Origin of the sequence: Anabaena sp. WFMT (genome assembly GCF_051781005.1) — a bacterium.
Classification (GTDB): Bacteria; Cyanobacteriota; Cyanobacteriia; order Cyanobacteriales; family Nostocaceae; genus Anabaena.
In genome coordinates, this window is the sequence record NZ_JBPWOA010000004.1 from 1 (window position 1) to 46924 (window position 46924).

35 protein-coding genes and 1 pseudogene are annotated in these 46924 nt (G+C 40.2%); 17 read left to right on the forward strand and 19 right to left on the reverse strand.

The annotated features are described in order from the left end of the window. From ACSQ6I_RS03855 to ACSQ6I_RS03870, 4 genes and pseudogenes are all read left to right on the forward strand, one after another. Positions 1–332 (forward strand): annotated as a pseudogene (locus ACSQ6I_RS03855) (Zn peptidase); the annotation flags it as partial. Further along, positions 319–831, forward strand: coding sequence for a hypothetical protein (locus ACSQ6I_RS03860; RefSeq protein WP_438889007.1), 513 nt, complete (start codon positions 319–321; stop codon positions 829–831). The pseudogene ACSQ6I_RS03855 and the gene ACSQ6I_RS03860, both read left to right, overlap by 14 nt. Positions 832–1009: 178 nt before the next feature. Continuing rightward, a complete protein-coding gene (locus ACSQ6I_RS03865) occupies positions 1010–2029 on the forward strand; it encodes a tyrosine-type recombinase/integrase (RefSeq protein ID WP_438889008.1) in 1020 nt (339 codons plus the stop codon). A gap of 354 nt (positions 2030–2383) precedes the next feature. Continuing rightward, positions 2384–2791: a nuclease A inhibitor family protein gene (locus ACSQ6I_RS03870; protein ID WP_438889009.1), complete on the forward strand. Its 408-nt coding sequence runs from the start codon at positions 2384–2386 to the stop codon at positions 2789–2791. Between the two features lie 5 nt (positions 2792–2796). Here ACSQ6I_RS03870 and ACSQ6I_RS03875 read toward each other — a convergent pair whose 3' ends face one another. From ACSQ6I_RS03875 to mobV, 10 genes are all read right to left on the reverse strand, one after another. Continuing rightward, positions 2797–3618 carry a DNA/RNA non-specific endonuclease gene (locus tag ACSQ6I_RS03875; RefSeq protein ID WP_438889010.1) on the reverse strand — a complete coding sequence of 274 codons (822 nt, stop codon included), beginning with the start codon at positions 3616–3618 and terminating at the stop codon, positions 2797–2799. A 175-nt stretch (positions 3619–3793) separates the two neighbouring features. Further along, positions 3794–4237 carry a type II toxin-antitoxin system VapC family toxin gene (locus ACSQ6I_RS03880; RefSeq protein WP_438889011.1) on the reverse strand — a complete coding sequence of 148 codons (444 nt, stop codon included), beginning with the start codon at positions 4235–4237 and terminating at the stop codon, positions 3794–3796. After that, positions 4237–4527 carry a DUF2281 domain-containing protein gene (locus ACSQ6I_RS03885; protein WP_438889012.1) on the reverse strand — a complete coding sequence of 97 codons (291 nt, stop codon included), beginning with the start codon at positions 4525–4527 and terminating at the stop codon, positions 4237–4239. The genes ACSQ6I_RS03880 and ACSQ6I_RS03885 overlap by 1 nt, the downstream gene beginning before the upstream one ends. A gap of 245 nt (positions 4528–4772) precedes the next feature. Continuing rightward, on the reverse strand, positions 4773–5390 hold the full coding sequence (locus tag ACSQ6I_RS03890) for a Uma2 family endonuclease (RefSeq protein ID WP_438889013.1): 618 nt from the start codon (positions 5388–5390) through the stop codon (positions 4773–4775). A gap of 136 nt (positions 5391–5526) precedes the next feature. Next, positions 5527–5874, reverse strand: coding sequence for a hypothetical protein (locus ACSQ6I_RS03895; protein ID WP_438889014.1), 348 nt, complete (start codon positions 5872–5874; stop codon positions 5527–5529). Then, the gene (locus ACSQ6I_RS03900; protein WP_438889015.1) at positions 5871–6056 is read right to left on the reverse strand and encodes a hypothetical protein; all 186 of its coding nucleotides are present in this window, start codon (positions 6054–6056) and stop codon (positions 5871–5873) included. The genes ACSQ6I_RS03895 and ACSQ6I_RS03900 overlap by 4 nt, the downstream gene beginning before the upstream one ends. A gap of 236 nt (positions 6057–6292) precedes the next feature. Next, complete coding sequence (locus ACSQ6I_RS03905) at positions 6293–6703, reverse strand: hypothetical protein (RefSeq protein WP_438889016.1); 411 nt, start codon at positions 6701–6703, stop codon at positions 6293–6295. A 128-nt stretch (positions 6704–6831) separates the two neighbouring features. Next, the gene (locus ACSQ6I_RS03910) at positions 6832–7254 is read right to left on the reverse strand and encodes a putative toxin-antitoxin system toxin component, PIN family (protein ID WP_438889017.1); all 423 of its coding nucleotides are present in this window, start codon (positions 7252–7254) and stop codon (positions 6832–6834) included. Further along, on the reverse strand, positions 7241–7462 hold the full coding sequence (locus tag ACSQ6I_RS03915) for a hypothetical protein (RefSeq protein WP_053540980.1): 222 nt from the start codon (positions 7460–7462) through the stop codon (positions 7241–7243). The genes ACSQ6I_RS03910 and ACSQ6I_RS03915 overlap by 14 nt, the downstream gene beginning before the upstream one ends. A gap of 255 nt (positions 7463–7717) precedes the next feature. Continuing rightward, positions 7718–9646 carry a MobV family relaxase gene (mobV, locus tag ACSQ6I_RS03920; protein ID WP_438889018.1) on the reverse strand — a complete coding sequence of 643 codons (1929 nt, stop codon included), beginning with the start codon at positions 9644–9646 and terminating at the stop codon, positions 7718–7720. Between the two features lie 622 nt (positions 9647–10268). Here mobV and ACSQ6I_RS03925 point away from each other — a divergent pair. The 3 genes from ACSQ6I_RS03925 (at position 10269) to ACSQ6I_RS03935 (ending at position 12835) form a co-directional block, all read left to right on the forward strand. Continuing rightward, complete coding sequence (locus ACSQ6I_RS03925) at positions 10269–11543, forward strand: ParM/StbA family protein (RefSeq protein WP_438889019.1); 1275 nt, start codon at positions 10269–10271, stop codon at positions 11541–11543. Positions 11544–11884: 341 nt separating this feature from the next. Then, positions 11885–12355: a hypothetical protein gene (locus ACSQ6I_RS03930; protein ID WP_438889020.1), complete on the forward strand. Its 471-nt coding sequence runs from the start codon at positions 11885–11887 to the stop codon at positions 12353–12355. A 243-nt stretch (positions 12356–12598) separates the two neighbouring features. Next, entirely contained in the window at positions 12599–12835 is a 237-nt protein-coding gene (locus ACSQ6I_RS03935) for a hypothetical protein (protein ID WP_438889022.1), read from the forward strand. Between the two features lie 168 nt (positions 12836–13003). Here ACSQ6I_RS03935 and ACSQ6I_RS03940 read toward each other — a convergent pair whose 3' ends face one another. Continuing rightward, entirely contained in the window at positions 13004–13306 is a 303-nt protein-coding gene (locus ACSQ6I_RS03940) for a hypothetical protein (RefSeq protein WP_438889023.1), read from the reverse strand. A gap of 333 nt (positions 13307–13639) precedes the next feature. Between ACSQ6I_RS03940 and ACSQ6I_RS03945 the strand changes: the two genes are divergently transcribed. After that, on the forward strand, positions 13640–13813 hold the full coding sequence (locus ACSQ6I_RS03945; RefSeq protein WP_438889024.1) for a hypothetical protein: 174 nt from the start codon (positions 13640–13642) through the stop codon (positions 13811–13813). A 53-nt stretch (positions 13814–13866) separates the two neighbouring features. On the opposite strand, the gene ACSQ6I_RS03950 is transcribed toward ACSQ6I_RS03945, so the two are convergent. Beyond that, entirely contained in the window at positions 13867–18528 is a 4662-nt protein-coding gene (locus tag ACSQ6I_RS03950; RefSeq protein WP_438889045.1) for a DUF3854 domain-containing protein, read from the reverse strand. 1482 nt (positions 18529–20010) lie between these two features. Between ACSQ6I_RS03950 and ACSQ6I_RS03955 the strand changes: the two genes are divergently transcribed. The 5 genes from ACSQ6I_RS03955 (at position 20011) to ACSQ6I_RS03975 (ending at position 31480) form a co-directional block, all read left to right on the forward strand. Then, on the forward strand, positions 20011–21669 hold the full coding sequence (locus tag ACSQ6I_RS03955; RefSeq protein ID WP_438889006.1) for an IS1182 family transposase: 1659 nt from the start codon (positions 20011–20013) through the stop codon (positions 21667–21669). A 95-nt stretch (positions 21670–21764) separates the two neighbouring features. After that, complete coding sequence (locus tag ACSQ6I_RS03960; protein ID WP_438889005.1) at positions 21765–22259, forward strand: hypothetical protein; 495 nt, start codon at positions 21765–21767, stop codon at positions 22257–22259. A gap of 308 nt (positions 22260–22567) precedes the next feature. Then, positions 22568–26746, forward strand: a complete 4179-nt coding sequence (locus ACSQ6I_RS03965; protein ID WP_438889025.1) for a two-partner secretion domain-containing protein — start codon at positions 22568–22570, stop codon at positions 26744–26746. Continuing rightward, positions 26736–28655 carry a ShlB/FhaC/HecB family hemolysin secretion/activation protein gene (locus ACSQ6I_RS03970; protein ID WP_438889026.1) on the forward strand — a complete coding sequence of 640 codons (1920 nt, stop codon included), beginning with the start codon at positions 26736–26738 and terminating at the stop codon, positions 28653–28655. The genes ACSQ6I_RS03965 and ACSQ6I_RS03970 overlap by 11 nt, the downstream gene beginning before the upstream one ends. Beyond that, the gene (locus ACSQ6I_RS03975) at positions 28652–31480 is read left to right on the forward strand and encodes a CHAT domain-containing protein (protein WP_438889027.1); all 2829 of its coding nucleotides are present in this window, start codon (positions 28652–28654) and stop codon (positions 31478–31480) included. Before ACSQ6I_RS03970 ends, ACSQ6I_RS03975 begins: the two co-directional genes overlap by 4 nt. Positions 31481–31564: 84 nt before the next feature. Here ACSQ6I_RS03975 and ACSQ6I_RS03980 read toward each other — a convergent pair whose 3' ends face one another. After that, complete coding sequence (locus ACSQ6I_RS03980) at positions 31565–32551, reverse strand: DUF928 domain-containing protein (protein WP_438889029.1); 987 nt, start codon at positions 32549–32551, stop codon at positions 31565–31567. Positions 32552–32595: 44 nt separating this feature from the next. Continuing rightward, positions 32596–34758 carry a CHASE2 domain-containing protein gene (locus ACSQ6I_RS03985; RefSeq protein ID WP_438889031.1) on the reverse strand — a complete coding sequence of 721 codons (2163 nt, stop codon included), beginning with the start codon at positions 34756–34758 and terminating at the stop codon, positions 32596–32598. A gap of 207 nt (positions 34759–34965) precedes the next feature. Between ACSQ6I_RS03985 and ACSQ6I_RS03990 the strand changes: the two genes are divergently transcribed. Continuing rightward, positions 34966–35517 (forward strand): hypothetical protein, encoded by a 552-nt coding sequence (locus ACSQ6I_RS03990; protein WP_438889033.1) that lies wholly within the window; start codon positions 34966–34968, stop codon positions 35515–35517. Positions 35518–35716: 199 nt separating this feature from the next. Here the strand turns inward: ACSQ6I_RS03990 and ACSQ6I_RS03995 are convergent, their stop codons facing one another. The 5 genes from ACSQ6I_RS03995 to ACSQ6I_RS04015 all read right to left on the reverse strand — a co-directional run bounded on the left by ACSQ6I_RS03995 (position 35717) and on the right by ACSQ6I_RS04015 (position 43248). Beyond that, positions 35717–39598: a PIN domain-containing protein gene (locus ACSQ6I_RS03995; RefSeq protein WP_438889034.1), complete on the reverse strand. Its 3882-nt coding sequence runs from the start codon at positions 39596–39598 to the stop codon at positions 35717–35719. Between the two features lie 42 nt (positions 39599–39640). Further along, positions 39641–39877 (reverse strand): hypothetical protein, encoded by a 237-nt coding sequence (locus ACSQ6I_RS04000; RefSeq protein WP_438889036.1) that lies wholly within the window; start codon positions 39875–39877, stop codon positions 39641–39643. 155 nt (positions 39878–40032) lie between these two features. Further along, positions 40033–40797, reverse strand: a complete 765-nt coding sequence (locus ACSQ6I_RS04005; RefSeq protein ID WP_438889038.1) for a 5'-methylthioadenosine/S-adenosylhomocysteine nucleosidase family protein — start codon at positions 40795–40797, stop codon at positions 40033–40035. 202 nt (positions 40798–40999) lie between these two features. Beyond that, complete coding sequence (locus tag ACSQ6I_RS04010) at positions 41000–41494, reverse strand: hypothetical protein (RefSeq protein WP_438889005.1); 495 nt, start codon at positions 41492–41494, stop codon at positions 41000–41002. Between the two features lie 95 nt (positions 41495–41589). After that, positions 41590–43248, reverse strand: a complete 1659-nt coding sequence (locus ACSQ6I_RS04015) for an IS1182 family transposase (RefSeq protein WP_438889006.1) — start codon at positions 43246–43248, stop codon at positions 41590–41592. A gap of 866 nt (positions 43249–44114) precedes the next feature. Between ACSQ6I_RS04015 and ACSQ6I_RS04020 the strand changes: the two genes are divergently transcribed. The 3 genes from ACSQ6I_RS04020 to ACSQ6I_RS04030 all read left to right on the forward strand — a co-directional run. Continuing rightward, positions 44115–44966 (forward strand): ParA family protein, encoded by an 852-nt coding sequence (locus ACSQ6I_RS04020; RefSeq protein ID WP_438889040.1) that lies wholly within the window; start codon positions 44115–44117, stop codon positions 44964–44966. Positions 44967–45140: 174 nt separating this feature from the next. Next, positions 45141–45599, forward strand: a complete 459-nt coding sequence (locus ACSQ6I_RS04025) for a hypothetical protein (RefSeq protein ID WP_438889041.1) — start codon at positions 45141–45143, stop codon at positions 45597–45599. A gap of 554 nt (positions 45600–46153) precedes the next feature. After that, positions 46154–46924, forward strand: a 771-nt coding sequence (locus ACSQ6I_RS04030) for a helix-turn-helix domain-containing protein (protein ID WP_438889043.1), incomplete at its 3' end; no start/stop codon positions are given.

Here is a 46924-nt window from a genome sequence, read left to right on the forward strand (position 1 = left end):
TTGTCAAACTCAAACGGCATTTTCGGGTGAGTTACCTAGTCATCTTGAATCGTTTAGCAACAATGGGAATCATTGACTTGGCCAAAGAGAAAGCCAAAATCTGTGCAATTTATAAAAAGCAACATGATGGTGCATCTTTGCAACATTCAATGGAATTACCACCAGCCCTAGCAGCAGCAGAATATCCAGAAAATGAACGTTATGAATTTCTAATTTGGCAGTGCTTAAAATTGGACAAGATTTCCGCAATCAAAGCCGCAGAACTGCTCAATTTAACTGTGGAAAAACTGTGGGTGCGTCATCAAGAGAATGAAGTTTATGCAGTTGCTTAATGGCACAATTCTCGACGCAACAGCACTGATTGATTTTTGCTGGCTCAACGAGTGGGGATGGCTACAACAGCACTATAGTCCGTTGTACATTGCTCAGGAACTTTTAGACTCAGATCAACTGGAACTGCCCACTCGCCAAGCTGCTCACCAATACTTAACGCCTGTAAATCTTTCCACAGCAGAAATGTTTACCAGTTTTCTAGAATTTGGTGTCAGAGCGCCCCTTTTAAGTATTGCAGATAGGTCTACAATAGCCATCGCCCGTCATCAATTGTTGATTTGTGCTAGTGATGACGGGCTAGTTATTAAAACCTGTGAGGCATACAACATTACCTACACCAGAACACTGCGGTTATTAACGGAGATGGTGTATACAGAATACAAAACCGTGATAGAGGTAATGGCAATGGCTGATAAATTAATCCAGGAGCGTGGTAAACACATTTCTGCCAAGGTTTTGACAGATTGGAAAACAAGTTTACAGAAATATGGTAACTGATATCAACTTCGATATCAAAACAGGCAAATACAGACATAGCATGGACAAATGACACCTGACAACTTCCGCAAGGAGTATTTAGTTAATTCGGGAATATTTTGATTCATGCCCATACCTGTTGTTTTATGATAGACGTTATCGGAAACATACATTATCACGAACGAGCCAGTGAGGAAAAATGTCTAATGATCCACGGGTGGGAGAAATTATCGTTCCTCAGTTAGAAGCGTGTTTGGATGCCAAGATTACTCGGTATTTTGACGCGCAGCTAGACCAAGACCCAGATGTGTTGGCGCAGTTGTTGGCAGATAAGCGCAATCCCAATACCAAAAGGGCGTATGAGAAGGATATTCGGGATTTTTTCGGGAAAATGACTCTCTTGCCGCCATCTACTGATAGTGTGCTGGAGTTTCTGCACTTGCAGCGAGAGCAAGCAGTGATGGTGGTGCTGAAATATAAGGCAATGTTAATTAAATCTGGGGTGCGGGAGGCGACGATTAATCGGCGGTTGGCGGCGATTAAGTCCTTGGCGAAGATGGGGCGGAAGTTGGGGGTGTGCAATTATTCCCTGGAAGATGTGGAGGGGGAAAAGGTAAAGGCTTATCGTGATACGCGGGGTGTTGATAGTCAGACGATAGCCAAAGTGATTCAGCAGTTTGATAGAGAAACGTTGATTGGTAAGCGCAATTATGCAATTTTTATGGTGCTTTGGGGTTTAGCTTTGCGTCGTCATGAAGTTTGTCAGTTAAATGTGGGTGATTTTGATTTTTATGGTCGTAAGTTGCGGATTTTAGGCAAGGGTCAGGGAACGAATGAAGAGTATTTGGATATGTCTAAGGATGTGGGCATTGCAATTGCCCAGTGGCTGATAGCGCGGGGGGATGTGCAGGAGAATTTACCGATTTTTACGGCGTTGGATTTTCATAATTCTGGGCATAGATTGACTGCGGATGGTATCTATAAAATTGTGTCGGCGAGTTTTAAGGCGGTGGGGGTGAAGAAACCTATGTCACCCCATAGGGTCAGGCATTCGGCGATTACGGCGGCGCTTGATGCTACTGATGGGAATATTAGAAAGGTGCAGAAGTTGAGCCGTCATGCTGACCCGAGAACGTTGATGATTTATGATGATAACCGCAATAAAGATTTATGGGAAATGTCGGAATTGTTGACGGGGATGTTAAATAATAAGGAGTGATTAAAAGTAATCTATTAAGTAGGTAGACACAAATAAACCGAACTATATAACGAAATGTAAAAGACTTCAAACCCTTGTGATTACTTGATTTTGCTTCACTCCGTTCCCAATGACATAGTTATAAATTTTCCCACCTACTTAACCCGCTTTCGTCAAACTGGGAATCACAAAAATAATTTCCTAATGTTCCAATCCAGATGTGTTCTCATGTTTGAACATTTTATTACTAACAAAATATGGCGAACATTTTGAAACATTAATAAATCGCTAAAACCCTTGTTAAATAAAGGTTTTCAATCAAAATACCAGACTGCGCTTACTGCGCGGAGCGCAATCGCTTTTCTCTTCCCAAAAATGACTTTCCCCAATTCAGAAATTATTGACCAGCTAAAACAGGCATCTGATGGCTTGTTGATGATGAGCGAGTCAGAATATCCCTTTGAAGTTTTCCTTTGGAAAACTGAACAAGCACCCCTGACTCAGAATAAAGTTTTAGAAAAAAACGGGTATTCCCAAAACACACCTGTTAAAGTTGTGGAAGTAGATGATTTTTTTCAAGTTGTAACTACTGAGGAAGATTGGCACGATGACGAGGAAAAAGAAACTGTCAAAAAATTTCAAAATCTTGTCAATACACTGAAAAGCAATCTCAAGAATTTAGAAATATATCGAATAGGTAGTAAAGAAATAGATGTTTATATTATCGGCACTACCCCTAATGGTGATTTAGCTGGAATTTCCACTAAGGTAGTGGAAACTTGAATTAATTACAGATTGTCAACTTTGCTTTCAATCACTTCTTGAATGTTTGGTGAAACGTTAGAGAGAAAATCAAAACCTGTGAGTTTTTCTAGTTCATCAACACTGGTTCGGTAAAGTTTCCAGTTGTTGTCAATTTGCTCATCATTGGGAATATTGACCGCAATTACACGGCTATTTGCAGTTATGCCATCAAGTCTACTACCAGGTTTGTCTAGTACAACTACAATTTTCCAAGTGGATTGAGGAATAGTTACCAAATTCTTCAATTGCCCCTTGCTGCCAGCCGGTCCTGCAATGATATAAAGCTCTTTGCCTTGTTCTACCATTTCTCTACTGTAGTCCTCTAGATTACCCCAAGTATTGCGGTTGTTGTCTGGTGTCTGGGGCATCATATTAGTCATTAAGAAAGTAGCTGCATTATCCTCAGATGTCTTGGTACGGTCTGCTGATGGTGCAATATGACCCCTATCATAACCTGAAACATTATAAACAGTGGGTTTTATACGTTCCCATCCTTTAGGTAAGGTGTTATCAGGTCTAAAGTTATCTTGTCGGGGAGCATCACCAAACCATGATTTATTTAACTGCCAACTTACCCAGTTAGCAGTACCCTGACTGCGGTTGTATGATAGTGCATACTGATTTTTTACCATCAAGTAGTTGTCAGGAGTGAGGACAGTTGCCGTCGCTCGACTGGGATTTCCCAATAGCAAATGGGGGCTGATTGCTGGTGCAGTTGTGCTAGGTGCTGGTAAACACCAAATCAGAAGTGCCAGCAAAAAAGTAGCTACACTCCAAAAACGACGAATTATTATCAATTTTTTCACTCTGAAAAATTTAATTAATTGTCAAATGTGGGGTCAGAATTGATATGATCTACTGACGACCAATATACATTCCTGGCTTAGTTCTAATCTTTTCTAAAATCTTAAAAACTCCACTCATTATCTTTTCCTCTTTAGCCAAGCTGTTCATTTACCTTCACTTCTCTTTTATGCAGATTTACAGCCAAGATTCAACAGACAATGGTCGTACTTGTATAATACGCTGAAAGTCACTATCGGCTGATACAACGGTAAGACTGTGTTGTAAAGCTACAGCAGCAATCCAGAGGTCATTTTCATCAAAGCCTAAATCAGTGATTTTCGTTTTTCTCCGCTTGCTTTTTTCTTTCGGTGCAAATTGATTGAACAAAGCGGCTTTCAGTTGTCCGTAGATAGTAGCAGTAAATCCATCAATACTATAGATGTATATACCCTGTAGAAAACGGTGAATCAGGGCTAAGTTAGCTTCATAGCGTTGAGAACGTTCTGCCATGTCTATCAGTTCACCTTGAACAATGACACAGGTTGTAATTAAAGAATTTTCCATCTCAGCAAGGCGACGCAGCACATTGGCATCACCGAGAATTGCCAGGCTACAGTGATTTGTATCTAATAGGTACATTATTCAAAGGGGTTATCGTCATCAAATTTGGCTTTGCCGCGAGTGGCATAAACTAGCTGGAGGCACTCTTGTAAATCATCACCTTCCCATTTCCCAATCGTTTTCAAGTGTTCTAGGAGGTAGCTGGCTGTGGAATTTACTCTTGTGTGAGTAGCTTCTGAAGCTACTTCTACTTTGGGCGGTGTTTGGGTTTCCTTGGCTTTAAGAAAGCGTAAAAAGTCTAGGGTTTCTGCCAGAATGCTATCTGGAGTGGATTCAATTTCTTGGAGAAGTAGTTCTTTGAGCATCATTCTTCATATCTCCTCTACTTGATAGAACATTCTTGAATAGCTGCATCAATCTTGATTATGGCAATAGTTTCTTTGAGGGTTAATTAATAGTAATAATAGTAAGTAAAAAGCTAACAATTACTCACTTTTGGTGTAGGACTGTTGTGCCTATAAACTGCACAAAACTGATTGATTTTTTTTTTATACACCAATGGGTTAACATGAAATACCCCGTTAGGATTACTCCAACAGCATTAAGTAATCATCTAACTACCCGCTTCAAAAATCTGGTTAGCAGTTAAAGACAACTCTCTTAATGTTGGCGATACTATCCGGTCATCACCTCTGAATTGACTAACTTGGTATTCCCCCTCAACTAACGAGTAAACCGAGATGGTTGGTTGCTTAGGATTGCCAATAAACCGCCTACCTCCCAATGCAGCGTAGTCTACAATCCAGTATTCTGGAATGCCTACGGCTTCGTATTGACCTAGTTTTGTGAAATAGTCATCACGCCAGTTTGTACTAACTACCTCAATCACCAGAGGAATTGATGCTCCCTGAGTGACTGTAGCTTGTTTTTTCCACAGTGGTTCATTGACGAGATTGGAGCGATTGACCACCAATATATCTGGTGAATAACCGGATTCATTTTCAGGTGGTTTGACAAGTGCAGTTTTGGGAATGAAGTAGGGAAGATTTAGTCGCTTGATATCAACAGATATTTCTAGCGCCAAAAAACCGATAACATCTTCATGCTCCCCTGTAGGCTGTGACATCTCAATAATTACCCCATCATGCAGTTCATACCGTCCCCCTTCTGGTTTCCATTGGGCAAACTCTTCAAAGGTTACTAGCTGAGTTTTAGGTAAGGCTTGAACCATAATTTACCTACCTTGTTTAGTTTTAATGTCCCGACTGTGGTTTTTGTGGGAGGGCGTAACGTTTGCGATACCTTCTCTACGAGAGGCTTATGCCAACGGTATCAGCATAGTTAGTAATCGCACGCACATCCTAATCCTAACCTTCTCTCTGACCACCTGATTGCCTGAACAGGTAATCTAAAACCCTGTCAATTCGTTCCAAAGCAGCGTTAGTTGTACGTTGGGACTCTTGGTTATGACGCTGAAATTCTTGAAATTGTCTTTCAGACTGTCTCAAGGCTTGCTGGTGTAAACGGGCAATATCAGCCAGATTAGTTACTGTTCTTTCCAGTCGTGCCAGTGCTTGACTGTTAGACCGGGTTTCACGTCTTACACCCTCTTGAATGGTACGAACTAAATCAATTTCATCTCCAAGCTGGTCTAAACGTTGGTCAATATCATCCAGCCTGACAGTGATATCTTCTAATGGCTGTGAATTAGTCATGATGCCTCTTTCTCAGTTGTTTTACGTTTTCTGTAATTTTTCAGCCATAGATTAATAGCCTCCTCTATTGCATCAACTTGGCTAACCTCCAAGTCAGTGCAGGCCATCTTAAATTCTTTAACTACTTCTTTCTTGATATAACCACTTAACTGTGCATAGCTTGGGTCATCTCGTCTAGCCACAATATTACATATCTTCACTACTCCTTAAATAATAAGAGCGTGTAAACAATTTTGTAAATATTCAGGATAACTAGTCATCACGTCAACTAGTTATCCTGACGATAACACCAGAAGCATAAATCAAGCAATAAACGGTTACTGATTTCTGTCTGACAAATAGCCCAAGTGTTTACACCATCTGTATTTTAGCGATTAGACCGGACATCTACTTGACTTTTGACTTCCGTCCTGGGGTACTAGGCTATATCTACTGATAATTTATTAGCTGCCGGTTGACCCACATTCCATACTTGTGCCTTGCCAATTTCTTCATAAGCTTTTTTAAGAAAACTATGCAAACGCTGCTGACCCAAAATACCCAATTCAGCACTTAAGAAAGCTTGAGAAAAGTTGATCCGGGTTGCATCAAGCAAATCCCGCTCTCGATAACTAAACTTAGGAAAGTTAATTATAGGTACTTTTTGAGATTTAATTAATTCTTGTAAATCCTCTCGTTCATCCACGTGTTTCCAGTCATCGCATAAACCAAAATTGCGGACAAAAACGTGCTTAATTTTGCCCCGCGTAAAAAGTTCCGAAGCATTCTCCAAACCAAGGTCGGCGAATATGTTACCACTGCTTTCCTCAAAAACGGGTTCCTGTGTCATTGCTGTTTCTCCCTTGCTACTGCATCCTTATAGCGAAGTCACAAGTCACACTAAGTCATATAATTAATACACTATTTCATCAATTTTTATAACAAAATTCTGTGGTGTCTATTTCCTGGGTTGGGCGTTTAATTTGAAGATAAACTATCTAAAAACTGACTAGGTGTAACAATCAAGATATCTCGAAAAGGATGCAGTTCTAATAAGTCTTTGTCTCCTGTGATAATATGAGTGGCATTTCCAGAAATGGCTAATTCTAAGAATTTATTATCTTTCTTGTCTCGACAAATATCTATTGTTTCATTAATTGTGATTAATTCTGTTTCTCTGGCTAAACTGGCTAAGAAGTCTTCACGAATTTCTTTCGATAGATAGCGGTCAAATTTTGGACGACTGAGTACATCAATTAATTCTGATAAAATTTCTGCTGAAATTAAGATTAATCCGTTTTGTTTGGCTTCTCTAAAAGCTTGCATTGTCGTAGATTTAGAGAAGATTAATGCACTGACAATTACATTTGTATCAATTACGAAACGGTTAGTTTTCATCATTGAGAATTGATTCTAAAATCTCTGGGGTCATTCCGTTAGCAATGGCTTGTTGACTCGCTTCTTCCATGATATCTAAGAGTGGTTTTTGACTGACTGCTTTTTGCAGCATTATGTTGAGAAATATTTGGATTTTTTGCTGTTTTTCTGGTTCTGCTTCTCGGTACGCTTTGGCAATTTCTGGCTCAACTTGAATGGTAATGTTTTCCATGATAAATTACAAGTTAATTAGTCTTTGTTTATTATAGCAATTGCCAGTTATTTCTGTTTTACACTATCCTGAATTATTCTAATCTCTTCCTCTGTTAATCCATACAATTTATACACTATTTCATCAATTTCTCGTCGCGTGACCACTTTTGACCCAAACTAAATTTTAAGCAATTATACTTATTAATTTGTATTTTGAAAACTACTTTTGTAGTAGAAAACGAGTGCAATATGTGATTCAGCAATACGGCTCGGTTCATAACTCCAGTTCAGACTCCCGTTTACGCTCACGTTGTCGTTGTTGCTTTTGGCGTTGTTGATACTCTCGTTCCCGCTGTTGCCACCGTAGCAATGCCAACAATTCCTCATGCCAATTCTGCGCTTGTGGTTTAACTCTAGTGCAGGCGGGCAACAATTCACCTACAGCCTTCGCAATGGCATCTCCTTCTGCATCATGATCTAAAGCACAAACTAATTCAGGTATATCTTGCAACAACTCCACAGGCAAACTCCTGGGACTATCCACAGTCATGTACATTATTCTTTCTTGTGGTACTCCTCGGTGTCTTTCAACTTCCAACATCGCATAAGACAGCACATCAAGGGGTGACTTTAACAACACCACCTTTTGAATTGCATCAGTAGGTTGCCCTCCCCATTGCAGGTAAAACCAACCATCACTGCGTTTTGTACCAATGGCATATCCTGTAAAAGTATTGTCTTTTTCTAAAGTATTATCTTCTGCTCTTGTCCCCTGCAAAAATGCACCTTTAGTTTCACCATTGAGGTTTTTCAACAAAAACACAGCATTATGTTTATCATCAGCATAAACCCACCCCCGCTGATATAATTCTTGCACAAAATCTTGAGGCAAGCCCCGGTTTGTAGTTAAATAGTTGTGTACTAAATGCCAGTTCGATTCGTCCGGTACTGGTGGGACAAACTGTGGTGCAGCCTCATCTTTGAGGATCTTTTGCGCTTGTTGCCTAGTATAGTGAGTGACAGCCCTCTGCATCCCCTCTTCACCAAATCTATCATTCAACCAAGCGATCGCTTCTCTAAAATTGCAACCATTAACGTGTTTCACCAACGCGATCGCACCAGTATCAGTAATAGCACCAGGACTAGCACTAGTTTTTTGGGAGTTGGCAGCAACAGTACCTCTTTTCTGAGATTTGGCAGTACCATTACCTGTTGTTTGTGTGTTGGGTGCATCCAACCTATTCTGAGTATCGGGTGCAAGGTGACTCCAGTGAGAGCCATTTATATAGATAATGTGTTCACCCCCTTTCCAGCAGCGATAGCTGCTATTGTCTTGGTCTAATCCCAAATGCCAAGCCACATCTTCTAGGGGCAAATCGCTTAATTGTTCAGTCTGCTTCTGCAACCGCTCCTTTTCCACTTCCAGTTCCTGAATCCTTTGTCGCAGAGATTCATTTTCCTTCACCAACCTTTTAGCAGTGCGCTCCATAGAACTCTTACTCTGCAATGCCCTATCTCGGTCAGCAGACTTAGCCCGCATCTGTGCAATAGTCAGGTCAGAGTTAAGGTCTTTACCTGACTCAACTATGCGATAAAAATCCTTAATATCCTGGTGTTTAGCCACACTACCTTGAATGCCACGCTCTAACCCCAGGTGCTGCACAGATGCAAAGTAGCTTTCTTGGAAATCTCGCATCTTCTGCCGACCATCAAAAAAGTGATTGCACCGCAGTTGCCCGTTTTCATCCAGTGGCACAAAATAAGCATGAATGTGGGGTGTCACTTCATCTAAGTGCAATTCAGCCCTGACAATGCGATTGCCTTCGGCAGTGCGAGGAGCGCAATCACCATATTCCTTCTCTAACCATCGCTGCGTCGCCTCCAACCAATCAGCCAACCTCTCCTCTTGATAATACCCAGCAGCCGTGGGGTCAAGCGGTCGAAAGTAACTAGGAGAAGCAGTCAGCAAAATCTCCACACAGTACACCGCATCAGTGCGAATTTTCCGCTTCTGCTCGTACTGCCCAATCCTCGCTAACACCAAATCCTCTAACTTTTCCTCCCTGTCAACGTTGCCAATAAACCTAATATTTTGCTGATTGGGGTCGGCATTGAGCGTTTCTCTCTGCCTTGAAGTGTGGGCTGCACTCCCAGCAATGTTGGCTCGTTTCAATTTTTTCACTCTGGCAATGGCATAAGCCATATCAGAAGCCTCCTTTCATCTCAGTTCCTCACCAATTCCACAAAATGCGATTCCTACGGAGTGCTATCTCTTCGAGTCCCGTCAGGGATACGCTATCGCCTGATGATTCTGGAATTATCGTTTTAGAGAACTCTGGAAACCCTGATAAAACGACAATATTTTTAACTCACATAAGGCGTAGAATAGAAATTACCATTGGATTGCGAGTGAACTGTATGGGTAAACGGTTGTTTGCCTTCCAATTGGTAAGATTATTTTTAGAACTCACCTAAAAAAGCCCTCAACAAAACTTACTCACAGGCTTTTTGTGCCAAACACAGCCAGTAATTGTCCACATAAAACCCGCTCGTTGCCAAAAACCTAAAAAACCGTAGTAAGTACAACTATTTTAATCCACTCAACTGTATTCCTGTTGGTAACAATAACTTGGTGCAATTTCAGCACAGGTTTAGCACAAGTTTGGTGCAAATCCTGCACAATTTAACTGACCCTCAACATCTATCTCTTGACAGTAAGTTACATCAATTGTTGTGAAAATAGCCAAATTTATGTGCTAGAAAAGAGGTAATCCGGTGCTAATTCATCTCACAATTGACCAATGAATTTTAGCTGACTAATAATTATGACAGACATATATATTAGTGTGGACGTGGGTGGGTCACAAACTAAAATTATTTATCAAATTCCCGCCTTGCAAGAACCCAAATTTTTGGTGATGTCTCCTGCGGTGGAGGAGATTCCTAAAGCCAAGCTTGACAATTATATGTCCCGTTTGGGATGGATTGGTAGTCCTAGTCCTGAACAACAATTATGGGTGGAGTGGAATGAACGTGTGGTGGTGTTGGGTGATTTTGCTACTTGTTTTGACCCCCAAGACCGCATTAAGGAACTCAAGTATGAAAATGCTTTGTGGAAGGTGTTGGGAGCGATTGGGCTAATTATTGAAACCCACAAGGCTAAGTTTTCTACTAAAAAGCTATTAACACTAGAATTAGCACTGCTATTGCCTTGGAATGAGTATACAGACCGCTTGCGTTTTGAGGAACAGTTACAGATCATGTTGGCTCGTTTCCAAGTACGAGAAATGGTACTGAAGGTAAAACTAACTAAGTTTTTGTGCCGTCCTGAAGGTGGAGGACTAGCAGCTGTACGCATTAAGCAAAAGGGTCTGGACTGGTTGCGCTCTAAACAGTTGGGGGTGCTGATGTTTGGTCATAGAAATACGACTGCACTTTACTTTGAGCGGGGACAACTGAAGCTGGGAGATAGTCCACTGCTGGGGTTTGCAGATATGCTGGATATGGTGGTGGAAATGACTAGTGGTTTAGACCGGGAGCGTTTGGCACAGGCGATATTTGCTGCCCGTTACGCTGCTCTTGATAAAGTATATAACTCCAATTATCCCCAAACCCGTCACCCCAATTGGGGTGAATGTGCAGCTATTCAAGCGTTAGCTAGTGCTAAAGACCCGAATTTAAGAGCTAGGGAAATTCAAGATATTGTCCAGGCGATTGAGCGAGCGACGGCTGAATATGGGGATAAGTTAGAGCGGTGGTTAAATCGACTGCTCCCGACAAAATTGGATGAGGTGATTATTGGCGGTGGTGCTGCTTACCATTTGGAGCCGGAATTGGAGATTTATTTCAACTGTGAAGTTACGACTGCATATGAGTCTGGGTCTAGTTGGGGTTCACAAAAAAAGGTGAGAGGGAGTGGTTATGAGCGGCGCAATCAGAGCAAAAATTTCACGCCGATGATTTGGGGTGCTGGTATTGCTGAGATTGTGAAAAAAACTTTTGATTTAGATAAAGCGGTAGATGGTGAGCAATGTATGTCTCAAAGGCTCATTGACTGCTTTGGGATGTTTGATTATTTGCTGGACAAAGGAAATAGTTAGCTGTTTTTGATTTTGATTAATCGTCTGTTTTTAGGCACGATAAAAAGGAGTGATGATGGAAATATTTGCTCTGTTTCAACTAAGTTGCACGACAAAATTAATTACATATTAGTTGTTGTCCAATTATTTACCAGCCACGGATTTTAGTCCATACTTTGTGTATTTATTTCTGTACGATTACTGACGAGAATTCAAGTTGACTAAGGAAGAAGAAACAGAAATAATTTGAGTTTTATGTGTGTTTTTCTTGGTGAATAGATTCAGTTGAATTGTGAAGCAAATTCACTAGTATCTAAAAGCAGATTTACTTGATGTTTAAAGCAGGGAGGAAACAAGGGTCAATGAATAAAATCAGGAAAAAACGTAAGAGTTTGAGTTTGCGTCTTCAGCCTTATGAAGGCGAACCAATGGCGGAGGTGGTTGATTATTTGAATTCTCTCTCAAAGGAGGAGGTTAATCGCAAGGTGTCGGATATTTTGGTAGCAGCTTTGTTACCTTTGGCTCGATATCACAGTGGGGAGTGTACACCGGAACAATTGCGGTTTGCTTGTTGGGAATCACAGGATGTTTTAAATAAACATGGCAGTAATCTGCGCTTGGCTTTGGGTGTGGAACAGCCACAGTTTGTGCTGCCAAATTATGTTACGTCTGTTACTCCAGTAATGAGTTCAGCTAATAACCATGCCCACAATGGTATGACAGATGTAGAGTCAGATATGTTAGAAGAAGAACAACAAAAGCAGCGTCCTTCTACTTTGATACAAGGTAAGGCTTCATCTCAGGATTTGGATGGACTGTTTGGGGATGCTTAACATTTTACGTTAGTGTCACCAGTGGTTAGAACTAGTAGTCTGTCAAGAACTAATTGACGGGTAAATAATTCTTCCTTCTTCCTTTCCTTCGGAACGTCTTCGACGAACGCGCTCTTTGCGTCCTTTGGGGTTCGTTTCTTCTTTATCCGTCAAAATGTTTTAGCGTCGGGATAAATTTAACTTTCAAAATAGATAAGCGTCATCTAAAATTAGAAAGAGTATTGCATTGGTTGATTAAAAGATATGACAACCGCAACACCAACAATTAATCCTGTTATTGTCCCAGAAAAGCTTCCTTTTCTGGAGTCCATCTGTTGGCAAACAGCAGATGTTTATCAGTTTACTACAGAAGAAATGCTAAGTCGCTATGAACGTGGTTGGCAATATCACAACCTATTTAATAATCTTGAGGGTGAAAAACTCGATTTCCTAAAGGAACTTGCTAGACGCTATCAATCTTGGTTGCAAGTTTATTTATGACTGACACATCACAGCCACAAATAAACGCAATTTTTGTGCCAAGGGATATGCGAAAATAATTCGATTTACCACCCCAAAGAAATTAGGCAACAACCTGTTGCACAAATTCAATCAACCTGAACAATACTTTTGTTGGGTTACGCTGTCGCCTAACCCAGCCTACATCTATTAATCTGCTCCTGGTAAACTAGAGTTAACAAGCTGTGCAAATTCTTCTAAAGAACTAATACTAATTGTTGATATTAGAAGTTGTTTCAAAATATTTACATCCTGAATTTTTCCAATATCTTCTGTCAGATTTTCGGGTAAATTACCAAAACGACTAACCAGTAAATCAAAAATATCTTGTTTTCGAGTTTGTTTTATAGTCCTGTTTTCAATGTTAGTTAACAGTGGCATTTTTCGTTCCTCCTGATAATGAGCTAATTTTTCTTCAAAACTTAATTGCAAGTCTTCAGATAAAGCCATCATTAAATCAATGACCTTATACAAATCAACAATTTTTTTACGGTTATAACCTCTTTCATAAAGTAATCTAGCTAAGTGCTATTTCAACGCCAATTGAATGGGGAGCATCCACTTTTGGCAGATAGACTTTTTTAGATGAACCATATAGTAGGGTTTTCGGAGTACAAGAATTATGTTTCTTCCAAAAGTGGATGCTCCCATTGAATGCCAAATCAGTGCCACTTCAATGCCAACACCACGCCAAAATTACGCCAATACTACACTACACCATTAAGTACATCTAGTATCTATTTAACCTGTCAATAAAAAGACTTATTGATAAAAAATGGTCAAAAAATGCCAATCCAACGCCAATTGAATGCCAAATCAACGCCACTCAAATTGTTGATTCGAGCCGCCCAAAAAGAACGTTTGGCGAGTAGCAAGCTATGTTGTGATGTGCATCTCTCTACTAAAAAGACACCAGCCAAACCAGCAAAAAACCAAAGCATTTTAAGTCTGCTGTTTTAATGTAGATGATTGAACCGAGAATCTCCGTAGCTGTCTTTCTGGAGAGTGTCTTGCTAACAGTTCATCGGTAAAACCGACTCGCTCAACCAATCATAAAATTGTGGCATTAATTGTTCGAGCGATCGCAAATCATCAACAGCAATTTCCTCCAGCAACAACACAGTCCCCCATCTTCTATCCTCACTCCAGGAACGAAGCACCGACTTGATCGCCTCCACCCCCTTTTTAAAACTAGTCCTCAGTAACTCAACACAATTAATCAAAGGAGTTTCATCACCATCATCCGGTTGAAACTGCCTAAAATCAACTCTATTAGAACGAGTAGATGTCGAAGCCTCATCTGTTTGCAACCCCTCAAAATCGACTCGCTCAACAGAATTAACCAAAGAAGTCTCCTCACCATTTCTTCGCAAGGCTGCAAAATTGACTTGTTCTGCATCATTAACTAAAGAAGAGTCATTACCATCTCCAGAACAAGCTGCAAAATCAACTCCATCAGCCGTAGTATTCACCCCCTCCCCTAGAGGATTCCCTATACCATTAGGGGGGGGAGTGGATACCGGGTCAGGTGGCGGCGCAACCCCATACAGAGACTGCATTGCAGCCTGATAACGCCGTTGTTCATCCTGACTTTGCCTCGCCCTTTCCTGCTTCAGATCACGCTTATGCTCCCGGTAAGCAATTACCTTCAGCGCAAAATCCAATTCCACCTGTCCAAGCGAGAAAACTTTCACCTGCTTACCACGTGGACCCACCTTGCGGTCAACCAGCTTTAATCCCAGCTGATCCAACAAAGTCCCCAACAACCACATCGGTTGACATTTATCTGGAACTGTAAAGCCCAAAATCGTTTTTATATACACCCCATAATCTTTAGCAAGTGCTACCATTCTCAACAAATCAGGATCACGAGCAGTAACTTCCTCTCCTGCTATCAACCGTTTTAAAATATCATGCAGTCCTAAATTAAACCTGGCTAACCATTTAGCAGAGTAATTACCCCAGTCCATACATAAAGGCAGATGTTCTCGCTCCTGACGGTCTTTCTCTGCCACAATTGCCGGTGGGGCTGGGTATTGTCTATTGCTGTTAGTGTCAAAAATTGTCCCATCTGGTTCTTTGAGGATGGCCTCAAATGCGGAAATCGCTCGACTTAATTTACCACCAGCATCTTTTTCTACTAATGATTCTGTTACCTCAATACCGTAAGCATCTTGAATGCGGAATTTCTCACATTCAAACACTTCTTCTGGTTTAAGGTAATCTTTATTTTGACGCTGACGATATTCAGTAGCGGAGATATTCTTAGCTCTAGTAACGGCTGAGTAATAAGCTGTATCTAACACCGTAGCCGCATTTTTCATCTGCTCTAGGGCAAAAGTATCATCATCACCACCCATTGAGATGATTTTATTACCCATCTCAGTTAATAGATCATGTAAATCAGCCCGGAGATTGTTGATAGAGCGGTTACGGGCAGCGAGAATTTGACAGTAAGCTTCCAATGCCCAATCTTTTTCTACTCCTCTGCGTCCAGTTTCTCTGTCAATGCGGATGAGGAAAGCAGTAGCTTCGTTGGTGTGCAGGATTCGCTCTTTGATTTTCTGGGCGTTGGTTTCTTGATAACCAAAGGGAGGACGGGGTGCAACCCATACATGAATGGGGACGTGAGGACGATAGCGGTACAGTTGTTGAGCGCATTCGGTAGCGGTTTGGGATTTGGCGTGAAAGATGCCATATACTACGTCAAAGTGATATTCGTTGATGTCTACTCCTGTACCGAGACTGGGCGAGGTTAACAGAGCATCAACATCTTTGACGGCGTTGGTAATATCTTTGATGAAGGCTACGTTTTCTTCGCTACCTGAGTTGTCTGAGTGAATAGACCATAATCTCAGTTTGGGTGTGGTGTTTCTGTGAGCGTTAGCGTTGGACTGAGCGTTCACTCCGAAGTCCGAATGGTGTTGAGTATCGGGTGTGAGGGAATGATTTGATGATGTGGAATTTATCTGTAATATTTGATAATTTTCATCTTTATCTGTTGCAGATGATGTGGAATTTACCTGTGACAAAGTTGGAGAACTGCCATTGTTAACTGTCTCAGATGATGCTGAATTTACGTGCGATAAAGTTGGAGAATTGCCATTGTTAACTGCCTCAGATGATGCTAAATTTACGTGCGATAAAGTTGGAGAATTGCCATTGTTAACTGTCTCAGATGATGCTGAATTTACGTGCGATAAAGCTGTAGAATTGCCATCTTTAACTATCTCCAATGATGTTGAATTCATCGGCGATATGTGAGAACTAGAATTGCTACTTCCCTCAGAGGTTGTGGAATTTATCAGTGACAAAGTTGGAAAATGTCCATCTTTAACTACCGCAGAGGTATTCTGTCCCCCTGCTCCCTGCCCAAGAGCCTCTTCTACCTGTACTTTTATGGCGAGGGATTGTTCTAATTTTTTAATGAAACGCTTGGAGTCAGAAGCTACCATGATTTTCTGTTTGTTCATCAGCGCGGCAGAAATCTGGGCAACTATGGCTGAGGAATTATTACCTTCATACCAGTAGATTAAGCGATCGCCATTTCGCCAATCGTTTTTGAGAATAAATGGTTTTTCCCCTAATGGACGCATGGCTTGGAAGAACTCTACTGTGATGTCGTCCATGTGGGCATCGGCGATGACTACTAGCGGGGCGTTATAAACGATATATTCCAACACTTCCAATATTTGCGCTCGATATTCTTTACAGGTTTTACTGTGCAGTAGGTGAGTTAAGTATTGGCAAGCTTCATCAATGAACACGCATCCGTAGTTAAGCATTTGGGTGTTTAACTTGTGTAAGCTGTCAATGGTAATGCTGAGGGCTTGTGCTTTTGCTAAACTTGCATAACTTAAATCAGAGTACATATCTGTTTTAAGACGGGTTGCTAAGTTTTTTAGCAAGTTAACCCGATGTCCGGTGTTGAGGAATTTGACACCAGGATTTGCTTCCCGCCATTGAGCCATGCGTCCGGTTTTGTTTGTCCCCATGTCGCTCGATAATACTACCAGTCCAGAAGAGGGAAGTTTTTCAGCTGATGACAGGTATTTGACGTTGACACGAATATCTGGTTTGTATTTACTACTTAGTCCCCGATGCCTAGTGTGAAATGAGCGTTGGTATTGTTTTAAACTGATTGCATCATCAATGATAGTGGTCAGTAAGGCGTTTATTTGATTAATTGAAACTGCTACATTCTGATTAACTGCAAGATGTTGTTCTGTGAATTGATTGTTTTCAACTTGTGAGTTTTGATTAACTTCTTGACGGCATTTTGTTCCTGGATAATTTTCAGTAGTTTGATTGCTTTCAATTAATGAAGCCTGATTAATTACTTCATGGTGTTCTGTGACTTGACCGTTGTTGGTAGGTTTATTGTTGTCAACTAGTAGTCTGTCAAATTTATTTTGACGGGTTGCACAAATTGATAAGCCTTGTATTTCATTGTTTTTGGCAAAATTATATCCGTCATTTAATCCTTTACAGACTACTAGTGAGTTTTGATGACACTTTATGGCTTGATCGTTATCGGTTAGCTGATTGTCTTCAACTGGTGAAATCTGATTAATTACCTGATGATGCTTTCCTAATTGACTATTTTCGATTAGTTGAGTGTTTTGAACTTGTAGAATCTGATTAACTACATGATGGTGTTCTTGGACTTGACCGTTGTTGGTAGATTGATTATTGAGATATGGTGCAATAGGATGAACTTTACTATGGCTTTCTATCACTTGACCATTGTTCGTTAATCCATTGCTTTGGTATGGGAGCTTCTTACTAAGTCCACCATGACTTTCTATGACTTGACAGTTATCAGTTATTTTATTATCTTCAAGTGGTGAAAACTGATTAAGTACATGATGACATTCTATTATTTGACCATCATTGTTTAATTGATTGCCTTCAATTAGTAAAGTCTGCTTAACTGCTTGAGTGTGGGTATTAGTTCGACTATCCTCAATGAATTGACTGTATTTAACTGTTTGTCCACTTTCGATTAATTTACTGCGTTCGACAATAAAATCATCAACGCCTTTTTCCAGACCAGGTAGCAGTGCGACTTCACAGGTACAGCCTACAGCTTCAATGGTTTTGCCTGTACGCAGGGTGGCTTGAAAGATTGACCAACGGGTTTTGGGTTTGGTTTCGTAGTCAAAAAGGATGATAAATTTGCGTCCTGGTTGGGCAAGGGGCATGATGTCGGGGTGTAGCCGTTCGTCAAAGTCTTTTTTGCCAATCCGTCCGCTCCAAATGCCAGGGAGTGCGATCGCTACAAATCCCTGACTTAATAAGGAAGCTGCTTTTTTCTCGCCTTCACACAGAATAATCGGGATTTCTGGGTGCAGCACGACCCATTCCCAAAACGAGAGGGGAGTTTCTGCTATTTCTGTTTGTTGTTTGTTATTACTCCATAGCAACAGTACCAATGCCCAAAATAAGACGGGAGTTTCCCAAAATGAGAGGGGATTTAATTGGTCTTGTAAACGCTGTGCTGGGGAAGAATGATAAGGCTGAATATTGTAACGTTTTGCAACTTTATCCCCAAGGCAGTCGGGAACATCAAAGTAGGTGACACGGTTGGGTGTTTTTGGTGGTGATTCGTACTTAACTATTTTGCCATTTTTGTCAATACGCCCTTGGGTGGGTTTGAATCGCCCCCACTCCATTGGTTGCCAGTTATTTAAGGGGTCTAGTCCCGAAATCCATATTCCTCCAACGATGGCGTATTGGTACAGCTTGAGGAAGGCACTGGTGACTCTGCCCGTGTTTAAGCGGGGGATGGCGTTGGAGATGAACAGGTAGTTGAGAACTGTATCGCCGGCGATGTGGATGAAGTTACGCTCTATCAGTTCTGGATGGATGGCGCTGCTAAGTGCTAGTTCGTGGTATTCGGCTTCTGTAAGGTTGTTGGGCAGTTGAACCGGAGACTGGCTGTTTGCTTGCTGTTCTTGATGATTTTGAGAAGTTGATGTTTGGCTGCTTTCTTGCTGCTCTGGATGCTGTGGAGCAGGAGACTGGCTGTTTGCTTGCTGTTCTTGATGATTTTGAGAAGTTGATGTTTGGCTGCTTTCTTGCTGCTCTGGATGCTGTGGAGCAGGAGACTGGCTGTTACTCGCTGGAGAAATTTTTGAGGTAGAGAATGCTTGGCTGTTGTCGTTGTTCACGGTAGATTCCTCTCGATACTTGATGGGAGTGAGTATCAGAGGGGGCTATTCGTGCTGCACTTAGCATATTTATGAGATTTGCTGCGTTTCTTACTGGTTTGACTGATTTTTTGGACGAGAATCAAGAATCTTGGGACTTACACAGGGTTTCTAAAAATCTGAAGTTTGGGCAGATGGGGGAGACAAGAAAGAGACTCGTTCAATAATTTCTCCTTTTTCTTTTGCACTGCACACCCTATCTTTTTTTCTAGATACCGTGAACAGTAAGGGGTAGAAGGGGGGACAAACTACTAAAACTCTTGCTACACAATACTTCCAGACTTATTTCCCTGTTTCACTAACTTATGGAGGTGGGTAAATCCTGAGTCTGATTCTTTTTTTTCCAAAATATTCCAGTCGGAAGGCTTGAAATGTTGCAGCAATCTATATAATAGAAAGCAACATGAAATAATCTCAAGAAAGCCAATTGGTGGAGCCCAGTCGCCAAACTAAACACCACTTCTTCGGTTTCTTTGAAATTAACCCCGCTCGGATACATTGAGCAAAGTTGAAATCGGCAATTCTATAACAGGACAAAGCGTGTACTAGTTAGTATCGTTTTGTCCTGTTGCCGTTTTTATAGTTGTTATCTCTTCACCTCCCTTACTCGCTTCATTTACGTATTAGCCAGATCATACAGAAGTTTTGCACCGATGCAATCTAACATTTGTTTGATTTTTAACTTTTAATGTTGCTACATGGGGTAAAGACAAGATACGCGCAAAATTTATCACCATGTAAATTTTTGTAACAAATTCAACGCGAGTGCCTTTACCTATACAAGAAAAAAGTATACTGAGTAAGGCTTTTATCAGACTGAAAGCTTCGCTGACACTGTTGGCGAAATATTTCTTCACAATTTTAGCAAGTAAGATTGCATGAAAAATCTGGTTGCTTTCGCAGCGATAGGATAATTAAATCCTGTTGAAAAAGTAATTTGCTACCATGTTGATACATCCTCAAAATATCCCTGATATACCTCAACAAACAGTAGAGGTGGCACGTGCATCTTTCCCAAAAGGAAATATTTACATGAACATTCGGGATAGTTTAGGAAGTATCTTTGACTCGGAAGCTTTTGCCGACCTATTTCCGGAAAACGGGCAGCCAGCATATGCACCTTGGCGGTTAGCATTGGTGTGCATAATGCAATTTATGGAGAATTTATCTGACAGACAGGCGGCGAATGCAGTACGCGGACATATTGACTGGAAGTATGTGTTGAGCCTCCCGTTAAGTGACCCAGGCTTTGACTATTCCATCCTTTCGGAATTTAGGACGCGATTACTAGCAGGTGGCGCAGAGCAAAAACTACTGGATATATTGCTACATCGATTAAGGGAATCTGGGACACTCAAAACACATCGGCGACAGCGTACTGACTCAACTCATGTTTTAGCTGCAATCCGTACTCTGAATAGATTGGAGACATTGGGAGAAGGGATGCGTTTTGCACTTGATAGTTTAGCAGTCGCAGCACCTGAGTGGTTGACGATAAATATTCAACCAGATTGGTTTGACCGCTATGGTCGTCGTGTAGAAAACTATCGTTTACCAAAGCTCGACTCTGAAAGAGAAGCTCTAGGAAGCACAATTGGAGTAGACGGTTTGGCGCTATTAGACGCAATTTATGAACCAACAGCACCACAGTGGTTACGTCAAATACCCGCAGTTGAAATCCTGCGTCAAATATGGGTACAGCAATTTTATACTCCAGAGCCAGATGGGTCAATAAAATGGCGTAGTGTTAAAGACTTGCCACCATCCACAATTGCGATTCACTCACCTCATGATGTTGAAGCACATTATAGTTCCAAGCGTAGCGTCGATTGGGTCGGTTACAAAGTACACATGACAGAGATTTGTGATGAGCATAGTCCCCGTTTCATCACCAACGTCCACACGACATTATCCACAATCACTGATGAGCAAGCAATAGAACCGATTCATGAATCACTGGAAGAGAAATCGTTGTTACCAAAAGAACATCTTGTGGATTGCGGTTATCCCACTTCGGAAAATTTAGTAAGTAGCAAGACTAAATATGATGTAGAAATTATTGGGCCAGTGCGGTTAGATCCCAGTTGGCAAACAAAGGCACAACTTGGATTTGATAGCTCTAATTTTCAAATAGATTGGGATCATGAGAAAGTTACTTGTCCCCAAGGACACCAAAGTACCAAATGGTTAGCAGGACATGATATAAGTGGCAAACCTCTTATTCGTGTTCGGTTTAATGGTTCCATATGCAGAACTTGTCCAGTACGTTCATCTTGCACTAAATCAAAAACCGAACCACGGGAGTTGAGTCTTCTGCCAAAAGAGCAACAAATAGCACTCCAAGCTCGACGACAAGAGCAACAAACTCCTGAATGGAAAGCAACTTATAACCAACGTGCAGGTATAGAATCAACACACTCACAGGGTCTAAGACGCTCAGGATTACGTCGCTCTCGTTACATTGGTTTAAAGAAAACTCACTTAATGCACGTTTTCATCGCTTGTGCGCTTAATTTAGTTCGACTGGACGCTTGGCTGGTGGGAATACCTCTTGCCCAGACTCGCTCGTCTCGTTTTAAACAATTGCAACCTCAAGGTGCTTAAAGAATAAGCCCATGCAACTATACCATGTAATACACGGTTGACAACCACTGAAATTTTTTCTACTCTTACCGTGTATTACATGGTAATGATGCTCGATGAAAAAAATGAAAAGGGATATTCAAGGTAAATTTGCGATTAAAAACTCGGACTATCGTGAAGTGCGTTCTTTAAGACTGACAGATGATACCTGGAAGGCATTAGGTATCGCCTCCGAATGCTTGGGATTAACCAGGGCTGACTATCTAGAGGAAATAGTTACAAGTAATATTTTACCATGTATTACACGGCAAATCTCAGAAATTACCCCATCTAATGCACCACTTTTTTCTGACCCATTACCAAGTATTACACGGTATGAGCAGGAGATAGAAAAGCTTAAAATCCAAGTACAGAATCTTCAGAAAGAAAATTTAGAGCTTCAGGCGCGGTCAGCCATTACCTTTGTGCATGACGTTATAGATTTTGAGGCAATACGCGAGCGCATTTTATTTGAATTGAGGTTGGGACGGCAAGCTTCAGGTTTTAAAACAGCACAGAAAGCACTTAATCAATTTATTCAGGAAATAAAACTTATGGTTGACAGTTTCTAACTGGTGTTAAAACTGCTACAAGACGTTACCCATGATTTCTCCAAATTGATTGGTTTTTATCGTTTTTTAATGTAAAGAAATATTTCGCCAACAGTGTCTTCGCTATCTCTACGCCTCAATGCCTAAAAAAAAATAAAAATCAACTACTTAATTGGATTTACTTAAGTATTGTAAAATTAGCCTAATTACTTTTACAGTTTTAAATATGACAAAACTCAAAAATACTGTTTCATTTTTAAAGTATAGAAAATTAAGCAGAAAATCAAATCAAATTGCGAAAAATCTACATTTATTTAGACTTAAGTATTATGCAATTACGTAAAAATACACAACAAAATTTACACAGATTCAATAAAATAATCACATCCACCCTGCTCTGGATAAATCTGAGTGTGATTAATGCGTTACTTGGTTTTGGGAATAGCGCGATCGCACAAATTGCTCCTGATAATACCCTGGGTGTTGAAAGTTCTGTAGTTACACCCAACATTGATATTAAAGGATTGGCAAGCGATCGCATTGATGGTGGAGCAATTCGTGGTTCTGGCCTCTTCCATAGTTTTCAGGAATTTAATGTGGGAGCAGGACGAGGAGCCTATTTCAGCAATCCGGCTGGCATTGATAACATTTTCGGTCGGGTGACAGGGAATAGTGCCTCAAATATTTATGGAACGCTTGGTGTATTGGGTAATGCAAATCTATTTTTGCTCAACCCCAACGGGATTCTATTCGGACCCAATGCCTCCTTAGACCTTGGCGGTTCCTTCGTAGGTAGTACAGCAAATAGTTTGAATTTTGGTGGAGGGAAAGAGTTTAGTGCCACCAATCCCGCAACACCACCATTGCTAAGTGTTTCAGTCCCCTTGGGAGTGCAATTTAACCAACCGCAACCCAGCCCAATTGTTAATTCTGGAAATCTCGCAGTCAGTACAGGACAAAACCTCACCCTCTTAGGGGGTACGGTAGCGAGTACAGGGAATTTATCAGCACCAGCAGGACAAATTGCCGTTGCAGCCGTACCAGGTGGTAGTGTTGTGAATTTGAATGCAACAGGACAATTGCAAAATATTGATACTTCCTTACCTGTAGGATCTGGAAATTCAGCTTCTCTAGCTCAGTTATTGAGCAGCAGTAATGCACAATTCCATCCAGGGCTGACAGTAAATAGCAACGGACAGACAGAGTTATCGGGTTCTGGTTTGTCTGTAGGAGATGGTGATGTTGTAGCCAAGAACGTTACAGCCCAAACTGCGACACTCACAGCCCATCATAATTTAACTCTGGTAGAGAGTCTAATAGGTACGAATGGCGATTTAAACCTGTTGGCTGGGGATACAGTGCGGATACGAGATAGTGTAGCGAATCCCTTTGTGGCGCAAGCTGGGGGAAAATTATTAGTTCAGGGTAGACAAGGAGTTGATATTTTTGCCTTAAATCATCCCTCCAGTGGTTTGGTTTCGGGAGGAGATATGATTTTGCGATCGGCTAATACAGTCGGGGGTGATGCACACTACTGGGCTGGTGGCAATTTTCGCATTGAGCAAATGGATGGCAGTTTGGGTGGTTTGTTCAGTCCTTATGATCCCATTATTCGAGCGGCTGGAGATGTGAGTTTTGACAGATACCAAGGGGGATCGCTGCATATTCTCGCTGGGGGAAGTGTGACAATCAACGGCACAGTTGAGATTACAGGTGCAGATGCAAATGCACTTCCGGAGGAGACAGTAACATTATCAGATGGAAGTCCCATAACGATTGATGGTACACAATTTCCGACATTGGATATTCGAGCGGGTGTGCGTGCGGATGCGATCGGTATTCCAGAGTTTACGCCAGTTCCTTTTCCAGGCGTTGGGAATACTTTTCCTAATCTCCCAAACATTAACCCTATTAGCCCTGAAACTAGAGAAATAGGTGCAAGGATTAGCATTGGAACTATTATTAACAGAGTACGTACAACAAATAGTGGCCAAGTGTTTTTGACCAATCAGTACGAGTCAGATAATAGTTTACCTGGAGGTTTAATTGAAATTAGAAATCCAATCGTAGATCCAGAAGCCCGTAATTTAGGTTCTTTCTCAATTCGTGCTTACGGTAATCCAGTCACGATAGATGCTAGAGGAGATGTGCGGGTTGCTGGCATCATTACTGGTACTGGTGATGGGAACGGTGGAAATATCAAGATTATCAGTGGCGGAGATATCGATACGAGAAATGGGAACATACTATCAAGAAGCAGTGGGCGTGCTGGAGATGTTACTCTTCAAGCTAACGGTAATATTAACTCTGGTAATATAGAAGCTTCTAATACTAGTAGTAGTGGTGATGCAAATAATTTCAGCACAATCACACTTGAATCATTACAAGGCTCTGTTTTCTTAAATCAAGTTCAGCTTGAAGCCAGTAACAATGGTTCAGATTATGCTGGAATTATTAATATTTATGCTCCTCAAGGTAATGTAGAAATTACTGGAACAGGGAGTAGAGATCCTGGACAAGAGACTATTCTTACTAATGGATATTATGGAATAATTAATATTCAGGCTGGCAATGATATATCCATCAGGGACGGTTTCTTGACTGCTCAAACCCTCAATAATTTACCTGCACCTGGACAAAATATTATTCCTAAAGCTGGAGAGATTGAGATTACTTCCCAAAATGGAAATATTAGGATTTTCAATTCAAATGTAAATAGCAGCACCAGTGCGCGGGTACAGCAAGATAATCGCAACATTGACATCAATGCAGGCAACATCAACATTCATGCCATAAATGGGTTGGTTTCGGTCGGGGGTATATCTGTATTAAGTACCAGCACTTTTGGACAGGGTAATGCAGGTAATTTGATTATCAATTCTCGCGATCAAGTTACCTTTGATAATGCTAATGCTTTCACAACTGTCGAAGAGACAGGCATAGGTCGAGGAGGAAATATTAGCATTTCCATCCCTAATGGCTCCTTCTTCGTTACCAATGGCGCTCAACTACAAGCCCTTACTAAGGGACAGGGAAATGCAGGCAATGTGACTATCAATGCCCGTGATATTTCCTTTGATGGAGAAAGCAGTAGTGTCTTCACCAAGGTACAAGGCAACTTCCAAACACAGGATGGCCAACAAAGACGGGGTGGGGACATTACAATCACCACAGGCTCACTAGACATCACTAATGGCGCTCAACTTCAGGCAGACACCGAAGGCGCGGGAAATGCAGGCAATATCATAATTAATGCCACTGATTCCGTCAATATTTCGGGTACTAGCCCTATTTCGGGACGCTCTAGCGCATTATTTACTTCCACATCTCCAAATTCTACAGGAACGGGCGGCAATATCACCGTAGGAGATGAAGTACAACCAAATCTTTTCCGGATATCAGATGGTGCTGTGTTGTTTGCGAGTACCTCTAATAATCAGAAAGCTGGCGACATTAAAATAAACGCAAATAGATTTGAGGCTATCAATGGAGGACAACTAATTGCTCGAACCACCTCTAGAGGTGCTGCTGGTACAATTACGGTTAATGCTGGTAGACGGATGACTGTCAGTGGGCGTGATGCAAATTTTGCTAAAAGACTTAGTAAATTTCCCCGTGGAGTTGTGGCAAATGTCATTTCCAATAATGAAGTTTTTAGCGGTTTGTTTGTTGATTCCGAAAATACTACAGCCAGAGCAGGTGACATTATAGTAAGTTCACCCATTGTATTTTTAGATGATCATGGAAGATTGATTGCTGAATCTGGTGCAAGTAATGGTGGCAACATAACACTGAAAAACGGTACTTTACTACTGCTGCGCCGTAATAGTCTCATCTCCACTACTGCGGGTACGGCAAGACAACCAGGAAATGGAGGCAAAATCCTCATTGATTACCCTGAAGGGTTTGTGATTGCCGGGTTTAGTAGAAATAATGATATCGCATCTGATGCTTTTAGAGACTTTGGCGGTAGAGTCAAAATTAATGCTCTTGGTACTGTAAACATAGAAGCCCTAAGTCGAGAAGATTTGAAGAGGCGATTACCACCAAACACTCCACTACAGGAACTAGACCCTCAACGCCTACCTACTAACGATGCAACCGCAATTTCACGAGAAAATCCTGGTGGAAGCGGGATTGTAGAAATCAACGCACCGAATGTAGATCCTGCACGCGGAACAATTCAGTTACCAGAAGATTTAGGCGATTCTTCAAGGTTGATAGCCCAAAGTTGCCCAGTGGGTGTACAAGGATCTGCAAGTCGTTTTGTCGTTACCGGACGCGGAGGATTGCCTCCCAACCCTGGTTCTCCCCTCAGCACTGACACCTTTTTAGGAAATGCAGCCGCATCTTCTCCTGGAAATACTACAACCTCCGTCTCAGAACCACCACGAGAAGCCCAAGGGGTAGCAATTGGCCCTGGAGGAGAAATTCTTTTAACATCTCGCCCATCTACACTCGCTCCTTATACTTCTTGGCAGAAAAACACAGGTTGCAATGAAAAATAAATACTTCTGGGATATACGTCAGATTAAATTCATACTCATGGTACTGGCATTCAGCTTCGGTCTGTCTATACCTCTGAAGGCCAATGCAGAGGTAGTGGTTCAAGCCCCCAGTGCTAACCTGCTGGCACAGCCTAACCTACCGCAAAATTTGCCACCTCCCCAAGATGTCTTACCTCCAACATCTCCACCTCAACCACAGCCGATAGTTCCTTCACCACCACCGTCTCCAGAAAACCTCATCCCAACCCCTTCTACTCCCAACCTCCCCCAGGAAACTACTCCAGAAACATCTGTCAAATTTCTGGTCAATAAGTTCCAATTTGAAGGCGGTTCAGTTTTCAAGGAGGAAAAATTACTCCAAGCAATGGAAGTATTCCTTTATCCTGTCAAACCTACTTCTGAACTCTTAAGTGAGAAAACCAAATGTGAAGCATTAAGACAATTAGATCAAAAAACTCCTCCTCGGAAACTACCAAGAAGCGAGAGTGACCCTCCAGTAGAACTCACTTTTTCCCAACTTATCGAGGCACGTTCTGCGATTACTCAGCTTTATATCTGTGAGGGCTATATCACCTCTGGCGCATTAATTCCAGAGCAACAATTTCCACCTCCTCCCAACGCTGACACACTGAAAATACAGATTGTCGAGGGTACTTTAGAAGATATCAAAATCATAGGCAATCAACGATTAAAAAAAAGCTATATTCGCAGCCGTTTAGCAAGGGCAAATAAAAAGCCACTCAATCGCAACCAGTTGCTAGAAACTCTACAACTACTGCAACTTAATCCTCGCATCGAAAATTTGTCCGTAGAGTTGGCTGCTGGTACACGTTTTGGTACTAACTTACTTATAGTTCGGGTGAATGAAGCCAGAACTTTTCATACTCAAGTCGCTGTTGATAATAACCGCTCTCCTAGCGTTGGTAGTTTCCAACGTAGCACTCAGTTGCAAGAGCAAAACTTGTTGGGGATAGGAGACACTTTGAGTTTGTCCTATGCCAACACAGACGGTAGTAATCAAGTGAATCTGAACTACACCCTACCTTTAACTGCTGAGGAGACTACCTTGGCTTTTAGCTATGGTAAGAGTTGGAGCAATGTTATTGAAAAACCCTTTGATAGGCTAGATATTTCTTCTGATTCCGATGAATACCAACTAACTTTGCGTCATCCTTTGATTCGTAATCCTCGGCAAGAATTGGCTTTGGGTGCAACTCTATCCCACCAAGAAACTCAAACCTCTATTGGTCTGGATAATATCGGTCCCTTTCCCCTCTCACCAGGAGCAGATGATGAAGGACGCACTCGGATTTCTGCCCTGCGCTTCTTTCAAGAATGGACTGATAGGAGTGACTTCTCAGTTCTAGCATTCCGTTCTCAATTCAGTTTGGGACTAGGTATCTTGGGTGCTACTACTCAAGAGGTTGCTCCCGATACCAACTTTTTTGCTTGGAGAGGACAGGCTCAATGGGTGCGTCTTTTAGCCAAAGATAGTGTGTTACTGGTTCGGGGAGATTTGCAATTTGCAGACCGCAGGCTTGTATCCCTAGAGCAATTTCGTTTAGGTGGTCAAGCAAGTGTTAGAGGCTATCGTCAAGATGCTCTACTTGCAGACAACGGAGTTTCAGGTTCTGTAGAACTCCGTTTACCAATTACACGCTTTCCTGAAATTAAGGGATTGTTACAGGTCATACCCTTTTTTGATGTGGGTACAGGTTGGAAGAATTTTGAGGGTGCAGACTTAAAGCCAAATCCCCTAGTCTCTGCGGGTTTAGGTTTGCGCTTTCAGATGGGTGAAAGTCTTGATGCTCGTTTGGACTGGGGTATTCCCCTAATGTCTGTTGATTCTGATAAAAGAACTTTACAAGAAAACGGTTTATATTTTTCTGTCCTATGGAACTCCTTTTGAAACGTCAATTCTCAAAACTACATCGCCGTCTAATTTATACAGTTCTATTAGCTGTTTTTGGGCTAATTTTAGCTTTCGGTATTCAGGCGTTGTCAGAAAAACAGGCGATTAGTACAGAACCAAAAGTAACCCAGTTAAGTTGTTTGACAACACCAACTCTCAGCCCAGAACAGTTAAGTGTACAGGGTCGATATAGTTATGAGCGTGGGGACTTCGATATAGCGATAGATTGCTGGAAGAAAGCTGCTGAGTCATACCAAAAAAGTGGAAATGAAACCGAAAAAATCAATAACCAAATTAACCAGGCTCAAGCAGAGCAAGCTTTAGGACTATACCCACGAGCCTGTAATACACTACTGCAAATCTACCGTGAGCAAGAGCCTGAGAAAGACTGTAATGATTGGCTAAAAGACGAAAATACACAAGATGGAAATATACAGGATGGCAAAAAACCTATTCAGTCATTTGTTACTCTTTTAGAGCAACGAGCAGATTCTCCTGCTAAAATCGCTGGTTTACGCAGCTTAGGTAATGTCCTGCGAGGGTTGGGTGAGTTAGATTTATCTCATCAAGTTTTATTACTAAGTTTGCGAAAAAGTCAACCTCAAGAAAAGGCTGCAATTTGGTTGGATATAGGTAATAGCAGACGGGCTTTTAGTAACAAAGAAGAAGATATATACAGCCGTTCCCAATACTCACCAAATCTGGTTTGTGGGATTGTCAGTGCATTTGCAGCCAAAAAAGCTTATGGCGAGGCTGGCTTAACTGCAAAATCACCATCCACCACCCAACTACAAGCAGAGCTAAATCAGTTAAGTCTTCTCTTAGATATAAGAGATGGATATAACGAAAGAGTAATAGATCAACTTTTGCAAAGAAATAGACCTTTAATTAAATTGTACTCTCAAGTAGAAAAATGTATTACCAAACTTACACTTAGTGAAACTTCCTCGCAAGATTTAGGATCTAATGAGATATTCAACAATATTGTGTCAAGAAAATTCTTGTCAGATCAAAATCAATTACTTCAGCCCGACTATATTAATAATCTTCAGCAGCAGATAGAAAAGTTACCTATAACTCATACAACACTTTACACAAGGCTCAATTTTGCTAATAGCTTAATCCGTCTTAATCAGAATAACAATCAGCCTGATTTAGAAAATAAAATAGCAGGATTTCTCCAAGAAAAATTTAAACAAGCCAAAGCACAAGGGGATAAAAAAGCCGAATCTTATGCTTTAGGATATTTCGGCAAGCTGTACATGGAGAAAGATCCCAAACAGGCTATATTCCATACTCAAAAAGCTTTGATTATAGCTCAATCTATTCCAGATCCAAATATAGTTTATCAATGGCAGTGGCAACTAGGTCAGATTTACAAACCTAAACGTAATATACAGGATATACAGGCACAAGCAAAGGATATAAAAAACGGCTTTAAGAACTTAGAAGAAGCTCGCAAGGCTTATAGAGAAGCTTTTGAAACACTGCAATCTCTGCGTCGGGAATTAGCAGTTGGTAGCCCTGATGCACAATTCTCCTTTTTAGAGGAAATTGAGAAAATTTACCGCGAATATATTGATGTGTTATTGTGGGACGGAGAGCCACAAACACAACCGCAACAGGAACACATCTCTCAAGCTCGTGAAGTTATTAGTTCTCTTCAAGCAGTAGAGTTGGAGAATTTTCTCCGCCAAGCTTGCCCAGAAAACAATTTAGACAATATTGATAAAATCATTGATAATAAAGCTAAAAGAACGACAGCTTTTATATCCCCAATTGTTTTAGAAAACAGAATCGAAACTATCCTGAAATTGCCAGGAGATCCAATACTAAAAAGATTCAACAAGCCTATTGTATCTAAGGAAAAATTTGATGAATTTATTAGAGATGTACAGCGTAATCTAGAAGAAGAATATACGTTTCAAGATGTTCGCCAAAAATCTCATGAACTTTATCAATTGCTGGTTGAAGATGTAGATAAATACATTGATGAATACAATCAAGAAAATTTAATTAAAATTGATACTTTAGTGTTTGCTTTGGATACTGATTTACGCAATATTCCTTTGGCTGCGCTGGTTCGTGATCCAACATCAAAAGGATATTTGATTGATAAGTATGCAATTGCATTAGCTCCCAGATTGGAAATTCCCACTCCCCAAGTTCTGCAAAATAGAAAAATCAACGTTTTGGCAGCGGGGTTAACTGAAGCAAAATTACCAGAATTAGAGAGAAAATTTCCCAAGCTAAATTTTGTCAAAGAGGAATTGAAGGTTTTAGAAGAAATAGCAAAGGATAATCCTGCTAGGCTTTCAGTGACTTCACTCAGCGATGATAAATTCAATAAACAGGAATTCCAGAAAAAAATTAATGCTTCTGCTTTTCAAATCGTCCATTTAGCTACACATGGTCAGTTTAGTTCTACTTCTGAAAATACATTTATATTAGCTGCTGACCAACTTATTCGAGTTAACGAAGTAGGGAATCTTTTTCGGATACAGGCTCAAAATCAAAAAGAACCAATTGAACTGCTGATACTCAGTGCTTGTGAAACAGCATCTGGTGACAAGCGAGCTACTCTAGGGCTTTCTGGTGTAGCTGTAAGGTCAGGTTCCCGCAGTGCGATCGCTTCTCTGTGGACAATTGATGATAAATTCAGCGTAGAGTTTACCAAGCAATTTTACAATCAGCTGAAAAACCCAAACCAAACGAAAGCTCAAGCTTTGCAACAAGCTCAAATCGCACTGAAAAAATCACTTAAGGAAAATGAACATCCCAGAGATTGGGCTCCCTACATTTTGGTAGGAAACTGGTTGTAATACTTTTGTATTTTTGAATAGCAGTAATCTCTCTTTTATTACTCTTGTAAGTGAGTAGGAAGAGAGATTACTAAAGAAAATGAATCAAAAATTACCACTTACTTGGGTATTATTGCTTTCTGGCTTCTGTTCTAATTTTTCTAAGATTTTAGAATTAGCCATCTCTTCAGCAATCTTATTTGGCTCTGCTTCATCTTCATTCAATGGTAATATTTTGAAATAATTGAGCCAATCATTTTGAATTTCTCTAGCCTCAGTTATGAAATTTGAGGAGTATAAGCCTTGGTTTTGTTGCTTTGTTAATTGATAAGCTCTAGCAAGCTGAGTAAAGGCATCAGACCAGAGTTCGGACTGAGCGTAGTAAAAGTAATATTTTCGGCGAGAAAGTATTGCATCAGATGGTTTGACAATAAAGTTATCTGGAGGAAGTAATCGTCTTTCAATCCATCCTGTCACACCAGGATTTCTAGAAGGTTTATTTTCGTCACAGACGACGGAAAAGAACCATTGGTAGGGCTTGTTAGGCTCTAGACTTATTGGTAGCTGAACTTGAGCAATACCAGGTTGTTTGGGAAGCTGGAAATAAATCGGTTTTTTTGTAACAGGAGTTTTGTCCTCTTTTAGCAGTGTAAGTTTTACATACTCCAGTTGTAATTTTGGATCATATGTATAAGGAATATAGAACCAAAGAGTAGGCTTTTCATCATATGTATAGGTCTTCACCGAAAATCTCTTAGAGGCTAATTCAGATTTTTCAGATGTTTTTTGATTTTCTGATTGTGACGAGCTACCTGATAAATCAATTGCTGGGACGAGAGCAGTTAATTGTTTATCTGTACCAGTAAATGCCAAATTCAAACACTCCCCACGTCCACCTCCACCTCTGGAACGACCAGGTGCTACCCTTTTCTCGTCTCGCTGTTTGTAACCAAATATATTTTCTAATATTGTTGCAAATAAATTATCTGCTCCTACAGCTTGAGAAGAATTACTAATTAACACAATTATGACGAGAGTGCTACTTAATAATGCTCTAAACAATTTGGCAATCAAAGAATTAGTTACAAGCATAACGTTAATAAACAATTGTTTTTTGATATTTTGACATAGTATTACTACGAGTTGTTTTTCCTTAAAATAAATTTCATGTCTACTAGAATTGTCATACTGCCTGAAGCTAAAAGTAATCCTGCTACAGGAGAAATTAGTGATAGCCATGTATGGAACTGAAAAAACATTACTAAGCAAAACAAATAATAAGCAAAGAAGTTAGCACTAACAATTATTACAAGGGTTTTTAAAGACTCTTTAAATAACTGAGCTAGAATTGAACCAATTAAAGAAAAAATAAATATTAAAAGAATCTCTTTGTCAAGAGTTCCAGCTTTCAATAAAGGTTTTTGATCTAAAGCCGCACTCACAAGTTGGCTAATCATTTGTCCCTGAATATATAGTCCATACACTGGTGAATTTTGGCCTTCGTCGGAAAACGGTGTAGGAACAATGTTGTCATAGCTTTCAACTGGTGTTCCAATCAAAACTATTTTGTCTTTTAAATCTAATTTATTAAAGTCACTAGATGAGTCTGAATTCAATACATCGTCTACACTATATGTTTTATGAGCAATATTTCTAACAGAGTATTTTTCGTTACCTTTTTTTGCGAATCGATATCTTAACAAAATGTGAAAACCACCAATCTCTTTGAGATGATATCCACCTTTAACATTCTGATCCAGTGGCTGTAATTCAATTTTATTTTTATCTTTTTCATGATAAATTCTTGAATTTTTATCTAAATTTTGTATTATTTCATATTTTCTTTGATTTGTCGCATATAAGTATTTTTGAGTTACTTTAAAACTAAAAGATTCCATCGGGGTTTTCTGATAATCAAAAGGTTTACACTTTGATTTTTTATGCTCATATTCATTACTATTAGTTCCCATACGTATAATTTGTCTACGAGTTATGCCATCATAATCATCTATAAAATCGCTTAATCCTACTCGTTCGTCTACCGAAACATCTGGAGGTGGGTTCTGTCCAGATGTCTTATTTTCGGCATCAGGAAATTTACATATAAAAACTATCTCTGTACCTTTTTTTTTGAATTCATCAGCTAATGACTTTAATTTGTTATCATAAGGGCGATAAATATCTAGACCTATTACAGTTGTTTTTTTATCTAATAACTTTCTCAATAACTTCTCAATTATCTGGTCAGGTAAAGAAGCTCCCGGATTATATTGGTAAATGTTATTTTGTTTATTGTGAGTAGCATCTGGTCCTGATTTATTACTCTGTTTATTTTGTTTAGCATATTCCTCAGCATATTTATTAATGTTTTCCTCTGTAATTTCCACTATTACTAAACGTTCATCTGAATCTTGAGACCCTTGCATTCGCACCATCTGATCAAAGTACAAAAGTTCTAATGGCTGAAATACTCCCAACAAGCGTATAATACTAACTACAATAGTTGTGAGGAGTGTAATAGAACCAATTTTTAGGACTGGATTTGGTTCTAGTTTGGACAACACTTCAAAAGCAAAAGCACTGGCACGAAGTGCAGCTATTTCTTGAGAACCAGCAGCATCAGCTTCACCCTTACCAACAAGCAAATCAGAAATGCCGCGAATAACAATTGCCGACACTTGTTGGTTAGCATAAGCTGCTTCCAGTACACCCCGTCCTTCCATCTCTACAGCGATCGCATCATTGTAACTATTCCTGATAAACTGATACAAAGGCGATTCTTTGGAAGCGATCACTTTTTCCCCACTAGCTATAGGTTCAACATATACCTTGGGGTCTGCTACAATGTCTTGTTTCGATTTTTCTATGCTTTTGAGCCTTTTGAGCCAATCTGATTTCCTAGCTTCAGCTTTGGCTCGTTCTACTAAATCATTCGTTGAACGTCCAACTTCAGGTCGAGTTTGAAAATTTGAGTCTGTTTCCTTGCCAGATTCATAGCCGTAGACTTTTGTTGCTGCAACGACATCACCCAATTTGACATCTTTGATACCGCCGGCAACTCCCACAAAGAGGATCACATTGGGCTGAAAATATGCGATCGCTCGTTCTGCTTTCAACCCTGCATTCACATTTCCCGCACCTGTCTCAACAATCCCTACTGTCCACCAATTACCGTTGGCAAAAAATCTGCCCCGCCCATAGACCATTCCCTTATAGGTCTCTTCTTTCAAGTTACTGATATGGCGACACACAGCCTCATACTCTAATCGAATAGCAGTAATTATTACGGCGCAAGGCATAGTGAAATTTCTAGTTATTTAATGTAACTATAGTCAATTTTACAGGTATTTGCCCAAAAAATCTATATAAAACTAGTTAATCCGCTTTTTCATCCTTTCCCATATCATAATAAGTAGAGTATTCTGCGGAAATCATATTTAGTCAGCATTTTGTCTCTAGCAGAACGTTCAAATAACAAAGCAAATTTATATACCCGTGATCAAAATATGAGTGATCAGCAACAAATACTAGAAGTTTATCTTCAGGAATACGAGAAACTAAAAACCGAGCAAACACAACGAATTGGGTTTCGAGACAATCTACTGTATGTGACACTAGGAGTCTTCGGTGCGGTGATTTCTTTTGCTGTTTCTAATAAATCTAATTATTATGCTCTCCTTGTTATCCCTTGGGTTTGTCTCATCCTGGGCTGGTCTTATCTTGTCAACGACGAAAAAATATCAGCTATTGGCAGATACATTCGCTTGACGCTATCCGAAAAAATTAAAGAACATACTGGTTCCAAAGACATTGAATCTATCTTCGGCTGGGAAATAGCGCACAGAAGTGACAACCGTCGCAAACGCCGCAAGATAGAACAGTTAATCATTGATCAGATTACTTTTGTTGTTTCTGGTATAGTTGCATTGTCAGCTTTTTGGTTTCTTATCCCTAACTCACCCTTGGCTGTTAAAATCCTTTGCTTAATAGAGTTTGTACTTTTGATAATATTGAGTGTAGAGATTGTCATTTATGCTGATTTAGCGAAGGGAAGATAGTTGCCAAGTGCTTATCAGCTTTCGAGTATTGTCAGATAAATAGGACTGACAATACCTATCTATTTGAACAAGGCACTAAATATGTCAATTTTTATTGGCATTCTTGGTATCCTTTGCGGTTCGTGTTTAAATTTACTCAAGACTTATTTTGTAACGGTTATATATCTATTCTTTATACAGTCTGTGGCACAGTTATTATTTAAGTAATAATCGACGGAAGACTCTGCCATATTTCTATCAATTGCTGAATTTCATCTTGGAATGTAGGTAGGATAATAGGCTTGCTTTGAATTATTCGGTTAAGTTGCTGAACAAGTAGGTGAATAATTTGTGTTTGAGAACGCCCAGTCGTGATAGCATTCAACAAATGAATAATTAATGGATATCGACGTTCAGGAATTATCACTTCAATGTAAAGTTTATAGATAAACTCAGCAGCAACAACTGCCATATATTCTGGTAAAGTTTGTTTATCTGCAAGAGCCTTAACAACTAAAGTATAGCTTGGCTTCACTTCCCAATTAGCTAGTCTTGCTCCTTCCATCAAAGTTTCAGGATATATAATCGTGTAATTGTATCCCCAAAATGCTAATTGTAAAGTTGCTTTATTGTACAATACCTCGTTAGTATTTTGGTCTAAAAGACAATATCTCAGCACAACCTGTGTCCAAACACCCTGGACTCCTTTAGACTGTGCATACCAACGCAACCATTGATCATCAGAGTATAATATTCTTCCCTCTTCTTCTGCAATTAATACAGTATCAATAAACGCTAACCCAATAACTTCATTGAGCTTGTTTCGTTCATCTATATTTATATCTAATGCTCTCCGACAAGGGAGAATTAAACAATTATTATCTACCCATTCAATAATCCCCTGAAAGTAATTTCTTGCTTCAGCAACTTGCTCCGTCCTAATTTCTTCTCCTACAAGTTGTCCATGCTCAGTTCCTAAATTTAAAAAACCTTCTCGATTCCAACCTTGTGCATCTTCCAGCATTCCTTGAAATAAATCGACAGTTGATTGAGCAATCCCAAACTTGCCTAAGACTCCAACTACATCATTCGCTACTCCTAATTGATACAAAGTTATCAAAGAAATAGGATCTATGACCAATAATCCTCCCTGCTGAAGAATAGATAAAGAATTGTCAAATTTTTCATATTGGAAATTAGACCAAGCATGGATATAATGATCATTTCTTGATATGAGGTTTATCCAGAGTTCTATGGGAGAGCGATTTATTCCAATTGCAAATAAACCAAAAGGAATTTTACCTTCCTCATAACCATTTTTAAAACGTTCAGAATGTTCTTTACGATGTTGCAGCATTTCAGTAAGTTGCTGAATCCATTCAGAGGAAATTTCATCCCCCTTCATGGGTACATTAACTGTACGAAAGCCTTTGATGTCAGGTAATTTATCCAATAAATCAAAGCTTTGTTTGCCTGCTGCAAAATACTTATCTTCTATAGCCAAAATTTTACGTGATTTGCGACCAAATCCATCATTTTCTAATACTATTTCGTCTCTCAATCTTTTAGCCATTAAATGTTTATAAAGTGACTGTTGAGAATTGAGTTCATTACGAGCTAAATTAGCATCTTCTCGGTTTTCAACTATAAACCATTCCTCACTACCAGACTCATCTCTCAAGAGAACTCCGCAACCATCTTCTACTTGTGTAAATTCTTTGACACTAGGTTGGATTTTTCTCCCCTCTATGTAAGATATTTGATAAAAAGCATGAATTTGACCATTATCATAAAAACGCCGTCTCATTTCATAAATCACTTCCAAGAAGTAATCTATTCTATTTCTGAATTTAAGCAATTTAGCAAGTTCTCTACATGAAACTGGTTTTAAATCTTTAATACTCGGTTTTGAGTCCAGAAATAGATCTAGTTCATTGTAGTTATGTTTATCATAGTTTGCCATTCCTAATCGCAATTGCATTACGACATCATCTGGAAAAATATTAAGATAGGCTTTACAGACTTGGATAACATTATCCGTATCACCAATATTGTCATAAATATAAGCAGCCATCTCAGATACAGACTCTAGAGAACCATATTTATTGAGGAGTTGTTGGCAAATGTCAATAGCAGATTTATAATTGCCTATATAATAGTAAGAATACAGCAGTTGACGTGTTAATTTAGTGTTTAAAGTTTTATCAACAAACTGCTCATAAATTTCAGCAGCATCTCGGTAGTAGTTAAATGAATATAGCAGATTTGCAAGTACAATTTGATATGGAAGGAAAGTATTGGAAAGTAGTACCGCTTTAGCCTGTTCAATTAATGATGGAATCTTTTGTCCTAAACCAATCTGTTTATAGAACCGAATTTGCTGAGTAATTGTAATTATACTGTCTGGTGCTTCGTTAATCACCTCCTGAAGCATAGTTTCTGCTTTTTCATGCTCACCACGCAGCAGCAATAAATCAAATTTAAGATGTTTAGCATCGCGTTTGAGATTGCTGGAAATATTTTCTTTAGATATGAACTGCTTGAGAATATTCTCTGCTTCGTCCCAACGCTTAATTCCTATTAGTAATTCAGATGCTAGAAGAGGTACTTCTGGAACATTGGGAGACCATAGAATTGATTGTAGGTATTGGTAGGCTGTAGCATTATCTCCTTTTTCATGTGCTAGTAATGCTCGTTGCTTAACACAATCAGGATTGTTAGGTTCTTTTTCGAGGGCTATATCAACATCACGAATCGCATCATCATATTTCCTCAGTAGTCTAAACGCACTAGCTCTGTTCATCAAAGTGTCAAATTCAAACCGGGAGATATTATTGGGATTTACATATATTCCTCCTAAAACTTCAGTAAATAATGTGATTGCTCGTTCCAAAGATTGTTTTTCTGTTTCACCTAATTGCTCTACAACAATAAGTGGGTAGTTTTTAATTACACCTTCCATTAAAGTTGCTCCCAGAGCAACTTTAACAGTGTTTAAATTGCTTCCATTATTTCTATCCAATGCAGATTGCCACCATTGCTCTGCTTGAGCATTTAATCCACGTTTTTTAGCAGCTACTCCTAATGCTACTAAAACATCTAAACTGTCATGGTATGCACGAGGTATCAGTTCTAAAACTGAGTCAATAGATTGTGTAACTGGAGCTATCTCAATACGCAACGAGTGTGCCAGTTCATTTGCTGGATTTTCCTGTAATGCTTTTTGAATAAAAGCTTCAGCGTTGATGTAATCTTGTTGGAAAGAATAACCCATTGCTGCCAGTGCTAAGGCTTTATCATCTTCCGGATTGTACTTTCGAGCTTCAATAAAATACTTCGCTGCTTCATTGATTTCATCTAGCCCTAATTGCGCCATTCCTAAATTAGCCAGTAGGCGGTATTTAAGTATGTTATCTGGCTTGTGCCATAACTTTGTTTTCAAATCATTGAGGTATGAAACAGCTTGATTAAACTGCCCCTGATTGATTAATTTCCTTGCATACTCAATTTGAGTATGATACTCATCAGTATTATTTGAAAATGCTAACTCAACTTTTTGACCAATTTCAGCAATTAACTTATCACCATTAAAATTCTGTATTAAAACTTCTTGAAAACGTTTAGTTGTCTCTGCATTGTTTATCTTATATTTTGCAAGTATCTCAAAAACAAATGCACTAGCATTTTGTACTGCAATAGCTCTGGATTCAGGTGGAGTATCTTCAGGACTAATATCAATTAATCTAGAGATACCATGTACTGTGAGTGCAAGAACATTATCATTAGCATGAGCAGCTTGGAGAAAACCAAATGCAAGGTTTTCAACTGCTAGAGCATCACCGTAATTGAAACGTAAAAACTCTAAAAGTGATGCTTGTTTATCAGCAAGCTCCTTATCCCCAGATGCAATTGGTGCTAGTACAACATTGGGATGTGGGCTAGGTATTCCATTAAGCAAGCGATTTAGCCAATCTGGTTTTTTTGCTTCCGCTTTAGCTCTTTCTTTAAGCCGATAATCTGGTTTTTCTGCTTCAGGACGAGGTGAAAACTCATTCTCTGCTTTACCTGACTCATAGCCATAAACTTTTTTAGCAATTATCACATCACCTATGTTGATGTCTCTAATACTAGTAGCAACGCTAACTTAAAAAATTAAGTTTGGCTGGAAATGCTCAATTGCCCGCTCTGTTTCTAAACTAGCACTAGTATTACTGTTATCAATTTCAGCGATCACTACTTCCCATTCTTGCCCATTCACCAAAAATTCACCCAACTCGTAAACCGTACCTTGGGGGAGTTCCTCTTCTTGCAGATTGCTTAAGTAAACAGAGACAGCCTGGTAATCTATGGGGTGAGATGTGAGAATAACAGCACGTGGCATGAGCAATAGTTTTATACTACTAATATCTAATTATTTTGGGAAGCCTGTAGAAATTAGCCCCGTCGATTCCAATATTTCTGATTGACCCAAGCACAATTACAGACCAAAATTTACACTTGGCGTTGTAAACAGAAAAACATTACTGTTTTTATTCTTTACCCTCCACTATCAGTTTTTACTCCTAGATTAAACTTCGCCAAAATATGAAGAGCGAAAGCACTGGCGTGGTAAGAGGCTATTTCCTGGTATCCTTCTTTATCAACTTCAGTTTTATTATTGATTAAATCAGAAATACCCCGAACAACAATTGCGGATACCTGTTGATTGGCATGAGCAGCTTTAAGGAATCCGCCTCCCTCCATTTCGACGGCGAGTGCGTCTCCGTAATTGGACTGCAAAAACTTAAAAACCTCGGATTCCGTTGAAGCAATCACTTTCTCTCCAGCCGCAATAGGAGCTACAAAAACTTTGGGCGGTACTTTAGGTACTATTGGTAATTTATGCAACCAGTCTGTTTTTCTTGCTTCCGCTCTGGCTCGTTGTTCTAAACCGTAAGCACTCAGACCTACTTCAGGTCTAGGCTTAAAGGTCTTCTCTGCCTTCCCGGACTCGTAACTATATACTTTTGTGGAGACTACCACATCTCCTAGTGATACATCCTTAATGCCACCGGCTACTCCTACAAAAAGAATTACATGAGGGTTAAAGTAGGATATCGCTCGTTCTGCTTCAGAAGCCGCACCAGCATTCCCCGCCCCAATTTCTACTATCCCTATATTCCATACCTGACCATTTTCAGAAAATATTCCCTGCTCATAAACTGTTCCTTGAGGATGTACTTTTTCCTGAATTTCAGTCAAGTAACTTCGGACAGCATTATACTCGACAGGCAGAGCGGTCAGAATAACTGCACACGGCATAGACTATAGGTTTGTCAAAATTGGTTTCTTTCATATTCTGGCAATTTTATTAGATATTGCCCAGTGTTTCTAAGAATTTTAGGTGTTGGGGTAGAGATAGCGAAGACACTGTTGGCGAAATATTTCTTTACATTAAAAAACGATAAAAACCAATCAATTTGGAGAAATCATGGGTAACGTCTTGTAGCAGTTTTAACACCAGTTAGAAACTGTCAACCATAAGTTTTATTTCCTGAATAAATTGATTAAGTGCTTTCTGTGCTGTTTTAAAACCTGAAGCTTGCCGTCCCAACCTCAATTCAAATAAAATGCGCTCGCGTATTGCCTCAAAATCTATAACGTCATGCACAAAGGTAATGGCTGACCGCGCCTGAAGCTCTAAATTTTCTTTCTGAAGATTCTGTACTTGGATTTTAAGCTTTTCTATCTCCTGCTCATACCGTGTAATACTTGGTAATGGGTCAGAAAAAAGTGGTGCATTAGATGGGGTAATTTCTGAGATTTGCCGTGTAATACATGGTAAAATATTACTTGTAACTATTTCCTCTAGATAGTCAGCCCTGGTTAATCCCAAGCATTCGGAGGCGATACCTAATGCCTTCCAGGTATCATCTGTCAGTCTTAAAGAACGCACTTCACGATAGTCCGAGTTTTTAATCGCAAATTTACCTTGAATATCCCTTTTCATTTTTTTCATCGAGCATCATTACCATGTAATACACGGTAAGAGTAGAAAAAATTTCAGTGGTTGTCAACCGTGTATTACATGGTATAGTTGCATGGGCTTATTCTTTAAGCACCTTGAGGTTGCAATTGTTTAAAACGAGACGAGCGAGTCTGGGCAAGAGGTATTCCCACCAGCCAAGCGTCCAGTCGAACTAAATTAAGCGCACAAGCGATGAAAACGTGCATTAAGTGAGTTTTCTTTAAACCAATGTAACGAGAGCGACGTAATCCTGAGCGTCTTAGACCCTGTGAGTGTGTTGATTCTATACCTGCACGTTGGTTATAAGTTGCTTTCCATTCAGGAGTTTGTTGCTCTTGTCGTCGAGCTTGGAGTGCTATTTGTTGCTCTTTTGGCAGAAGACTCAACTCCCGTGGTTCGGTTTTTGATTTAGTGCAAGATGAACGTACTGGACAAGTTCTGCATATGGAACCATTAAACCGAACACGAATAAGAGGTTTGCCACTTATATCATGTCCTGCTAACCATTTGGTACTTTGGTGTCCTTGGGGACAAGTAACTTTCTCATGATCCCAATCTATTTGAAAATTAGAGCTATCAAATCCAAGTTGTGCCTTTGTTTGCCAACTGGGATCTAACCGCACTGGCCCAATAATTTCTACATCATATTTAGTCTTGCTACTTACTAAATTTTCCGAAGTGGGATAACCGCAATCCACAAGATGTTCTTTTGGTAACAACGATTTCTCTTCCAGTGATTCATGAATCGGTTCTATTGCTTGCTCATCAGTGATTGTGGATAATGTCGTGTGGACGTTGGTGATGAAACGGGGACTATGCTCATCACAAATCTCTGTCATGTGTACTTTGTAACCGACCCAATCGACGCTACGCTTGGAACTATAATGTGCTTCAACATCATGAGGTGAGTGAATCGCAATTGTGGATGGTGGCAAGTCTTTAACACTACGCCATTTTATTGACCCATCTGGCTCTGGAGTATAAAATTGCTGTACCCATATTTGACGCAGGATTTCAACTGCGGGTATTTGACGTAACCACTGTGGTGCTGTTGGTTCATAAATTGCGTCTAATAGCGCCAAACCGTCTACTCCAATTGTGCTTCCTAGAGCTTCTCTTTCAGAGTCGAGCTTTGGTAAACGATAGTTTTCTACACGACGACCATAGCGGTCAAACCAATCTGGTTGAATATTTATCGTCAACCACTCAGGTGCTGCGACTGCTAAACTATCAAGTGCAAAACGCATCCCTTCTCCCAATGTCTCCAATCTATTCAGAGTACGGATTGCAGCTAAAACATGAGTTGAGTCAGTACGCTGTCGCCGATGTGTTTTGAGTGTCCCAGATTCCCTTAATCGATGTAGCAATATATCCAGTAGTTTTTGCTCTGCGCCACCTGCTAGTAATCGCGTCCTAAATTCCGAAAGGATGGAATAGTCAAAGCCTGGGTCACTTAACGGGAGGCTCAACACATACTTCCAGTCAATATGTCCGCGTACTGCATTCGCCGCCTGTCTGTCAGATAAATTCTCCATAAATTGCATTATGCACACCAATGCTAACCGCCAAGGTGCATATGCTGGCTGCCCGTTTTCCGGAAATAGGTCGGCAAAAGCTTCCGAGTCAAAGATACTTCCTAAACTATCCCGAATGTTCATGTAAATATTTCCTTTTGGGAAAGATGCACGTGCCACCTCTACTGTTTGTTGAGGTATATCAGGGATATTTTGAGGATGTATCAACATGGTAGCAAATTACTTTTTCAACAGGATTTAATTATCCTATCGCTGCGAAAGCAACCAGATTTTTCATGCAATCTTACTTGCTAAAATTGTGAAGAAATATTTCGCCAACAGTGTCTTCGCTATATTTACCCCGAATTCTTTACTGAGTTTTTTAACTCGAAAAGCAACGGTTTAAGGTTCTCTAAGCCTTACCAGTGGGGCAGTTAACAAAACGTTCGTTTCTTTTACTTTTATAGTTGCAGATAATCCTGGCTCAAACCGATGATTGCAGGTTGGTTGCAATTAATCCTGGTTCAGTTGCAGTTAATCCTGGCTGAAGCATAATTATAGTTGCATTTAATCCTGGTTTGAAAATCCCTTGATTGCAGGTTTGAGCGATTAGTATTGCAGGTTGCTACATATAGAAGTAGAAACTATAAATCCTATCCATTTACCTTTTGGTCAGAGCCTATCAGCCTGATTTGGCTCTTTTTCGTATAACGCAGTTTAACAATAGTTTACTCAAGTTCACCATTAGGGAACTCCTCCTAGCCCCTGACCACCTTAGGCTGGCAGCTTCGGTTACATTCGTGGTCTGCACTCCACCCCGTTCATTACTTACTTGAGGTGTGACCGGACTATTGCTAGTCTTTTACGCGGGGGTAGCGGGTGTGAAACCGCTAGGGAAGTGGCTTCCCGTACTAAACGACCTTTTTCAGGTCGCGCTCTCCAGAACGAATCGCACGATCAAATATCTCGGCTCAATGCCACATTGCGATGATACTTTTAATTTTGTACAATTGTACAAAATTAAAATAGTTAAAAGATATAAAAATATAGTAGCATAACTGTAGTAAAGTATTTTCGTACCTAGATACAATCGTACTATGACAAACACGCCAACAGTTGTTAGCTTGGGTCTAGCAGGAGGACAGGGGAAATCGACAGTAGCATTGATGCTAGGGAGATATTTAGGGAAATTAGGAATTCCCGTCTTGTTTATCGATGCAGATCCCCAATCGAGCTTAACTAGTTTTTTGGGAGTAAAAGTAGAACCTAATACCCCAACACTACTGGAAGTTTTGACTCAGCCAGAGGAGAAAACGCGAATTATTGATGCCATTGCCTCAGTGCCAGACGGACAAATAGGAGAACGCAGCATTAGCAATGCCAACTTATTTTTGATTCCTTCCGATGATGGACTTGAGAGTGCTAATTACAAACTGGCATCTAGCGGACTCAGCTTATTTATCCTCAGAAATCGCCTGCAACCAATCATCAATAATTTTGGCGTAGCAATTGTAGACCCACCGCCAGAGAGATCGCATTTAGCGCAAACATCCTTGGGGGCTGGGGATAAGTGGGTAATTCCCGCAGAATCTAACGTCAAGGGAGTGCAATCACTCTTGCGGACATTAGAACTAATCAAAGAATTTAAACCAGCACTACCCTATGGCGAACTGCTAGGCGTAGTCCCATTTCGCGCTCGCTGGACTGGACTGCATCCCACAAAAGCCACCCAATCCAGCATTGATACCATGCGGCAGTTAGTAAAAGATGAATTGATGTTGCCCCATATATTGGAGTCAGATGTCTACAAAAATGCTATCAATTATCGGGTTAGTCCTTCAGACTTAGGACAAGCATCACTTGAGTATGCGATTCAGATTTTAGCACAACGTTTAAAACCAGCGTTGCTAGAAAAATATGCCAAATTAATCCCCACAGAAACAGCTTAATCATTCTTACTAAAAAGCAGAACATCAGTAATCCTGCAAAATTGTCCATCTTTTCGATGGCTACAGGCATTTTAAGATTCACAGCAGTTTAAACCGCACCCTTCGGGATCTTGCTACGTGTCGTTTCTTTCTCTTTCTCTAAAGCCACTGAGTTTCCTACTTACCGAGAATTTTATGAGTAATTTAAACGAGAATGTTAATAACATGGATATGTTAGAAGAAATCCGCCGTAGAGCCACTCAGCCAACAGTGCCAACAAGGCAAGATGTACTATTACAGACCCAGCCAATTACTCCAAATACTCAAATAGCAGAGAACTCTACCGTTGTTAATAATCAAGGGTCAGAACTAAAACAACTAGCAGAGAAACTAGCCAGCTTTCCCGAAATTTCTCCACGTATCCCTGTCAGATTAGAAGTGCCAATCAAAGAAGAAATAGACCAACTTTGCGCTCAAGAGAAAATAACCATTGAAACCTTATTAGAGGCTTTTTATATCACCTGCAAAGACAAAGATAGTGTGCTCAAACAAGTCCTGAAAGAAGCCAAAAAAAGACTGAAAAATCGCAAAGAAGCAGGTAATATTCGCTCCAGCATGACTCGTTTAACTAACTTGACTAAAAAACAAAAATAGCAGCAGGCTTGTGACGAATAAATTAATAAATTGAGCCTAATAAGTAGGCTGTGGGGTTAACAATTTAACTTCCAAAACTGGGAACTCCACCACCCTGGCTCACAAGACAACGCATCTAAATATTAATGATATGAATATGAGTAAAATGCACCCATATTGCTATACATTTTGGCAGGAATAGGTAGAGAAACTCTTCACAAACTTAGTCAAAGGATGTTGCTGACTGTTATATATAGGAATCCGATTTGATTCCTGATAGCGAAGCGTGGCGTTAGCCATATTTACTTGTGTGGTCAGGGAACAGGAAAGACAGAATTGATACCTACTGATTCTTGTATGGCTACGCCACGCAAGCTATCAAAAATCAAATAGGAGTCCTATAGTCTTTGTGAATTTACGGAATCTGTTGTCATTATTAATAATTACGTACTTCAATCAGATGTAAAAGCTATTTTACATTTTATATTATAATTAGAGAAAATAAGGTCAACAGCTTTGACATCTGACTAGACACGGACCTTGAGCCTAAGAGCGATCGCTCTTGATAACCAGCCATGAAAGAAATTATTGCTGCCAACCTGCTCCGCTACCGTAAAAGTCTAGGCTTGTCTCAACAGCAACTTGCAGAACAAGCCACTGTAACTCGCCAAAGTATCAACAACTACGAAAACGCCAAAACCTTACCAGATAGCAAAATCCTCTCAGCCCTGGCTCGTGCTTTGGGCGTTACACTTGATGACCTGCTACGTCCTCCCAGCGGAGGACTGCCCAACTTCCGCTTCCGCGCCCATGCCTCCTTTGACAAAAACCCCCAGTTTGCAGCCCAAGTATTAAGAATGCTGCCAACTTATAACGCCCTAGAACAAGCCGTTGGCTTACCGACCTACACCCCAGAAAGTACACCTTGCCACCAAGTAGAAGGCAACGAAAAGCGCATTCAGGCAATAGCAGCTTTATTTCGCCATCGCCTGGGCTTGGGAGATGCCCCCATTGCCAACCTGTTTCAATCTGTAGAAGAAATCGGCTTAAAAGTTTTACGTCAACCCATTCCCATCAAAGGTTTCTTTGGTCTGAGTGCTTGCAGTGATATTGAAGGTGCATTTGTCTTAGTCAACACCCATAACATCACCATTGAACGTCAATTGTTTACCCTCGCCCATGAAATTGGACACCTCATCTTTCACCGCGTAGAGTACCAAGACACCCTGATTGAAGAAGGACCCTCATCTGAAGAAAAACCACGCGAACAGGTAGCTGATTACTTTGCCAGTCACCTACTTATTCCCCAAGCTGAATTTGAACGGATGTATGCACTTACCCAAGAT

Bases quoted from the DNA above. Each gene is read 5' to 3' on its own strand.
- ACSQ6I_RS03860 (WP_438889007.1), top strand. From the start codon at position 319: ATGCAGTTGCTTAATGGCACAATTCTCGACGCAACAGCACTGATTGAT.
- ACSQ6I_RS03865 (WP_438889008.1), top strand. From the start codon at position 1,010: ATGTCTAATGATCCACGGGTGGGAGAAATTATCGTTCCTCAGTTAGAA.
- ACSQ6I_RS03870 (WP_438889009.1), top strand. From the start codon at position 2,384: ATGACTTTCCCCAATTCAGAAATTATTGACCAGCTAAAACAGGCATCT.
- ACSQ6I_RS03880 (WP_438889011.1), bottom strand. From the start codon at position 4,237: ATGTACCTATTAGATACAAATCACTGTAGCCTGGCAATTCTCGGTGAT.
- ACSQ6I_RS03885 (WP_438889012.1), bottom strand. From the start codon at position 4,527: ATGATGCTCAAAGAACTACTTCTCCAAGAAATTGAATCCACTCCAGAT.
- ACSQ6I_RS03890 (WP_438889013.1), bottom strand. From the start codon at position 5,390: ATGGTTCAAGCCTTACCTAAAACTCAGCTAGTAACCTTTGAAGAGTTT.
- ACSQ6I_RS03895 (WP_438889014.1), bottom strand. From the start codon at position 5,874: ATGACTAATTCACAGCCATTAGAAGATATCACTGTCAGGCTGGATGAT.
- ACSQ6I_RS03905 (WP_438889016.1), bottom strand. From the start codon at position 6,703: ATGACACAGGAACCCGTTTTTGAGGAAAGCAGTGGTAACATATTCGCC.
- ACSQ6I_RS03910 (WP_438889017.1), bottom strand. From the start codon at position 7,254: ATGATGAAAACTAACCGTTTCGTAATTGATACAAATGTAATTGTCAGT.
- ACSQ6I_RS03915 (WP_053540980.1), bottom strand. From the start codon at position 7,462: ATGGAAAACATTACCATTCAAGTTGAGCCAGAAATTGCCAAAGCGTAC.
- mobV (WP_438889018.1), bottom strand. From the start codon at position 9,646: ATGGCTTATGCCATTGCCAGAGTGAAAAAATTGAAACGAGCCAACATT.
- ACSQ6I_RS03925 (WP_438889019.1), top strand. From the start codon at position 10,269: ATGACAGACATATATATTAGTGTGGACGTGGGTGGGTCACAAACTAAA.
- ACSQ6I_RS03930 (WP_438889020.1), top strand. From the start codon at position 11,885: ATGAATAAAATCAGGAAAAAACGTAAGAGTTTGAGTTTGCGTCTTCAG.
- ACSQ6I_RS03935 (WP_438889022.1), top strand. From the start codon at position 12,599: ATGACAACCGCAACACCAACAATTAATCCTGTTATTGTCCCAGAAAAG.
- ACSQ6I_RS03940 (WP_438889023.1), bottom strand. From the start codon at position 13,306: ATGATGGCTTTATCTGAAGACTTGCAATTAAGTTTTGAAGAAAAATTA.
- ACSQ6I_RS03945 (WP_438889024.1), top strand. From the start codon at position 13,640: ATGCCAATCCAACGCCAATTGAATGCCAAATCAACGCCACTCAAATTG.
- ACSQ6I_RS03950 (WP_438889045.1), bottom strand. From the start codon at position 18,528: ATGGAGTGGGGGCGATTCAAACCCACCCAAGGGCGTATTGACAAAAAT.
- ACSQ6I_RS03955 (WP_438889006.1), top strand. From the start codon at position 20,011: ATGTTGATACATCCTCAAAATATCCCTGATATACCTCAACAAACAGTA.
- ACSQ6I_RS03960 (WP_438889005.1), top strand. From the start codon at position 21,765: ATGAAAAAAATGAAAAGGGATATTCAAGGTAAATTTGCGATTAAAAAC.
- ACSQ6I_RS03965 (WP_438889025.1), top strand. From the start codon at position 22,568: ATGCAATTACGTAAAAATACACAACAAAATTTACACAGATTCAATAAA.
- ACSQ6I_RS03970 (WP_438889026.1), top strand. From the start codon at position 26,736: ATGAAAAATAAATACTTCTGGGATATACGTCAGATTAAATTCATACTC.
- ACSQ6I_RS03980 (WP_438889029.1), bottom strand. From the start codon at position 32,551: ATGCTTGTAACTAATTCTTTGATTGCCAAATTGTTTAGAGCATTATTA.
- ACSQ6I_RS03985 (WP_438889031.1), bottom strand. From the start codon at position 34,758: ATGCCTTGCGCCGTAATAATTACTGCTATTCGATTAGAGTATGAGGCT.
- ACSQ6I_RS03990 (WP_438889033.1), top strand. From the start codon at position 34,966: ATGAGTGATCAGCAACAAATACTAGAAGTTTATCTTCAGGAATACGAG.
- ACSQ6I_RS04000 (WP_438889036.1), bottom strand. From the start codon at position 39,877: ATGCCACGTGCTGTTATTCTCACATCTCACCCCATAGATTACCAGGCT.
- ACSQ6I_RS04005 (WP_438889038.1), bottom strand. From the start codon at position 40,797: ATGCCGTGTGCAGTTATTCTGACCGCTCTGCCTGTCGAGTATAATGCT.
- ACSQ6I_RS04010 (WP_438889005.1), bottom strand. From the start codon at position 41,494: ATGAAAAAAATGAAAAGGGATATTCAAGGTAAATTTGCGATTAAAAAC.
- ACSQ6I_RS04015 (WP_438889006.1), bottom strand. From the start codon at position 43,248: ATGTTGATACATCCTCAAAATATCCCTGATATACCTCAACAAACAGTA.
- ACSQ6I_RS04020 (WP_438889040.1), top strand. From the start codon at position 44,115: ATGACAAACACGCCAACAGTTGTTAGCTTGGGTCTAGCAGGAGGACAG.
- ACSQ6I_RS04025 (WP_438889041.1), top strand. From the start codon at position 45,141: ATGAGTAATTTAAACGAGAATGTTAATAACATGGATATGTTAGAAGAA.